Annotated in this window: 51 protein-coding genes, 4 tRNA genes and 1 rRNA gene (1 of these 56 running past the window's edge); 33 read left to right on the plus strand and 23 right to left on the minus strand. The window is 54.9% G+C overall.

Translation table 11 applies throughout. The features are described 5' to 3' along the window. Positions 1 to 9: 9 nt before the first annotated feature. Positions 10 to 85 (plus strand) — tRNA-Thr (locus FOV68_RS12645). 34 nt (positions 86 to 119) lie between these two features. Continuing rightward, a 5S ribosomal RNA gene (rrf, locus tag FOV68_RS12650) occupies positions 120 to 235 on the plus strand. A gap of 192 nt (positions 236 to 427) precedes the next feature. Here the strand turns inward: rrf and FOV68_RS12655 are convergent. From FOV68_RS12655 to msrP, 14 genes are all read right to left on the minus strand, one after another. Then, the gene (locus FOV68_RS12655) at positions 428 to 1,189 is read right to left on the minus strand and encodes an amino acid ABC transporter ATP-binding protein (protein ID WP_010699823.1); all 762 of its coding nucleotides are present in this window, start codon (positions 1,187 to 1,189) and stop codon (positions 428 to 430) included. An 8-nt stretch (positions 1,190 to 1,197) separates the two neighbouring features. Further along, positions 1,198 to 2,298: an amino acid ABC transporter permease gene (locus FOV68_RS12660; RefSeq protein ID WP_143991020.1), complete on the minus strand. Its 1,101-nt coding sequence runs from the start codon at positions 2,296 to 2,298 to the stop codon at positions 1,198 to 1,200. 15 nt (positions 2,299 to 2,313) lie between these two features. After that, entirely contained in the window at positions 2,314 to 3,492 is a 1,179-nt protein-coding gene (locus tag FOV68_RS12665) for an amino acid ABC transporter permease (RefSeq protein WP_143991021.1), read from the minus strand. 68 nt (positions 3,493 to 3,560) lie between these two features. Continuing rightward, complete coding sequence (locus tag FOV68_RS12670; protein WP_143991022.1) at positions 3,561 to 4,586, minus strand: amino acid ABC transporter substrate-binding protein; 1,026 nt, start codon at positions 4,584 to 4,586, stop codon at positions 3,561 to 3,563. Between the two features lie 543 nt (positions 4,587 to 5,129). Beyond that, positions 5,130 to 5,426: a DNA-binding transcriptional regulator Fis gene (gene fis / locus FOV68_RS12675; protein ID WP_003855228.1), complete on the minus strand. Its 297-nt coding sequence runs from the start codon at positions 5,424 to 5,426 to the stop codon at positions 5,130 to 5,132. 23 nt (positions 5,427 to 5,449) lie between these two features. Next, positions 5,450 to 6,415 (minus strand): tRNA dihydrouridine synthase DusB, encoded by a 966-nt coding sequence (dusB, locus tag FOV68_RS12680; RefSeq protein WP_031592707.1) that lies wholly within the window; start codon positions 6,413 to 6,415, stop codon positions 5,450 to 5,452. A 367-nt stretch (positions 6,416 to 6,782) separates the two neighbouring features. Beyond that, positions 6,783 to 7,664, minus strand: coding sequence for a 50S ribosomal protein L11 methyltransferase (gene prmA, locus FOV68_RS12685; protein ID WP_064704068.1), 882 nt, complete (start codon positions 7,662 to 7,664; stop codon positions 6,783 to 6,785). Between the two features lie 16 nt (positions 7,665 to 7,680). Next, positions 7,681 to 9,126, minus strand: a complete 1,446-nt coding sequence (gene panF / locus FOV68_RS12690; RefSeq protein ID WP_031592710.1) for a sodium/pantothenate symporter — start codon at positions 9,124 to 9,126, stop codon at positions 7,681 to 7,683. Then, entirely contained in the window at positions 9,116 to 9,358 is a 243-nt protein-coding gene (locus FOV68_RS12695) for a YhdT family protein (RefSeq protein ID WP_031592711.1), read from the minus strand. The genes panF and FOV68_RS12695 overlap by 11 nt, the downstream gene beginning before the upstream one ends. A 72-nt stretch (positions 9,359 to 9,430) precedes the next feature. Further along, complete coding sequence (gene accC, locus FOV68_RS12700; protein ID WP_031592712.1) at positions 9,431 to 10,780, minus strand: acetyl-CoA carboxylase biotin carboxylase subunit; 1,350 nt, start codon at positions 10,778 to 10,780, stop codon at positions 9,431 to 9,433. Between the two features lie 11 nt (positions 10,781 to 10,791). Then, entirely contained in the window at positions 10,792 to 11,253 is a 462-nt protein-coding gene (accB, locus tag FOV68_RS12705; RefSeq protein WP_031592713.1) for an acetyl-CoA carboxylase biotin carboxyl carrier protein, read from the minus strand. 25 nt (positions 11,254 to 11,278) lie between these two features. After that, positions 11,279 to 11,731, minus strand: a complete 453-nt coding sequence (aroQ, locus tag FOV68_RS12710; RefSeq protein WP_010256011.1) for a type II 3-dehydroquinate dehydratase — start codon at positions 11,729 to 11,731, stop codon at positions 11,279 to 11,281. A gap of 232 nt (positions 11,732 to 11,963) precedes the next feature. Beyond that, positions 11,964 to 12,569, minus strand: coding sequence for a protein-methionine-sulfoxide reductase heme-binding subunit MsrQ (gene msrQ, locus FOV68_RS12715; RefSeq protein WP_022623945.1), 606 nt, complete (start codon positions 12,567 to 12,569; stop codon positions 11,964 to 11,966). Then, positions 12,570 to 13,574: a protein-methionine-sulfoxide reductase catalytic subunit MsrP gene (gene msrP / locus FOV68_RS12720; RefSeq protein ID WP_031592715.1), complete on the minus strand. Its 1,005-nt coding sequence runs from the start codon at positions 13,572 to 13,574 to the stop codon at positions 12,570 to 12,572. A 285-nt stretch (positions 13,575 to 13,859) separates the two neighbouring features. Here msrP and csrD point away from each other — a divergent pair, with 285 nt between their 5' ends. The 8 genes from csrD to tldD all read left to right on the plus strand — a co-directional run bounded on the left by csrD (position 13,860) and on the right by tldD (position 26,370). Continuing rightward, positions 13,860 to 15,809, plus strand: a complete 1,950-nt coding sequence (gene csrD / locus FOV68_RS12725; protein WP_143991023.1) for an RNase E specificity factor CsrD — start codon at positions 13,860 to 13,862, stop codon at positions 15,807 to 15,809. A gap of 311 nt (positions 15,810 to 16,120) precedes the next feature. Then, positions 16,121 to 17,164: a rod shape-determining protein MreB gene (gene mreB / locus FOV68_RS12730; protein WP_004385136.1), complete on the plus strand. Its 1,044-nt coding sequence runs from the start codon at positions 16,121 to 16,123 to the stop codon at positions 17,162 to 17,164. A 148-nt stretch (positions 17,165 to 17,312) separates the two neighbouring features. Beyond that, positions 17,313 to 18,335, plus strand: coding sequence for a rod shape-determining protein MreC (mreC, locus tag FOV68_RS12735; RefSeq protein ID WP_143789709.1), 1,023 nt, complete (start codon positions 17,313 to 17,315; stop codon positions 18,333 to 18,335). After that, a complete protein-coding gene (mreD, locus tag FOV68_RS12740) occupies positions 18,332 to 18,820 on the plus strand; it encodes a rod shape-determining protein MreD (RefSeq protein ID WP_143991024.1) in 489 nt (162 codons plus the stop codon). The genes mreC and mreD overlap by 4 nt, the downstream gene beginning before the upstream one ends. 8 nt (positions 18,821 to 18,828) lie before the next feature. Then, positions 18,829 to 19,422 (plus strand): nucleoside triphosphate pyrophosphatase, encoded by a 594-nt coding sequence (locus FOV68_RS12745; protein ID WP_010256046.1) that lies wholly within the window; start codon positions 18,829 to 18,831, stop codon positions 19,420 to 19,422. Continuing rightward, a complete protein-coding gene (gene rng, locus FOV68_RS12750; protein ID WP_003855268.1) occupies positions 19,412 to 20,881 on the plus strand; it encodes a ribonuclease G in 1,470 nt (489 codons plus the stop codon). The genes FOV68_RS12745 and rng overlap by 11 nt, the downstream gene beginning before the upstream one ends. 148 nt (positions 20,882 to 21,029) lie before the next feature. Further along, positions 21,030 to 24,860: an AsmA2 domain-containing protein YhdP gene (yhdP, locus tag FOV68_RS12755; protein WP_143991025.1), complete on the plus strand. Its 3,831-nt coding sequence runs from the start codon at positions 21,030 to 21,032 to the stop codon at positions 24,858 to 24,860. A gap of 64 nt (positions 24,861 to 24,924) precedes the next feature. After that, positions 24,925 to 26,370 (plus strand): metalloprotease TldD, encoded by a 1,446-nt coding sequence (gene tldD / locus FOV68_RS12760; RefSeq protein WP_143991026.1) that lies wholly within the window; start codon positions 24,925 to 24,927, stop codon positions 26,368 to 26,370. 33 nt (positions 26,371 to 26,403) lie between these two features. Here tldD and aaeR read toward each other — a convergent pair whose 3' ends face one another. Next, positions 26,404 to 27,321 carry an HTH-type transcriptional activator AaeR gene (gene aaeR / locus FOV68_RS12765; protein ID WP_010256055.1) on the minus strand — a complete coding sequence of 306 codons (918 nt, stop codon included), beginning with the start codon at positions 27,319 to 27,321 and terminating at the stop codon, positions 26,404 to 26,406. A 230-nt stretch (positions 27,322 to 27,551) separates the two neighbouring features. Between aaeR and aaeX the strand changes: the two genes are divergently transcribed. The 5 genes from aaeX to FOV68_RS12790 all read left to right on the plus strand — a co-directional run bounded on the left by aaeX (position 27,552) and on the right by FOV68_RS12790 (position 32,547). After that, positions 27,552 to 27,755, plus strand: coding sequence for a p-hydroxybenzoic acid efflux pump operon protein AaeX (aaeX, locus tag FOV68_RS12770; protein WP_010256058.1), 204 nt, complete (start codon positions 27,552 to 27,554; stop codon positions 27,753 to 27,755). A gap of 7 nt (positions 27,756 to 27,762) precedes the next feature. After that, positions 27,763 to 28,695, plus strand: coding sequence for a p-hydroxybenzoic acid efflux pump subunit AaeA (aaeA, locus tag FOV68_RS12775; RefSeq protein ID WP_031592721.1), 933 nt, complete (start codon positions 27,763 to 27,765; stop codon positions 28,693 to 28,695). Between the two features lie 9 nt (positions 28,696 to 28,704). Beyond that, positions 28,705 to 30,657 carry a p-hydroxybenzoic acid efflux pump subunit AaeB gene (gene aaeB, locus FOV68_RS12780; RefSeq protein WP_010256064.1) on the plus strand — a complete coding sequence of 651 codons (1,953 nt, stop codon included), beginning with the start codon at positions 28,705 to 28,707 and terminating at the stop codon, positions 30,655 to 30,657. Positions 30,658 to 30,770: 113 nt separating this feature from the next. Then, on the plus strand, positions 30,771 to 32,222 hold the full coding sequence (locus FOV68_RS12785) for an NAD-dependent succinate-semialdehyde dehydrogenase (protein WP_033780631.1): 1,452 nt from the start codon (positions 30,771 to 30,773) through the stop codon (positions 32,220 to 32,222). Between the two features lie 55 nt (positions 32,223 to 32,277). Beyond that, positions 32,278 to 32,547, plus strand: coding sequence for a hypothetical protein (locus tag FOV68_RS12790; protein ID WP_010256069.1), 270 nt, complete (start codon positions 32,278 to 32,280; stop codon positions 32,545 to 32,547). A 65-nt stretch (positions 32,548 to 32,612) separates the two neighbouring features. Here the strand turns inward: FOV68_RS12790 and yhcN (FOV68_RS12795) are convergent, their stop codons facing one another. The 4 genes from yhcN (FOV68_RS12795) to argR form a co-directional block, all read right to left on the minus strand. Next, positions 32,613 to 32,876, minus strand: coding sequence for a peroxide/acid stress response protein YhcN (gene yhcN, locus FOV68_RS12795; protein ID WP_010256072.1), 264 nt, complete (start codon positions 32,874 to 32,876; stop codon positions 32,613 to 32,615). Positions 32,877 to 32,969: 93 nt separating this feature from the next. Then, the gene (locus FOV68_RS12800) at positions 32,970 to 33,236 is read right to left on the minus strand and encodes a YdgH/BhsA/McbA-like domain containing protein (protein ID WP_031592724.1); all 267 of its coding nucleotides are present in this window, start codon (positions 33,234 to 33,236) and stop codon (positions 32,970 to 32,972) included. An 88-nt stretch (positions 33,237 to 33,324) separates the two neighbouring features. Next, positions 33,325 to 33,588 (minus strand): peroxide/acid stress response protein YhcN, encoded by a 264-nt coding sequence (yhcN, locus tag FOV68_RS12805; RefSeq protein WP_022623941.1) that lies wholly within the window; start codon positions 33,586 to 33,588, stop codon positions 33,325 to 33,327. Positions 33,589 to 34,061: 473 nt separating this feature from the next. Continuing rightward, on the minus strand, positions 34,062 to 34,532 hold the full coding sequence (argR, locus tag FOV68_RS12810; protein ID WP_010256080.1) for a transcriptional regulator ArgR: 471 nt from the start codon (positions 34,530 to 34,532) through the stop codon (positions 34,062 to 34,064). Between the two features lie 428 nt (positions 34,533 to 34,960). Here argR and mdh point away from each other — a divergent pair, with 428 nt between their 5' ends. Next, positions 34,961 to 35,899, plus strand: a complete 939-nt coding sequence (mdh, locus tag FOV68_RS12815; RefSeq protein WP_010699812.1) for a malate dehydrogenase — start codon at positions 34,961 to 34,963, stop codon at positions 35,897 to 35,899. A 49-nt stretch (positions 35,900 to 35,948) separates the two neighbouring features. On the opposite strand, the gene mscM is transcribed toward mdh, so the two are convergent. The 3 genes from mscM to rsgA all read right to left on the minus strand — a co-directional run bounded on the left by mscM (position 35,949) and on the right by rsgA (position 41,413). Further along, positions 35,949 to 39,278 carry a miniconductance mechanosensitive channel MscM gene (gene mscM, locus FOV68_RS12820; RefSeq protein WP_031592725.1) on the minus strand — a complete coding sequence of 1,110 codons (3,330 nt, stop codon included), beginning with the start codon at positions 39,276 to 39,278 and terminating at the stop codon, positions 35,949 to 35,951. A 14-nt stretch (positions 39,279 to 39,292) separates the two neighbouring features. Then, on the minus strand, positions 39,293 to 40,192 hold the full coding sequence (gene asd, locus FOV68_RS12825; protein ID WP_031592726.1) for an archaetidylserine decarboxylase: 900 nt from the start codon (positions 40,190 to 40,192) through the stop codon (positions 39,293 to 39,295). A gap of 171 nt (positions 40,193 to 40,363) precedes the next feature. Further along, entirely contained in the window at positions 40,364 to 41,413 is a 1,050-nt protein-coding gene (gene rsgA, locus FOV68_RS12830; protein ID WP_031592727.1) for a small ribosomal subunit biogenesis GTPase RsgA, read from the minus strand. 101 nt (positions 41,414 to 41,514) lie between these two features. Between rsgA and orn the strand changes: the two genes are divergently transcribed. The 4 genes from orn to FOV68_RS12850 all read left to right on the plus strand — a co-directional run bounded on the left by orn (position 41,515) and on the right by FOV68_RS12850 (position 42,498). Next, positions 41,515 to 42,063 (plus strand): oligoribonuclease, encoded by a 549-nt coding sequence (gene orn / locus FOV68_RS12835; RefSeq protein ID WP_031592728.1) that lies wholly within the window; start codon positions 41,515 to 41,517, stop codon positions 42,061 to 42,063. A 154-nt stretch (positions 42,064 to 42,217) separates the two neighbouring features. Next, positions 42,218 to 42,293, plus strand: a tRNA-Gly gene (locus tag FOV68_RS12840). A 28-nt stretch (positions 42,294 to 42,321) separates the two neighbouring features. Beyond that, positions 42,322 to 42,397, plus strand: a tRNA-Gly gene (locus FOV68_RS12845). 25 nt (positions 42,398 to 42,422) lie between these two features. After that, positions 42,423 to 42,498: transfer RNA gene (locus tag FOV68_RS12850), tRNA-Gly, on the plus strand. Between the two features lie 350 nt (positions 42,499 to 42,848). On the opposite strand, the gene queG is transcribed toward FOV68_RS12850, so the two are convergent. Further along, positions 42,849 to 43,988 carry a tRNA epoxyqueuosine(34) reductase QueG gene (queG, locus tag FOV68_RS12855; RefSeq protein ID WP_143991027.1) on the minus strand — a complete coding sequence of 380 codons (1,140 nt, stop codon included), beginning with the start codon at positions 43,986 to 43,988 and terminating at the stop codon, positions 42,849 to 42,851. Here queG and nnr point away from each other — a divergent pair. The 13 genes from nnr to rnr all read left to right on the plus strand — a co-directional run. Next, on the plus strand, positions 43,987 to 45,507 hold the full coding sequence (gene nnr / locus FOV68_RS12860) for a bifunctional ADP-dependent NAD(P)H-hydrate dehydratase/NAD(P)H-hydrate epimerase (RefSeq protein WP_143991028.1): 1,521 nt from the start codon (positions 43,987 to 43,989) through the stop codon (positions 45,505 to 45,507). The genes queG and nnr overlap by 2 nt on opposite strands. Beyond that, a complete protein-coding gene (gene tsaE, locus FOV68_RS12865) occupies positions 45,504 to 45,980 on the plus strand; it encodes a tRNA (adenosine(37)-N6)-threonylcarbamoyltransferase complex ATPase subunit type 1 TsaE (RefSeq protein WP_143991029.1) in 477 nt (158 codons plus the stop codon). Before nnr ends, tsaE begins: the two co-directional genes overlap by 4 nt. Beyond that, a complete protein-coding gene (gene amiB, locus FOV68_RS12870; protein ID WP_143991030.1) occupies positions 45,977 to 47,647 on the plus strand; it encodes an N-acetylmuramoyl-L-alanine amidase AmiB in 1,671 nt (556 codons plus the stop codon). The genes tsaE and amiB overlap by 4 nt, the downstream gene beginning before the upstream one ends. Before the next feature lie 46 nt (positions 47,648 to 47,693). Then, positions 47,694 to 49,559, plus strand: coding sequence for a DNA mismatch repair endonuclease MutL (gene mutL, locus FOV68_RS12875; protein WP_039390552.1), 1,866 nt, complete (start codon positions 47,694 to 47,696; stop codon positions 49,557 to 49,559). Further along, positions 49,552 to 50,502, plus strand: coding sequence for a tRNA (adenosine(37)-N6)-dimethylallyltransferase MiaA (gene miaA / locus FOV68_RS12880; protein WP_031592737.1), 951 nt, complete (start codon positions 49,552 to 49,554; stop codon positions 50,500 to 50,502). Before mutL ends, miaA begins: the two co-directional genes overlap by 8 nt. Before the next feature lie 104 nt (positions 50,503 to 50,606). Continuing rightward, positions 50,607 to 50,918, plus strand: coding sequence for an RNA chaperone Hfq (gene hfq / locus FOV68_RS12885; RefSeq protein WP_010256116.1), 312 nt, complete (start codon positions 50,607 to 50,609; stop codon positions 50,916 to 50,918). Positions 50,919 to 50,990: 72 nt separating this feature from the next. Beyond that, positions 50,991 to 52,271: a ribosome rescue GTPase HflX gene (gene hflX / locus FOV68_RS12890; protein ID WP_010256119.1), complete on the plus strand. Its 1,281-nt coding sequence runs from the start codon at positions 50,991 to 50,993 to the stop codon at positions 52,269 to 52,271. 227 nt (positions 52,272 to 52,498) lie between these two features. Then, positions 52,499 to 53,737: an FtsH protease activity modulator HflK gene (gene hflK / locus FOV68_RS12895; protein ID WP_010699807.1), complete on the plus strand. Its 1,239-nt coding sequence runs from the start codon at positions 52,499 to 52,501 to the stop codon at positions 53,735 to 53,737. 3 nt (positions 53,738 to 53,740) lie between these two features. Continuing rightward, positions 53,741 to 54,745 carry a protease modulator HflC gene (gene hflC / locus FOV68_RS12900; protein WP_010256123.1) on the plus strand — a complete coding sequence of 335 codons (1,005 nt, stop codon included), beginning with the start codon at positions 53,741 to 53,743 and terminating at the stop codon, positions 54,743 to 54,745. 57 nt (positions 54,746 to 54,802) lie between these two features. Beyond that, positions 54,803 to 55,003: a DUF2065 domain-containing protein gene (locus tag FOV68_RS12905; RefSeq protein ID WP_010256126.1), complete on the plus strand. Its 201-nt coding sequence runs from the start codon at positions 54,803 to 54,805 to the stop codon at positions 55,001 to 55,003. 166 nt (positions 55,004 to 55,169) lie between these two features. Continuing rightward, complete coding sequence (locus tag FOV68_RS12910; protein WP_031592738.1) at positions 55,170 to 56,468, plus strand: adenylosuccinate synthase; 1,299 nt, start codon at positions 55,170 to 55,172, stop codon at positions 56,466 to 56,468. Positions 56,469 to 56,686: 218 nt separating this feature from the next. Continuing rightward, on the plus strand, positions 56,687 to 57,130 hold the full coding sequence (gene nsrR, locus FOV68_RS12915; RefSeq protein ID WP_031592739.1) for a nitric oxide-sensing transcriptional repressor NsrR: 444 nt from the start codon (positions 56,687 to 56,689) through the stop codon (positions 57,128 to 57,130). A 16-nt stretch (positions 57,131 to 57,146) separates the two neighbouring features. Then, positions 57,147 to 57,671, plus strand: the 5' end (the start) of a protein-coding gene (gene rnr / locus FOV68_RS12920) for a ribonuclease R (RefSeq protein WP_010256132.1). Its footprint extends 1,968 nt past the window's final position; the window shows 525 of its 2,493 coding nt (coding positions 1-525); its start codon is at positions 57,147 to 57,149; the stop codon falls past the right edge of the window.

Consider the following 57,671-nt stretch of genomic DNA (forward strand, 5'->3'; position numbering starts at 1 on the left):
ATTTAGTGTGCTGATATGGCTCAGTTGGTAGAGCGCACCCTTGGTAAGGGTGAGGTCCCCAGTTCGACTCTGGGTATCAGCACCAGTTAAGACACGAGTTCGGTAAATAAAAGAATTTGCCTGGCGGCTGTAGCGCGGTGGTCCCACCTGACCCCATGCCGAACTCAGAAGTGAAACGCCGTAGCGCCGATGGTAGTGTGGGGTCTCCCCATGCGAGAGTAGGGAACTGCCAGGCATCAAATAAGAGAGAGCCCTTTGCGTATGCGAAGGGCTTTTTTCGTTGTGGAAAACGGCGATAAAACTCCCTCTGCACGCGTATCCGTCTGTTTATTCATAACAGCAACAGGTCAGTAAGCGTATTAAAGCGGCTGTTCAGGCCATAAAAAACCCGGCACCAGGCCGGGTAGTAAGATAACTGAACGTCTGATCAGTGAATAACCTGCGATAAGAACGCCCGCGTACGCTCCGATTTTGGATTCGCAAAGAACTCCTGTGGTGGCGCGACTTCGACGATCTCTCCCCGATCCATAAAGATCACCCGGTCAGCCACCGTTCTGGCAAAGCCCATCTCATGGGTGACGCACAGCATGGTCATCCCATCCTCCGCCAGACCAATCATCGTATCCAGCACCTCTTTAACCATCTCAGGATCCAGCGCTGACGTGGGTTCATCAAACAGCATAATTTTTGGCTTCATACAGAGTGAGCGGGCGATGGCGACACGCTGCTGCTGTCCGCCAGAGAGCTGGCCCGGAAACTTATGTGCATGCTCGGCAATACGCACGCGTTGCAGATAGTGCATGGCCAGCTCATCAGCTTCCTTCTTTGGAATCTTTCTTACCCAGGAAGGTGCCAGCGTGCAGTTTTGCAGTACGGTCAGATGCGGAAAGAGATTGAAGTGCTGGAAGACCATACCGACTTCGGTGCGCACGCGCTCGATGTTACGAACGTCATCATTAAGATGGATACCGTCAACAACAATGCGGCCCTGCTGATGCTCTTCCAGATGGTTGATACAGCGGATCGTCGTCGATTTGCCGGAGCCGGAAGGTCCGCACAGTACGATGCGTTCACGGGGTTTAACCTGCAGGTTGATGTCTTTCAGTACATGGAATTGCCCGTACCATTTATTCACGTTCTCAAGCGAGATCATCAACGCGTCGGAAGAGTGTGTCATAGAGTCAGTCATGTAAAACCTCAGTGCGATGTACGCCCGGTGTGAAAGCGCTTTTCCAGATACTGGCTGTAGCGCGACATGCTAAAACAGAAGATCCAATAGACCAGTGCAGCAAAGACATAACCTTCGGTCGACATCCCCAGCCAGGTCGGATCGACCGTTGCCTGCTGGACGCTGCTGAACAGATCGAAAAGACCAATGATGATGACCAGGCTGGTATCTTTAAACAGTGCGATGATGGTATTGACCAGGCCGGGAATAGTGAGCTTCAGCGCCTGGGGCAGAATAACCAGCATCTGCGTCTTCCAGTAGCCCAGCGCCAGAGATTCGGCTGCTTCGTACTGACCTTTAGGCAGTGCCTGCAGTCCACCGCGAACCACCTCTGCCACATAGGCGGACTGGAACAGAATGACCCCGACCAGCGCGCGCACCAGCTTGTCGATGTTAGTGCCTTCAGACATAAACAGCGGCAGCATCACGGATGACATAAACAGCACGGTAATCAGCGGCACGCCGCGCCAGAACTCAATAAAGATAATCGACAGCGTGCGCACGACCGGCATGCGTGAGCGACGGCCCAGTGCCAGCAAAATGCCCAGCGGCAGCGCACCGGCAATACCCACCGAGGCGATAATCAGCGTCAGCGTTAATCCGCCCCACTGACGTGTTTCGACGCGTTCCAGCCCCAGATAGCCGCCATACAGCAGAAACCAGACAACCACCGGATAGATGACAGCCCAGGCAGCAATGTAGCGTCCACGATACGGCAGGCTCCTCAGGAACATCGGCACAATCGACAGCAGGCCGATCACCAGCGCCAGGTTAATACGCCAGCGCAACTCATGCGGGTAAAGCCCATACATGAACTGGCCGAAACGAGCATGGATAAAGACCCAACAGGCACCCTCTTTGGTGCAATCGGCGCGCGTGGTGCCGATCCAGTTTGCCTTAAAGACCAGCCAGTTCAGCGCGGGCGGAATGACGTGCCAGATGACCCAGATGCAAAACAGCGTCAGTAGCGTATTAAACCAGCTGGAAAACAGGTTTTTACGAGCCCAAAACCAGGCGCGACTGACCAGAGTCGTCGGGACGGGGGGCGTTTCATGCGTAGTCACAGACATAGTTATCCCGTTCTCTTAACGCTCAACCAGCGCAATTTTGCGGTTGTAGAAGTTCATAAGCATTGATATCAGCAGGCTGATAATCAGGTAAACGCCCATCGTGATAGCAATCGTCTCGATGGCCTGACCGGTCTGATTCAGTACCGATCCGGCGAACAGCGACACCATATCGGGATAACCGATAGCGGCGGCGAGTGAGGAGTTCTTCACGATGTTCAGATACTGGCTGGTCAGTGGCGGAATAATGACGCGCATGGCCTGAGGAATAATCACCTGGCGCAGCGTAACCGGATTAGGCAGCCCCAGCGACCGCGCCGCTTCATGCTGACCATAGGGGACCGACTGAATCCCGGAGCGGATCACTTCAGCGATAAACGACGACGTATAAATCGACAGTGCCAGCGTCAGGGCTGCCAGCTCCGGTATCATCACCGAGCCGCCACGGAAATTGAAACCGCGCAGTTGTGGCACATCCCAGTGCGTGGCTGGGCCAAACCCAAGGTGTGCAAGCAAAGGAAAGAGAATCAGCATCACAACGGCAGCGGGCCATGTGCGACGTAACTGACCGGTTTTCAACTGATGTTTACGGTTAAAGCGGTACAGGCCATAGCTCACAGCCGCGGCCAGAAACAGTGCAATAACAAACGGCCAGCTGCCTGCTGCATAGGTCGGCCATGGAACGTAGAGTCCGCGATTACTGACATATGCCAGGTCAAAAGCATTCAGCGCCTGACGTGGCCCCGGCAGATTGCGCAAGACTGCAAAGTACCAGAAGAAGATTTGCAGCAGGGGTGGGATATTACGGAAGGTTTCGATATAGATATTCGAGAGTTTCCGCAGCAGCCAGTTGTCAGAAAGGCGGGCAAGACCGACCGCGAATCCGAGAATCGAAGCGAAAACAATACAGAGTGCAGAAACCAGCAGCGTGTTGGTTAATCCGACCAGAAACACGCGCGCGTAGGTATCTCCCTCAGTGTACTCAATCAGATGCTGAACGATGCCGAAACCGGCAGTGCGCTCAAGAAATCCAAACCCCGATGTTATGCCGCGATTGGCAAGGTTAATAATGGTGTTATGCACCAGATAACCCACCACACCAAGCACCGCGACGACGGCGATGAGCTGATAAATCCAGGCGCGAACCGTGGGATTACCAAATGAAAAATCCCTTTTCACGGTTGGGCGTTGTGACATGTTGAAACCTCAGTAACGAAAGCTGGGGTAGGGCACCGCAGAATAGGGTGCCCGATTAGTGAGGTCTGTTAACGTACCGGTGGTGCGTACTGAATACCGCCCTGGTTCCACAACGCATTCTGACCACGTGCAATCTTCAGTGCGCTGTCTTTACCGACGTTACGGTCAAAGCTTTCCTGATAGTTACCCACCTGCTTAACGATATTGTAAGCCCACTTGTTATCCAGCTTCAGATCCTTACCAAAATCACCTTCTGCGCCCAGGAAGTGTGCCATGTCTGGTGTGGTTGGCTTGGCTGTCATCTGGTCAACGTTCTTCGAGGAGATGCCCATCTCCTCCGCATTCAGCATGGCGTAGAGCGACCACTTCACGATGGTGAACCAGTCATCATCACCACGACGCACCAACGGCCCCAGCGGCTCTTTGGAGATCACTTCGGGCAGAACAATAAATTCGTCCGGTTTGCCCAGCTTAATGCGTAATGCGTAAAGCTGAGACTGGTCAGACGCCAGCGTATCGCAACGTCCGCTATCCAGCGCTTTAGCCGATTCATCAGAGCGGTCAAAGGTCACAGGCGTATATTGCATTTTGTTGGCTTTAAAGAAGTCCGCTACGTTCAGCTCGGTGTCGGTTCCCGCCTGAATACAGACGGTGGCACCATCCAGCTCTTTCGCACTTTTCAGGCCGGCCTTCTGGTGAGTCAGGAAGCCGATACCGTCGTAATAGTTCACGCCCGCAAACAGGAAGCCCATGCCGCCATCGCGCGATGAGGTCCAGGTGGTATTACGTGAAAGCACATCCACCTCGCCGGACTGCAGGGCGGTAAAACGCTCTTTCGCGGTCAGCGGGGTATATTTCACTTTGGTCGCATCACCAAACACAGCGGCAGCCGTCGCACGACACACATCCACATCGATACCGGTAAACTTGCCGCCAGCATCTGCATAGGAGAAGCCCGGCAAGCCGTCACTGATACCACATTGAACAAACCCTTTTTTCTTTATCGCATCCAGTGTGGTGCCTGCGTGTGCTTGCTGAGCAATGGTAACCAGCGAGGCAGCCGCGATCAGCGTAGAGAGCATCATCTTTTTCATAAAGCATCCTGTGTGGCGGGATCATGTTGTTATGTTTGCGCACTTTAGTGTGCGTTTTTCCTGTCTGTGGCGGTCAGCCATCCACGACTCTGCAAAGCTGATGCCAGGTTTGCAGGTTCCTGAATTCGTATGAAAGAACGGTTAATAATCGGAAGCACTTAGAAAGTTTCGCTAATATGGCGCACCAAAAGGAAGCAATGCGAGTCGACCCGATCACATTTAGTGCAAATAGTTTCACTATGTGGGAGCAGTGTGAGCATTCACTCAGGCAAAAATGTATGAAGAGATTGCGTTGCTTTTTAATGCGCAGAAAGTCACATACCCAGCAGTGGCGGGGATGTGAAGCGAGGTGAGGGTCAGGCAGGCACTAAGTCAAATCACAGCGGGCAAAAGAGAGAGGGTGAAATATCACGCCAGCGATTGCAACTACAGTTACCATATTACCGGAAACTGTTTCACTATCATTACCGTGGCTTTGTGCGTCGACGCACAAATAAAAACGCCAGCCCGAAGGCTGGCGTGATTTACAGACAGAACTAAAAATCAGTTCATGCCGTATTTTTTCAATTTCTTACGCAGCGTACCGCGGTTGATACCCATCATCAGGGCAGCACGGGTCTGATTGCCACGGGTATACTGCATCACCATGTCCAACAGAGGCTGCTCGACTTCAGCCAAAACCAGCTCATACAGGTCGCTCACATCCTGACCATTCAGTTGAGCAAAATAGTTCTTCAGTGCCTGTTTAACCGAATCACGCAAAGGTTTTTGAGTTACCTGATCCTGTGAGTTAACGGTTGAAACGGTCAGTACGTCAGAATTTACGCGTTGTTCGAACATAGTTCTTTCAGCTCTTTATTTCGTTACGCAAGATTTTCGAAGTATGCCTCCAACGCCTCCAGCTGTTCGCTGGCATCCTCAATGGCGTTGAATGTGCGCCGAAACTGGTCATTCGGGGCGTGCTCCTGCAGGTACCAGGAGACGTGCTTTCGCGCTATACGGTATCCCTTGCCTGAACCGTAAAAGTCGTGCAGCTCACGTATATGCGAAACAAGCAAGCGCTTGACCTCTGCCATCGGCAGCGGGGCAAGCAACTCCCCAGTGTCCAGATAATGCTGGATTTCCCGGAAGATCCACGGTCTTCCCTGAGCAGCACGTCCTATCATCAGAGCATCGGCCCCTGTATAGTCGAGCACCGCTCTGGCTTTATGCGGGTCAGTTATGTCTCCATTCGCGATAATCGGAATGGAGACACTCTGCTTAACTGTCCGAATGCTGTCATATTCAGCTTCTCCGTTGAACAGGCAGGCACGAGTGCGACCATGTATCGTCAGAGCCTGTATACCGCAGCGTTCAGCCAATTGGGCAATCGCGACACAGTTCCTGTTTTCAGGATCCCAGCCGGTACGAATTTTCAGCGTAACCGGCACATTCACTGCATTAACCACTGCGGAGAGAATTGACTCCACCACGGTGGGATATTGCAGCAAGGCTGAACCCGCCATTTTGCGGTTAACCTTCTTGGCAGGGCATCCCATATTAATGTCGATAACCTGTGCACCAGCCTCAACATTAATGCGTGCAGCTTGCGCCATTTCACTGGGATCGCAACCGGCAATTTGCACGGCGCGAATGCCTGGCTCATCGCTGTGAACCATACGTAATCGAGATTTGTCGCTTGCCCAGACTTCCGGGTTTGAAGACAACATCTCAGAAACTGCCATGCCTGCACCCATTTCGTGACACAGCGTCCTGAACGGCCTGTCGGTAATACCGGCCATCGGTGCTGCAATCAGTCGATTTCTCAGCTGGAGGTTTCCAATACGCATGAAGTCAGAATGGCCATACTGTGTCTGCAAGGCGGCGTATATTACGCATTTTTGCAGGAAGATGAAAGGCCAAACTTTGAACAATCAGCAAGAAAGATCAATGAAATCCGGGTCATGATCGATGCTCTTATTTATTGCTATTAAATATCAATAACTTAACAATTTATGCTGAAATTGTGAGCAAAAGTTTTTCCAGAAAAGTACGTCAATTCGCCAGATAAAAAACGTCACATGACGTGATTAACGATACAAGCATCCATTTCAAATCGGGAAAGCCCGCAACTTACGCTACGGGCTGGCTGAATGTTCTGTTAAGGCACTTTGTTCCGGGCAGAGCGATGTCAGAAGGGGCAGACAGGCGCTATATTCAGGATTTAATCCCGGTAATCCGGCACCACTCCTCTTTAACCGCAACCGGGTCGAGCGTGAACTCGCTGACATACGCTTCGCAGACGCTCTCAGCCTGGCTCTCTAACACGCCCGAGAGGCCCAGATGACCGCCAGACTTCGGCAGTACGCTGATCAGCGGTGCCAGTTCACGTAGCGGGCCAGCCAGGATATTGGCCACCACCACATCAGCCTGCAGATTGTCCGGTTGCTGGTGGGGCAGGTAGAGCGACAGGCGATCAGAGACGCCGTTGCGCTCAGCATTATCCCGGCTGGCCTGAATAGCCTGCGGATCGATATCAATCCCGATCGCCTGAGCCGCGCCCAGCTTCAGTGCGGCGATCGCCAGGATCCCCGAACCACAGCCGAAATCGATCACCGTTTTGCCCACCAGATCCAGCCCATCAAGCCAGGTAAGGCAGAGTGAGGTGGTCGGATGGGTGCCGGTCCCAAACGCCAGGCCGGGATCGAGCATCACGTTGACGGCATCGGGATCCGGCACATCACGCCAGCTCGGACAGATCCAGAGCCGCTCACCGAAGCGCATCGGATGAAAGTTTTCCATCCATTCGCGCTCCCAGTCTTTATCTTCGATCTGCTCGATCCGGTGACGAAAACCGGCGCCCAGCAACGGATGCTGCGCCAGTTCGGCGGTAATCGCGGCCATATCAGTTTCTGCATCGAACAGGCCGATAACATCGGTATCGCCCCACAGGCGTGTTTCACCTGGCAGCGGCTCATATACCGGCGTGTCGTTGGTATCCTGAAAGGTCACTGAAACCGCACCGATGTCCATCAGCGCATCGCTCAGCGTTTCCGCGTGTTCACCTGAGCTGTTAATTTTGATTTGAATCCACGGCATAACGTCTCTCTTTCCGTCAATGTTGCGGCGCGTCGACCGTTTGCGGCGCGCGTCCAAACAGGTTGCCCACTAAAAATGCCAGCAGGCTCAAAAGCAGTGAGGGCACAATGGGATGAAAACCCAGAATCTGCAGGTTCAGGCTCGCCAGAAAAGCGTAGCAGCCTCCACCCACCACCATGCCGGTGATGGCTCCCGCGGCATTAGCGCGTTCCCAGTAGAGGCCCAGTACCAGCGGCCAGAGGAAAACCGCCTCAAGGCCGCCAAAGGCCAGCAGGTTGAGCCAGATAATCATATCCGGTGGATTCCAGGCTGCAATCAGCAGCAGCATACCCAGTGCGAACGTAATGGTGCCAGATAACAGCCTCAGCCGCGTCTCATTTTCCAGTTGCTGCGGGGCGACACGCAGATAGAGATCTTTGATCAGCGTGGCCGAAGCCTGTAACAGCTGGGCATTGATGGTCGACATAATGGCGGCCATAGGTGCTGCCAGAAACAGTCCGGCGGCTAACGGTGGCAGCACTGTGATCATCAGGGTGGGTATCACACTATCCGGCACGGTCAGATTCGGCAGTACTGCCCGGCCGAGCGCACCGGCCAGATGCATTCCCAGCATCAGGATCGCCACCACAATGGTGCCCAGAATAATGGCCCGATGGACTGCCTTGCTGTCTTTATAAGAGATGCAGCGCACGGCAGTATGCGGTAAGCCAATCACCCCAAAGCAGACCAGCACGACAAACGAGCTGAGGAAGGTCGGCGTTATAATCTCTCCCGGCCCCTGCGGCGACAGCAAAGCAGGATCGATGTCATGCAGTTTCTGGACGGCCGTGCTCAGGCCGCCAGCCTGATGAATCACCGCGAACAGCAGCAGAAATGTGCCAATCAGCATCACGACGCCCTGCATGGCGTCATTGAGCACGCTGGCACGGAATCCGCCAAAAGCGGTGTAGAGCGCAATAGTGCCGCCAAAAATCAGCAGACCGGTATCATACGGAATGCCTGCGGCGGTTTCGAGCAGCCGCGCACCGCCAATAAACTGCACCGTCATGGCACCGATAAAGGCAACCAGCAGACTCAGACTCGCCAGCCAGATCAGCAGCGGGCTCTGATAGCGGGCGTAGAGCATGTCATTCAGCGTCACCGCATTATACTTACGTGCCAGTATGGCGAACTTTTTCCCCAGCACACCCAGCGAGAGCCAGACGGCAGGCACCTGCACCATCGCCAGCAATACCCATCCCAGCCCATATTTGTAGGCGGCACCGGGACCACCAATAAACGAGCTGGCGCTGATATAGGTGGTGGTGAGCGTCATCGCCAGCACAAATCCGCCCATGGAGCGGCTGCCAAGGAAATATTCAGTGAGGAAGCTGCCTTCACGTCTTTTACGGACGGCAAAGACCGACAGCGCAGCAACCAGCACCAGATAAATCAGTAACGGCAGAATGATTTCACTGTTCACTTTTATCCTCCAGCGGCATGTCGCGGAAAATGACCCGCACCATCATCCAGCACAGGAATATGAACAACAGGGGAGCAAACAGGCAGGAGAGTTCGAACCAGCGCGGCAGGCCGGTGATACCGATTTCACGTCCGCCCAGCCAGGCTGAAAGCCCCCAGGCAGCGAGCCAGAGCAGGGTGAGATAGAGCGACCAGCGCGCCTCTTTATGTGCCTGTATAAAACGAGCATCCATGATTCAACCTTAACGCCAGCGGCAAAAGAAAAAGGCCGGATTAACCGGCCTCTGACTGACTCAGCGTTGCGATTACTTCTCGTGCAAGCCGAGTTTTTTCTCCAGATAGTGGATATTGGTTCCACCGTGCTGGAAGTTTTCGTCGGACATGATTTTCATCTGCAGTTCAACGTTGGTTTTGATACCGTCGATGATCAGTTCCGCCAGCGCATTCTTCATGCGGGCAATAGCCACTTCGCGCGTTTCGCCATAGGTGATCAGCTTACCGATCATGGAGTCGTAATACGGCGGTACGGTGTAGCCTGAGTAAATATGCGACTCCCAGCGCACGCCAAAACCGCCTGGCGCATGGAAGCGGGTGATTTTACCCGGGCTTGGCAGGAAGGTGACCGGATCTTCAGCGTTAATACGGCACTCGACCGCATGCCCGCGAATAACCACTTCGTCCTGTTTGATCGACAATGGCTGACCCGCAGCGATGCGCAGCTGCTCTTTGATCAGATCCACACCGGTGATCATCTCGGTCACCGGATGTTCCACCTGAATACGAGTGTTCATCTCAATGAAGTAGAACTCACCGTTTTCGTACAGGAACTCGAAGGTACCTGCGCCACGATAGCCAATCTCAATACAGGCTTTGGCACAACGATTACCGATAAAGCTGCGCTGTTCCGGCGTGATGCCTGGTCCTGGCGCTTCTTCAACCACTTTCTGGTGACGACGCTGCATGGAGCAGTCACGTTCGCCCAGATAGATCGCGTTGCCCTGGCCGTCAGCCAGAACCTGAATCTCGATGTGGCGCGGATTCTCCAGATACTTCTCCATGTAAACCATGTCGTTGCTGAAAGCCGCTTTGGCTTCCGCTTTCGTCATGTTGATGGATTGTTCCAGATCTTTATCGCTGCGCACAACGCGCATACCGCGACCGCCGCCGCCGCCAGAGGCTTTGATGATGACCGGATAACCGATGCGCTTCGCAAAGGCACGGTTTTTTTCCATATCATCGGTCAGCGAACCGTCAGAACCGGGTACGGTTGGGACGCCTGCTTTCTTCATCGCATTAATCGCAGAGACTTTGTCGCCCATCAGGCGAATGGTGTCTGCTTTCGGACCGATAAAGATAAAGCCGGAGCGCTCAACCTGCTCAGCAAAATCGGCATTCTCAGAGAGGAAGCCGTAGCCAGGGTGAATCGCCACCGCGCCGGTGATCTCTGCAGCAGAGATCAGCGCCGGGATGTTGAGGTAACTTTTAACTGACTGCGCCGGGCCGATGCAGACGGTTTCGTCTGCCAGCAGCACGTGCTTCAGGTCACGATCCGCGCTTGAGTGTACCGCAACAGTCTTGATGCCCAGTTCTTTACAGGCACGCAGAATGCGCAGCGCAATCTCACCACGGTTAGCAATAACAATTTTATCCAGCATGATCTGCCCCGTTACTCGATGATAACCAGTGGCTCGTCAAATTCGACCGGCTGACCGCTTTCAACCAGGATAGCTTTCACCACGCCTGATTTGTCAGCTTCGATCTGGTTCATCATTTTCATAGCTTCGACGATGCACAAGGTATCGCCGGCATTCACTTTCTGACCGACTTCCACAAAGGCTTTCGCATCCGGGCTCGGCGTGCGGTAGAAGGTCCCTACCATCGGTGAACGCACGATGTGACCGCTGATTTCAGCCGGTGCCGCTTCGGCAACCGCTGCAACAGGGGCAACAGCTGTTGCCAGAGCAGGCTGTTGAACCGGCGGAGCGTAAGCCTGCTGCATCATCGGGTAACCCACGTTTGCAGGTGCACGGCTGATGCGAACGGACTCTTCACCTTCAGAAATTTCCAGCTCTGAAATGCCAGACTCTTCAACCAGTTCGATCAGTTTTTTAATTTTACGAATATCCATGAGTGGGGTTCCGTACTCAGTTTGATTAATTAGTTTGAGACAGGCGTTTTACTGCCGTTTGTAAAGCCCATGTGTAGCCGTCAGCGCCAAGCCCACAGATCACGCCAGCAGAGACATCAGAAAGATAGGAGTGATGGCGGAAGGGCTCGCGGGCATGCACGTTGGAGAGATGAACCTCGATAAACGGTATTTCTACCGCCAGCAGGGCATCACGTAGTGCGACACTGGTATGGGTAAACGCGGCAGGATTAATAATGATGTAATCCACATTGCCTTTGGCCTCATGAATGCGATCAATCAGCTGAAATTCAGCATTGGTTTGCAGGTGGCTCAATTCAACATTCAACTGGTCTGCCTGACGTGTCAAATCGTCAACGATCTGACGCAGCGTGGTATGACCATACTTCTCAGGTTCCCGCGTTCCCAACAGGTTCAGGTTGGGTCCGTTTAAAAGCAGAATATGTAATTTATGCGCCATCGTGCTGCCATCTCCCGCAATCATTGAGGCATCGCGTAAAATACCTTGCGAATCTTCATTTGTCACCTTTGAGAATGAAAAAGAAGACCCGACGAGCAATAAAGCCGGGCATTATATCCGTTTCGTGTCATTTCGCAGCAAAATACTGGTCTTATCTGCGAAGATGATCGGATGTGGCCAGCGGGCCACATCTTTTATCAGAAAACGGCAGAGGAAAACAACGGGGGAAGCGCTAGCGAGGCCACCATTTGAGAAATTTTTTGTAACGCCAGGCTAACAGTATCGCAGCAAGTAGGGCGTAGATAAGTGGCTGGGGTGACAGGGTTTTCACTGACCAGATATAGTGAATCGGCACCAGAATCGCTACCAGGTAGACCGCGTTGTGCAGGGTTTGCCAGCGCTTACCGAGCTTGCGCTGAGCGCGCTGAAACGACGTCAGCGCCAGGGCCAGTAATATCAGCCAGCTGATAATACCCAGTGTCAGATAGGGACGGGAAATCAGCTCGCTGCCCAGCAGACGCAGATTGTCAGCGCCCAGCTCCAGCAGGTAATAGCTCAGCAGATGGAGAGAAGCCCAGACAAACGTCCAGACGCCAAGCAGACGTCGCGTGCGGATTAACAGCGGTTGCCTGCCATAACGTGCCAGCGGTGAGACCAGCAGCGTACCCAGCAGCAGTTTCAGCGCCATGCGGCCGGTAAAATGCTGAATATCTTTTGCTGGATCCGCACTCAGGCCGCCCTGCATTGCGGCAAGAACCAGATAAACCAGCGGCAACAGGGCCGCCAGATGCAGAATCACCTTAAGCCAGGTGATCTGTTTTATCGACAGGCGTACCACCTAGTAATTCTCCCGTAAATCCAGGCCACGATAGAGCGACGCAACCTGTTCGGCATAGCCGTTAAACAGCAGTGTTGGCTGACGTTCGACCTTCAGACTGCCGCCCGGCCCAATAAACCGCTCAGTGGCCTGCGACCAGCGTGGATGATTAACGTGCGGATTCACATTGGCATAAAAACCATATTCATCTGCGGCGATCTGGTTCCATGTCGTTGGCGGCTGTTTGTCGGTCAGGGTGATTTTGACGATCGACTTAATACCTTTAAAGCCATATTTCCACGGTACCGTCAGGCGAATCGGCGCGCCATTCTGCGGCGGCAGCGCTTTGCCATAGACGCCGGTAGTCAGTATCGTCAGCGGATGCATTGCTTCATCCAGACGTAAACCTTCGACATAGGGATAATTGAGTCCGCCGCCAATAAAGCGATCTTTCTGGCCTGGCATCTGCTCGGGATCGTAGAGCGTCTGGAAGGCGACAAAACGCGCTTTGCTGGTGGGTTCCGCCAGAGAGATGAGCTTATTCAGCTCAAAGCCTATCCAGGGCACCACCATCGACCAGGCTTCCACGCAGCGCATGCGATAGATTCGCTGCTCCATGGCAAACCGTTTAAAGATGTCATCCATATCCAGGGTTACAGGCTTAGCTACTTCGCCATCAATGGTCAGTTTCCAGGGTTCTGTTTTCAGCGTACCGGCATTGGCGGCCGGATCGGCCTTATCCAGCCCGAACTCATAGAAGTTGTTATAGCCGGAAACTTTATCCGCAGGCGTTAAGGTCAGATCGGCCTGATATTGCGCTGGTTTGGTAAAGTCCAGCGGCCGGCCTGCTGGCGCGGGTGGGCGGTCGTTGCCTTTGAACCAGCTGAGAATATCGGCTTGCGCCACGCCCGGCATACCCATTGCCGCGGCGCTCAGTCCCAGCGTTTTCAGCACCTGGCGGCGCTTCATGTTAAAAATGCTTTCCGGCGTTACGTCGGCTTCGGTCAGACAGGGTGTGCGTTTCATGGTGCCTTCTCCAGACAGGATGTCATTAACCAGCATGGTGACTATTACTGATATCAGCCAGTTTCGCCCTGAAAATGTGAAATTTCCTGGCTGGCCGGTACGATGAGAATGCACCGAAAAGTGTCAGGATCAACGTCAGCGATGATATCCCGACGATATACTTCGGCTTCATACGTCCCGGCGATGTCGGCAACGGCAAATTATGCTATTTTGCTCGCGTTTTCGTCAGGCTGACGGTACAAGGTTGGGTGATCCGGTTATCACCGCAGTAATACAGGCACAGGGATGCGATTAACCACAAAATTATCTGCGTTTATTACCTTTTTAAGCCTGCTGGCAATGTCGTTGATGCTGGCAGGCTGTGCATTCAGTGTTTTCTGGTTCAGTCATCAGCGGGTTGAACATCGGGCGCAGATACTGGCGACCGAAGTGGATCAGGCGATGTTCACCCAGACGCCGGCAGAGCTGCATGTCTGGCTCACGCGTATGATGCCGATAATGAATGCCGAGCAGATTTCACTTCACAACGGCAGGCAGACTTTCCTTACCCTCTCCCGACACGAAAACCAGATGCTGGAAGACGAGCCTAATCGTTTTATTCAGGTCGATGTGCCTTTGATGCACCAGACAGGTTTAGAGCTGCGGGTTGTCACCCTTGATCCTGCCAAAACCTGGCTGCGCTCCATTACCGGCACCTCTACGCTGGGCATCCTGTTTACCGTCATGCTGGTGATGAGTCTGGTGCTGCTGCTGATGCATCGCTGGCTCAGTCGTCAGTGGCGCGGTATGGAGCATCTTGAAGTGCGGGCAGAGGCGATTATCAGCGGTGAGCGCGGCGTAATGCCGAAACGCGGTGCGGATGAGTGGCCACCGAGAGCGAGCCGCGCACTGGATGTGTTGCTGGCGGATCTGCAGGAAGCGGGCGAGCAGCGTCTGCGTATCGACACGCTGATCCGCACCTTTGCTGCGCAGGATGGACGCACCGGTCTCAACAACCGGCTGTTTTTTGATAACCAGCTCGCCACCCTGCTGGAAGATCAGGAAGCTGTCGGCACCCATGGTGTGGTGATGATGGTGCGCCTGCCCGATCTGGACACGCTGAAGGATTCGCTTGAGCCGGGGCTGGTTGAGGAGTACCTCTTCAATTTCGTCAATATGCTTTCCACCTTTGTGCTGCGCTATCCTGGTGCCCTGCTGGCACGCTATTTCCGCAGTGATTTTGCCGTGCTACTGCCGCATCGGAGTCTCAAAGAGGCAAACAGTATTGCGGATCAGCTGATCAATGCCGTTGATTCACTGCCGCCGATGCGGCTGGTCAATCGTGATGATCTCATCCATATCGGTATCAGCGCCTGGCACAGCGGGCAGACAGTACCGCAGGTGATGGAAAATGCCGAAATGGCCACCCGACGTGCGGCACTGCTGGGCGGCAACAACTGGACCAATGGGGCCGGAAATCCGCAGGACGCCGGGCGGGGGAGTGTGCGCTGGCGAACCCTGCTGGAGAACACACTTAGCCGTGGCGGCCCGCGGCTCTACCATAAACCCACCGTCAATATTGAGGGCAAGGTACAGCACCGGGTGATGCTGACCCGCATCTTCGACGGCGATAAAGAAGTGCTGGCCGCAGAATATATGCCCCTGGTGCAGCAGCTCGGCATGGCTGATGGCTGGGATCGCCAGCTGATGACCCGCATTGCGGCACTCTCTGAACTCTGGCCAGAAGAGACGCTGGTGATCCCGGTGACGATTAACTCGCTTCTGCAACGCTCTTTTGTCCTCTGGCTGCAGAACATGCTGCTGCAGTGCCCGAAAGCGCAAAGAAAACGATTTTTATTTGAACTTGCCGAGGCAGATGTTTGTCAACACATCAACCGTTTAACGCCAGTTTTCCGCGCACTTAAGGCTTTTGGCTGTCGGGTTGCGGTAAATCAGGCGGGTTTAACCGTGGTAAGCAGCGCCTACATACGACAGCTGCCGCTGGAACTGATCAAGCTTGATGCCGGTCTGGTGCGCAATATTGAGCGGCGGACTGAAAATCAGTTGTTTGTGCAGAGTCTGCTGGAAGTCTGTAAATGTACGGGCATTCAGGTGTTTGCTACCGGTGTTCGCACTAAAGCGGAGTGGCAAACATTAGTCGCGTTGGGCGTAGCAGGTGGGCAGGGCGACTTTTTTGCCCCCTCGCTTCCGGTTAACAGTAACGTGAAGAAGTATTCACAACGTTACCGTATTTAATGAATTGCGGTCGTACTGACGGAAATTTACGGTTTTTTTTAATGTTTATCCGCGTCTGAACCTCTGAACTTACTGCCGGAAATGTTAGATTTTATGTCGGACAGGGCGAGGGGAAATAGCGTGAAATGCAGTGCTGATGGCGTCTGGTCGCCATTCTGCCGTTGTGGATCGCCAGTTCAGATGACTTAAACGCAATCAGGCGTCTTTTTTCACCGAAGCAGAACGTTTTTGCGCCTTGTGGCAGCTTCGTGTGGTTGGTAAAGTAAGCGGATTTTATTTTCCGCCCCCAGCTTGCAGGATTACCCCTTAGTATGTTTAAAAAATTTCGTGGCATGTTTTCCAACGACTTGTCCATTGACCTGGGTACCGCGAATACCCTGATTTACGTGAAAGGACAGGGCATCGTGCTGAACGAGCCCTCCGTCGTCGCTATTCGACAGGATCGTGCCGGTTCACCGAAAAGTGTTGCGGCCGTGGGTCATGAGGCCAAACAGATGCTTGGCCGTACGCCAGGCAATATCGCAGCGATTCGTCCGATGAAAGATGGCGTTATTGCTGACTTCTTCGTGACTGAAAAGATGCTGCAACACTTCATCAAGCAGGTTCACAGCAACAGTTTTATGCGTCCCAGCCCGCGTGTGCTGGTCTGCGTACCCGTCGGGGCAACACAGGTTGAACGCCGCGCGATTCGTGAATCCGCTCAGGGCGCAGGCGCGCGTGAAGTGTTTCTGATTGAAGAGCCGATGGCTGCAGCAATTGGTGCGGGTCTGCCCGTTTCAGAAGCGACCGGCTCAATGGTGGTGGATATTGGTGGCGGTACCACAGAAGTGGCGGTGATCTCCCTGAACGGTGTGGTCTACTCCTCGTCAGTGCGTATTGGTGGCGATCGTTTCGATGAAGCTATTATTAATTATGTGCGTCGTAACTACGGTTCACTGATCGGCGAAGCGACCGCAGAACGTATTAAGCATGAGATCGGTTCAGCCTATCCGGGTGATGAAGTCCGTGAGATCGAAGTGCGTGGCCGTAACCTGGCAGAAGGTGTGCCGCGCGGCTTTACACTGAACTCTAATGAAATTCTGGAAGCGCTGCAGGAGCCATTAACCGGCATCGTTAGCGCGGTGATGGTTGCCCTTGAGCAGTGTCCGCCTGAGCTGGCTTCAGATATTTCGGAGCGCGGCATGGTGCTGACCGGCGGTGGTGCGTTACTGCGCAACCTGGATCGTCTGCTAATGGAAGAGACGGGCATTCCGGTTGTGGTTGCTGAGGATCCACTGACCTGTGTGGCTCGCGGTGGCGGCAAAGCGCTGGAAATGATCGACATGCATGGCGGCGATTTGTTCAGCGAAGAATAATTGCCTCAACCGGCTGAGAACGCAATGATCATGCGAGGGAGTGGCATGTGAACCGGCGCAATCTGTGCCGGTGCAGTGCGTTCAGCCCAGGGAAGCACGGTGTTATGCCGTTGCTTCCTCTCCTGTTGTCGAGGATCACGCAGATTATATGAAGCCGATTTTTAGCAGGGGACCTTCCCTGCAGTTGCGTCTATTCCTGGCGGTTATCGTGGCGATTGCCATTATCATTGCCGACAGCCGTGTGGGTTCTTTCACCCAAATACGCAACTATCTGGATACGTCGGTCAGTCCGTTTTACTTCCTGGCCAATGGGCCACGTCAGCTGCTGGATGGCGTGTCAGAGTCGCTGGCGTCGCGTCAGCTGCTGGAGCAGGAAAACAAAGCGTTACGTCGTGAGCTCTTCCTGAAAAACAGTAACCTGCTAATGCTGGGGCAATATAAGCAGGAAAACGCACGCCTGCGTGAACTGCTGGGTTCACCGCTGCGTCAGGATGAGCAAAAGATGGTGACACAGGTCATCTCCACCGGCACCGATCCTTACACCGACCAGGTGGTAATCGACAAAGGCAGCGTTAACGGCGTCTATGAAGGCCAGCCGGTCATCAGTGATAAAGGGGTGGTCGGTCAGGTCATCGCTGTCGGACAACTCACCAGCCGTGTTCTGCTGATCTGTGATGCGTCACATGCCCTGCCGATTCAGGTGCTGCGTAATGACATCCGTGTCATTGCCGCAGGTAACGGTTGTACTGAAGATCTCCAGCTTGAACATCTGCCGGGTAATACGGATATTCGGGTCGGCGATGTACTGGTGACTTCAGGTATCGGTGGCCGATTCCCTGAAGGCTATCCGGTAGGTGTGGTTTCCTCGGTAAAAGTGGATACCCAACGCGCCTATACGGTGATTCAGGCGCATCCGACCGCGGGTCTGCAGCGTCTGCGTTACCTGCTGCTGCTGTGGGGTGCCGATCGCAATGGTGATATGCCGTTGCCGCAGGATGAAGTTCATCGCGTTGCGAACGAGCGTCTGATGCAGATGATGCCGCAGGTCTTACCGCCTGCGGGAGAAATGGGCCCGCCTGCGCCTGCCGTACAGATGGGACCGCCTGCACCGTCAGCCGCCAGCAGCAGTGGACAAAGCAACTCCTCGCGTTCACGCGGGGGGCAGCCTTGAGTCGATATCGCAGCCAGGGACGTTGGGTCATCTGGCTCTCCTTCCTGGTTGCGCTTGTCCTGCAGATCATGCCCTGGCCGGATGAAATTTATATGTTCCGGCCCTCATGGCTGCTGTTGATCCTAATCTATTGGGTGCTCGCACTGCCGCATCGGGTCAATGTCGGCAGCGGATTTGTGCTGGGTGCCATCATGGATCTGATTGCGGGTTCGACACTCGGCGTGCGTGCGCTGGCGCTCAGTATCATCGCCTACCTGATTGCCTTTAAGTTCCAGTTATTCCGCAACTTAGCGTTGTGGCAGCAAGCGTTAATGGTTATGGTGCTGTCGCTGGCGGTGGATGTGATTGTCTTCTGGGCTGAATTCCTGGTAATCAACGTTTCATTCCGACCTGAAATTTTCTGGAGCAGTGTCGTCGACGGTATTCTCTGGCCCTGGCTATTCTTATTAATGAGAAAAATTCGTCGTCAGTTCGCTGTTCAATAAGGAAATTTATGGTAACCCTCTATCTTGCTTCCGGTTCACCGCGTCGTCGTGAGCTGTTAACTCAACTTGGTCTGACATTCGAGCGCATCGTGACTGACGTTGAAGAGCAGCGTCAGCCGAACGAAGCGGCGGAGATCTATGTCCGCCGTCTGGCCAATGATAAAGCGCAGGCGGGTGTCAAACTGGCCGCGCAGGATCTGCCGGTGCTGGGCGCGGATACGATTGTGGTGCTGAATGGCGAAGTGCTGGAAAAGCCGCGTGATGCCGCCGATGCCCGCGCGATGCTGTGCAAACTCTCTGGTCATACGCATCAGGTGATGACGGCGGTAGCACTGGCCGACAGCCAGCAGGCGCTGGATTGCGTCGTAACCACTGATGTGACATTCCGCACCTTAACCGCAACCGACATCGACGACTATATCGCGACCGGCGAGCCAATGGATAAAGCGGGTGCATACGGTATCCAGGGCAGGGGAGGAAACTTTGTCCGCAAAATTAATGGAAGCTACCATGCAGTGGTCGGATTACCCTTGGTTGAGACAGGGGAGTTGATCAGCCATTTCGAGTCACTGCGTGCCGTAAGGGGTCAACATGACGGCTGAATTACTGGTAAACGTCACGCCTTCTGAAACACGTGTTGCCTATATCGACGGCGGCATACTGCAGGAAATTCACATTGAGCGTGAGGCGCGGCGCGGCATCGTTGGCAATATTTATAAAGGCCGTGTAAGCCGTGTTCTGCCCGGCATGCAGGCCGCCTTTGTTGATATCGGTCTGGAGAAAGCGGCCTTTCTGCACGCCTCAGATATCATGCCGCATACTGAATGTGTGGCGGGCGACGAAAAGAAAAACTTTATCGTGCGGGATATCGCCGAGCTGGTACGGCAGGGGCAGGATCTGGTGGTTCAGGTCGTCAAAGACCCGCTTGGCACCAAAGGTGCCCGGCTGACCACTGACATCACTCTGCCTTCGCGTTACCTGGTCTTTATGCCAGGCGCATCGCATGTGGGTGTCTCTCAGCGTATTGAGAGCGAGAAAGAGCGCGATCGGCTTAAAGCGGTCGTGGCTGACTACTGCGACGATCTGGGCGGCTTTATTATCCGTACCGCCGCAGAAGGCATCGGGGAAGAGGAGCTGGCGCAGGACGCGGCTTTTCTCAAACGACTCTGGACCAAAGTCAGCGAGCGTAAAAAGCGCAATCAGACCCGCTGCCTGCTCTACGGTGAGCTGGCTCTGGCCCAGCGTATTCTGCGTGATTTTGCGGGCGCAGCGCTGGATCGCATCCGGGTCGACTCCCGCCTCACGTGCGATATGCTGGTGGAATTTACCGGTGAATATATCCCGGAAATGGCCGGTAAGCTGGAGCTCTACAACGGTAAACAGCCTATTTTCGATCTGTTTGACGTCGAAAATGAGATTCAGCGCTCGCTGGATCGCAAAGTTGAACTAAAGTCAGGCGGATATCTGATCATCGATCAGACCGAAGCGATGACCACCATCGATATCAACACCGGTGCGTTTGTTGGCCATCGTAACCTTGATGAGACGATCTTTAATACCAATGTTGAAGCCACTCAGGCGATCGCGCGCCAGCTGCGACTGCGTAATCTTGGTGGCATCATCATTATCGACTTCATCGATATGAGCAACGAAGACCATCGCCGCCGGGTACTGCATTCGCTGGAAAGCGCGCTCAGCAAAGATCGGGTTAAAACCGGTATTAATGGTTTCTCGGCGCTGGGTCTGGTGGAGATGACGCGTAAACGTACCCGCGAAAGCATTGAGCACGTTTTGTGCCAGGACTGCCCGGTCTGCAAAGGGCGTGGCACGCTGAAAACCGTTGAGACGGTCTGCTATGAAATCATGCGTGAGATTGTCCGGGTTCATCACGCTTATGATTCTGACCGCTTTCTGGTCTATGTTTCACCGACGGTGGGTGAGGCGTTAAAAACTGACGAGTCTCATGCACTGGCTGAAGTCGAAATCTTTGTCGGCAAGCAGGTTAAAGTTCATGTCGAAGCGCTCTACACTCAGGAGCAGTTCGACGTGGTGATGATGTAACGCCAGCCCGCTCACCGGTTTCTTCGGATATCGGGCTGAAAAATCGCCCTTGTTTGAGATAAAATGCGCGTTTTAACGCTTTTATCGGGAGACGGTCGGGTATGAGAACCAACTATCCGTCGTTTACGGAATACAAGGAGAGGCGTGAGTGAGGCAGTTGCCGAGGATTTTGTTACTGCTGGTCGCGGCAATCATCGTGATTGTCGCGCTGCTGGTCAGCGGATTGCGTCTGGTGATGCCGCATCTCGACAGCTATCGCAGCAACCTTCTGCAATACATCTCCGACAGCAGCGGCGTGCCGGTCAACGCCAGCCAGTTACAGGGTAAATGGGAGAATTTTGGCCCAACCCTGCAGATTCGCGATCTTAGCGTCGATCTGCATGAGAACGGCAAACTCACTATCAAACGTATCAATCTGGCTCTCGACGTCTGGCAGTCCCTGCTGCACTGGCGGTGGCAGTTTCGCGATCTGACCTTCTGGCAGTTGCACCTCGATACTAATCGTCCTTTACTCGACAACGACAAAGAGAAAAACAGCTTCCGTCCGGCGCAGATTAACGAACTCTTCCTGCGTCAGTTTGACCACTTTGATCTGCGTGACAGCACCATCCGTTTCCGCACCCCTTCCGGTCAGCATGCTGAGCTGGCGATCCCGCGCCTCACCTGGGTCAATGAAGATAACCGCCACCGGGCCGAAGGCGAAGTCAGTCTGTCGAGCTTCACCGGCCAGCACGGCGTGGTCCAGGTGCGGCTTGATCTTAACGACAGCAACGGTTTACTCAATGATGGCCGTATCTGGATGCAGGCCGACGACGTCGATATGCGCCCGTGGCTGGGCCGCTGGGTGCGCGACAATACCCGGCTGGATAGCGCCCGATTTAGCCTGGCGGCCTGGGTTAACCTGCGCGATGGCGACATCTATGCCGGCGATCTGCTGCTGCGCAAGGGCGGAGCCAGCTGGCAGGGCGAGACCGGACGACACCGCATTGAAGTCGATGGGCTGACCGCGCATCTGTCACGTTTCCAGAATGGCTGGGTGGTCAATGTGCCACAAACCCGGCTCAGCACCGACGGCCACGCCTGGCCCGCTGGCCACTTCTCTCTGTTATGGCGCCCTGAAGATAAGCAGATGCTGGGACCGGATGGTCAGCCGGAAGTGCGCGTTCGTGCCACACAGCTGGTGCTGAGTCATATTGCGCCGATCGTTCCGCTGTTTGCGCCGCTCTCTCCGGCGCTGTTTGAAAACTGGCAGACGCTGCAGCCACAGGGCACCATCGATGGCCTGGCGCTGGATATTCCGTTACAGCAGCCTGAAAAAACCCGCGTACAGGTGAAGTGGCGTGATTTCAGCTGGCAGCACTGGAAACTGTTGCCGGGCATCAGCCATTTAAGCGGGGAAGCGCGCGGCAGCCTGAGCAATGGTCAGGTCAGTGTTGATATGGGGGCGGCGACCGTTCCCTACGGCGACATGTTCCAGGCTCCGTTAGAGATTAAGCGGGTGACCGGTGCACTGCGCTGGCTGAATGATGATCATGGCCTCACGCTGGCGGGCGAAAATCTTGACCTGGAGGCTCGCTCGCTCTGGGCGCGCGGCGACTTCAGCTACCAGCAGAATAGCGGCGGTGAGCCTCGTCTGGATATTCTGGCCGGTATCCGGCTTACCGATGCGGGCGATGCCTGGCGCTATTTCCCGGTGCCGCTGATGGGGAACAGCCTGACGCACTATCTGAGTGGGGCAGTGAAGGGGGGCAAGGTGGACAACGCCACACTGCTGTTTGCCGGTAATCCGGCGCTGTTCCCGTTCAAGCATAATGATGGCATGTTCCAGGTCTGGGTGCCGCTTCGCCAGGCAACCTATGCGTTTCAGCCCAAATGGCCAGCGTTGAGCAATCTCGATATCGACCTTAACTTCCTGAATGACGGTCTCTGGATGAAAGCGCCAGTGGCGAAACTGGGCGAGGTGGACGCGCACAACGTCACTGCGGTGATCCCCGACTACCTGAAAGAAAAACTGATCATTGAGGGTGATATCAGTGGTGAAGGCCAGCAGATCGCGGACTATTTCGGGCAGACTCCGCTGAAACCTTCACTGGGTGCCGCGCTGGAGCAGCTGGAAATCAAAGGCCGCGTCGGCGGCCACCTGAATCTGGATATCCCGCTGGATGGTGAGCAGGTTCACGCCCGTGGCAATGTGGACCTGAACAATAATTCGCTGTTTATCAAACCATTAAAAACCACCATTAACAATCTCTCAGGGCGCTTCCGTTACGACAACGGAAATCTGGCCAGTGAGGATCTGCGCGCGAACTGGTTTGGTCAGCCAATGGGCGTGCGTTTCAGCACCAAAGAGAATCCGGACGATTTTGGCGTGAACGTCAAACTTCAGGGCGACTGGCAACCCGCTAAAATCAGCCAGCTTCCTGCAGCCGTCAGCAAGCAGCTGGGCGGAAATCTGCCGTGGCAGGGCGACGTCAATATTACGCTGCCCCATCATGGCGGCGCGCGTTATGACGTGACGCTGAACGGTAATGCAAAAGAAGTAAGTAGTCACTTACCTGCGCCGCTGGATAAGAAGGCCGGTGAGGCGATGCTTGTTGCAATCAAGGCCAGTGGCGACCTGCACCATTTCGATCTCAGTGGCAGCGTTGATGCAAACCATCGCTTTAACAGCCGCTGGTTGCTGGAGCCGACGCTGCGCGTCGATCGTGGCATCTGGCTGAATGATGCGCAGAAAACACCTGCTCTGCCCGATCATCCCGGCATGGTGCTGAACCTGCCTGCGCTGGATGGCGAGGCCTGGGTGGCGATGATGGCCGCAGGGGGAGCATCCGCGGGCAGCGAGTCAGGCGGCGGCAGCGGCCTCAAAACCGGTGGCGTCACGCTGCCCGGCAATATCACGCTTCGCAGCCCGGCGGTCACCCTGGCCGGGCAGCAATGGCATGAGGTTGAAGCGACACTGGCTCAGAGTGCAGGCGGCAAGGGCCAGGTCGGCGTCAGGGCTAAAGAGCTGCGTGGTGCGCTGGCAATGGCACCGAAAGCACCGTGGCAGGTGAACCTGGATTACCTTTACTACAACCCGCAGTGGGATAACGGTGAAGGCAAAGGCGGCAAAGCGCCACCTCAAAAAGCCACGACCATTAATTTCAGCCAGTGGCCCGCTTTACAGTTGCGCTGTAAAGAGTGCTGGGTACTGGGTCAGAAATATGGTCAGGTCTCCGCGATGCTGCAACCCCGCGGAGATACGTTAGCGCTTACTAACGGAAAAGTGGATACTGGCAGTTCACAGCTGAAAATCAACGGGGAATGGGTTAACCGCCAGGACGACCAGCGCACTTCGCTGAAGGGCTCGCTGAAAGGCCCGAATATTAATAACGCGACCAACTGGTTTGGCGTCAACACGCCGCTGCGCGATGCGCCATTTGATATTGCCTATGACCTGCACTGGCGCTCTGCTCCCTGGCAGCCCTCGGCAGAGACGCTGAGCGGTACCCTGAAGACCCACTTTGGCAAAGGCCAGATCGCCGATGTGAATACCGGTGCAGCCGGAAAAATCCTGCGGCTGGTGAGCTTTGATGCGCTACTGCGCAAACTGCGCTTCGACTTTAGCGACACCTTCACCAATTCTTTCTACTTCGACTCGATTAACGGCACGGCCTGGATCGAAAACGGCATGATGCGCACCGATAATTTGCTGGTGGATGGCCTGGAAGCGGACATCGCGATGCAGGGTAATCTCGACCTGGTGAAGCGTCAGATCGATATGGAAGCGGTGGTTGCGCCGGAAATATCCGCCTCGGTTGGTGTGGCGACAGCGTTTGCCATCAATCCGGTAATTGGCGCGGCGGTGTTTGCCGCCAGTAAAGTTCTGGCGCCGTTGTGGAACAGGATATCGCTGCTGCGTTATCACATCAGTGGCCCGCTGGATAAACCGGAAATCAATGAAGTGCTGCGTAAACCGCGTGAAACTGACAACAAGTGAATTTGACGCCGTACCGGAATTACCGCAGGCTATGATTATCTGAGCACATAATGAGTGAGAAACGATGACTCTGAACCTGGTAAGTGAGCAGTTACTGACTGCTAACGGCATTAATCAGCAGGACCTATTTTCCCTGTTAGGGCAGCTTTCAGAACGTCGTCTGGATTATGCCGATCTCTATTTTCAGTCCAGTTTTCACGAATCCTGGGTGCTGGAAGACAAAATCATTAAAGATGGCTCCTACCATATCGATCAGGGTGTGGGCGTGCGTGCGGTCAGCGGGGAGAAAACCGGCTTCGCCTATGCCGACCAGATCACGCTGAATGCACTGCGTCTCTCCTCTGAAGCCGCACGCAGCATCGTACGCGAACAGGGAAATGGCAAGGCGCACACGCTTTCTGCCGTGATGAACCGTTCGCTCTATCAGGCGGTCGACCCGCTGAGCAGCCTGACACGTGAAGATAAAATTGCCCTGCTGCATCGCGTTGATAAAGTGGCTCGTGCTGCTGATCCGCGCGTGCAGGAAGTCAATGCCAGCCTGACCGGCGTTTACGAGCAGGTATTGGTAGCCGCGACTGACGGCACGCTGGCGGCAGATGTCCGTCCGCTGGTTCGCCTCTCTATCAGCGTACAGGTGGAAGATCAGGGCAAACGTGAACGCGGCGCAAGCGGCGGCGGTGCGCGCACCGGTTATGCGTTTTTCCTGGCAGATGAAGATGGCGAAGTCCGCGCTGACGCCTGGGCGCGTGAAGCGGTGCGTATGGCGCTGGTGAACCTCTCCGCCGTGGCCGCACCTGCTGGTGCGTTGCCGGTGGTGCTGGGTGCGGGCTGGCCGGGCGTGCTGCTGCATGAAGCGGTCGGTCACGGTCTGGAAGGCGACTTCAATCGCCGTGGCACCTCGGTGTTCAGCGGTAAAATTGGTCAGCAGGTTGCGTCTGACCTCTGTACCGTGGTAGATGACGGCACCCTTGAAGGGCTGCGCGGTTCACTGGCGGTAGATGATGAGGGTGTGCCCGGTCAGTACAACATGCTGATTGAGAATGGTGTGCTTAAAGGCTACATGCAGGACAAGCTGAATGCGCGACTGATGGGGGTTAGCCCTACCGGTAACGGACGTCGTGAATCCTACGCGCATCTGCCGATGCCGCGCATGACCAACACCTATATGCTGGCTGGCAAGTCATCGCCGCAGGATATTATTGAAAGCGTTGAGTATGGCATCTATGCGCCGAACTTTGGTGGCGGTCAGGTGGATATCACCTCCGGCAAATTTGTCTTCTCAACCTCAGAGGCTTATCTGATTGAGAACGGCAAAATCACCAAACCGGTTAAAGGCGCAACGCTGATTGGTTCCGGCATCGAAGCGATGCAGCAGATCTCGATGGTGGGTAATGACCTGGCGCTGGATAAAGGCGTCGGCGTTTGTGGTAAAGAGGGGCAGAGCCTGCCGGTCGGTGTCGGTCAGCCGACCCTGAAGCTGGATAAACTGACCATCGGCGGCACCGCCTGATGTGACCCCAACAACCCGCCGCCTGGCGGGTTGTTAACTTTTACGGTGCTGCTGATACTGTTCAGCCACCTGTTCAAAATAGCCGGTCAGATAATCGATACAGACCTGCACCTTAAGCGGTAACTTATCCTTCTCGGTATAGAGCGCGTAGACCGGGCGCGGATCGGACTGATACTGCGGAAACAGAATATCGATCTCGCCTGCGGTGATCTCATCAATCACCCACATCATCGGCACATAGGCGATGCCATTGCCCGACTTCAGCCAGCGAATCAGCGTCAGGGAATCATTGGTCACAAAACGTCCCTGCGGAGCCAGGCGTGTCACTAATCCTTCCGGCGCAATCAGTTCGAAATTGTTGTCGGGCCGTACGCTATATTCCAGCCAGGAAAAATTATCGATATCACCCGGCTTCTCCGGCGTACCATGCTGCGCCAGATAGCTTTTTGCGGCGCACACCACCATCGGCATCGCACCCAGGCGACGCGAAAACAAGCTGGAATCTTTTAACGCTCCCACCCGAATCACCAGATCCAGGCCATCCGCGATCAGGTCCGGGGCCGGAACGCCGGTGACCAGATTCACACTCAGCCCCGGATATTCCCGCAGCATATCGCTGGTCATGCCGGCTAACACGTTCTGCGCCATGGTAGAGGAGCTGCCAATTCGCAGTACGCCAATGGGCGTATTGTTAAAAGCGTAAAGCTGCTCATGCACCTGCGTCGCTTCGGCCAGCATACGGCGACAGCCCTGATAATAGATTTTGCCCGCTTCGGTCAGGCCGATACTGCGGGTACTGCGATTCAGCAGTTTAACCTGCAATGCATCTTCCAGTTTCGCGACGATCTGGCTGATTGATGAGACGCTCAGATGAAGCTGACGCGCCGCAGCGGTAAACGAACCCAGTTCAACCACTTTAGCGAAGACAGACATGCCTTTCAGTCGTTCCATTATTTACTCTGGCTTAAAAGTGATTTAGATCACATTCTGTAGAAAACTTATAGTCAGGCGCGTTATTATAAGCGCGCCGGGGTATTTCCCGGTGATTCTTCATTGCCTGATACCCTTCGATGATACGCTATTATTAAGCCAGCTGCGGTTCGGATAACGCTTGCAGAGGGTTTTCCCGCGACATCGGAAGAGGCATGAGTATCCCGGCAAGGTCGAACTAAGGATTTGTGATGAGTGTGCTTCCGGTATTTGTCATGTTTGGGCTCTCTTTTCCGCCCATTTTCATCGAACTTATTATTTCACTGATGCTGTTCTGGTTAGTGAAACGCGTGCTTACGCCGAGCGGTATCTACGATCTTGTCTGGCATCCGGCACTTTTTAATACAGCGCTTTACTGCTGTGTGTTTTACCTTGTCTCCCGTTTATTAGTCTGAGGTTTAAGTGAAAGCACTCATAAGAAAAATCGCGCGCTACGCGATTACTATCCTGCTGGTCATTATCGCAGTGGTCATTATTTTCCGTGCCTGGGTCTTCTATACCGAATCGCCCTGGACCCGTGATGCGCGTTTCGCCGCTGACGTGGTGGCGATCTCCCCTGACGTCACTGGCCTGATTACCGAGGTTCCGGTACACGACAACCAGCTGGTGAAGAAGGGCGATACGCTGTTTGTGGTTGACCGGCCGCGCTATCAAAAAGCGCTCGATCAGGCGCAGGCGGATGTTGAATATTACCAGGCGCTGGTCAGTGAGAAACGTCGCGAAGCCGGGCGCCGTAACCAGCTGGGTACCTCCGCAATGTCACGCGAGGCTATCGAGCAATCCAATAACGATTTGCAAACCAGCGAACATCAGCTGGCGAAATCGGTGGCGACACGCGATCTGGCGAAGATCGACCTTGAGCGCACCACTGTGAAAGCGCCATCCGATGGCTGGGTCACCAACCTGAATGTCTACCAGGGTGAGTTTATTACCCGTGGTTCGGTTGCAGTAGCGCTGGTTCAGGAGCACTCCTTCTATGTGCTGGCTTACCTGGAAGAGACCAAACTGCACGGCGTGGAGAAGGGCTTCCGCGCGGAAGTGACCCCACTTGGCAGCAACATCGTGTTGCGCGGCACCGTGGACAGTGTGGCGGCTGGCGTTACCAACAGCAGCAGCTCGGTCGACAGCAAAGGCATGGCCACGGTAGATTCCAATCTGGAGTGGGTCCGTCTGGCGCAGCGTGTGCCGGTGCGCATCCGGCTTGATCAGCAGCCCGGCAATCGCTTCCCGGCGGGCACGACAGCGACAGTGGTGATCACCGGCCAGGCCGATCGTCAGCCTGAACAGGTTTCACCGATGGTCCGACTGTTTAATCGCCTGCGTGAGTTTGGTTAAGAGGGCGATATGATCGAGTTCCTTCGGTTCCCGGTAAAGCTCACCTTTGCGCTGGTATTAGCGCTGATGGTGGGTTTTCACTTTAACCTTGAAACGCCGCGCTGGGCGGTGATGACCGCCGGTATCGTGGCTGGCGGTACCGCGTTTGCTGCCGGGGGTGATCCCTATTCAGGGGCGCTACGCTATCGCGGCGTTTTGCGTATTATCGGGACATTTATTGGCTGTATCGCCGCGCTGACCATCATGATCGCCACTGTGCGTGCGCCGGTCGTGATGCTGCTGCTGTGCTGCATCTGGGCGGGACTCTGCGTCTGGCTCTCTTCGCTGATCAAGGTAGAAAACTCTTACGCGCTCGGACTGGCGGGCTACACCGCGCTGATTATTGTGGTGACGGCTAACGCCAGCGGCGGTCTGACGCTGGTGCCACAATATGCGGTAGAGCGCTGCAGTGAAATCGTACTCGGCATTCTGTGTGCCATTCTGGCCGACATGATTTTCTCACCCCGTTCGATTAAAAAAGTGATCGACGCTGAGGTCGATTCGCTGCTGGTGGCACACTATAACCTGCTGCAACTCTGCGTCGCACACGGTGATAAAGAAGAGGTCGATAAAGCCTGGAGCGCGCTGGTAAGGCGCACCACGGCGCTGAACAGCATGCGCAGCCAGCTGATGATGGAGTCCTCACGCTGGAAGAACAGCAATCGCCGTTTGCAGATGCTCAATACGCTGTCACTGACGCTGATTACACAGGCAGCCGAAACCTTTCTGATCCAGAATTCCCGTCCTGATTACATCCCGCCCCAGTATCGCCTGATGGTCGAAAAACCAGCCTCGACCGTTGAAGAGGTGCATAAGCGGATGAAAGTAATGCGGCGGGTGATTGGTGCCAGCGGCAAATCAACGCCGGTCACGCTGGCCAGTTGGGTAGGCACTGCTACCGAATATCTGCTGCTGCTGAAAGGGATCAAAAGTAATAGCCGGATCACCTCGCTGGAAGAGGAGATTCTGCAGCGCGAGGTGGTGATCCAGGCGCGTTCCGCTGAAACGCATCATGCGATGATCAACGGTATCCGTACCTTTGTGGCGACCGCACTGGGTTCGCTGTTCTGGCTCTATACCGGCTGGACCTCTGGCAGTGGCTGCATGGTCATGCTGGCTGTCATCACCGCACTGGCGATGCGTATGCCCAACCCGCTGATGATGGCAAAGGACTTTCTCTACGGCATGACAGTTGCGGTTCCGCTGGGCGCGCTCTACTTTATGTATGTTCTTCCGGCGACGCAGCAGAGTGCGCTGCTGCTCTGCATCGCCATCGGCCTGCTAGGGTTTATCGGTGGTATCTTCATTCAGCGACGTCAGCTCGGCACGCTGGGGGCATTGATTGGCACCCTTAACGTTCTGGTGCTGGATAATCCGATGGAATTCCACATTAACGTCTTTCTCGATAACGTTCTGGGCCAGGTCATCGGCTGCTTCGTGGCGATGATGGTGATCCTGCTGATTCGTGATAAATCAAAAGCGCGCACCGGCCGCAAACTACTGAACCGCTTTATGTATGCGGCTGTCTCTGCCATGACGACCAATCAGGCGCGCCGGCGTGAAAACCATCTGCCAGCGCTCTATCAGCAACTGTTTCTGCTGCTCAACCTGTTTCCGGGCGATATCAACAAATATCGCATCGCCCTGACGCTGATCATCGGTCATCAGCGGTTACGCGACGCAGAAGTGCCGGTGAATGCCGATCTCTCTGCTTATCACCGGCAGTTGCGTTACACCGCTGATCGGGTGATCTCCGCCAGCAGCGATGACAAGCGGCGTTACTATTTTGAACGTCTGCTGAAAGAGCTGGATGTCTATCAGGAAAAACTGGCCCACTACGAGGCACCCGCCAGCGTAACGGAACCGGTAAAACGACTGGCTATGATGCTGGATAAGTACCAGAACACGCTCATCCAAATCTGAATCTGGCCGCTGTGACCTGCAGCGGCCTGCGCAATCCCCACCCATCACAAAATCTGTCGCTTTTGCCAACTATACTCTCCAGACGGAAGAGCAAAACTGACAGGAGCGAATCAATGAAATCACTGCAAGAGAGCGAACTGTTCCGGACCGGCTATTTAGCGGACGGCCAGTGGCATCAGGCGGCCTCTACCTTTGACGTGACCAATCCGGCGACCGGTGAGGTGATTGCACAGGTGGCAAAAGCAGGTAAAGCTGAAACGGAACAGGCTATCGCCGCAGCGGAGCGCGCATTTCCCGCCTGGCGGGCGCAGACTGCAAAAGCGCGCGCTGAAATTCTCACTCGCTGGTACCAGCTTATCATTGAGAACAAACGCTGGCTGGGACAGCTGATGACGACCGAACAGGGCAAGCCCCTGAAAGAGGCGGAAGGGGAAGTTGAATACGCCGCCAGTTTTATTCAGTGGTTCGCAGAGCAGGCGAAGCGGACCAATGGTGAGATCATCCCGCCAGCTAAACCCGGCTCCCGTATTCTGGCAACCCGCGAACCGATTGGCGTTGTGGCTGCCATTACGCCGTGGAATTTCCCGATGGCGATGCTGACCCGCAAACTGGGGCCAGCTCTGGCTGCCGGCTGCACCGGCATTATCAAACCCGCCAATAACACCCCACTCTCCGCCTTTGCCCTGCTGGCGCTGGCGAAGGAGGCAGGCGTGCCTGATGGTGTACTGAATGCGGTAGCCGGTGATACCCATGCCATCAGCGATGCCATCATGGCCAGCAAAGCGGTGCGTAAAATCTCGTTCACCGGCTCCACCCAGGTGGGCAAGCTGCTAATGCGCAATGCTGCCGAAACCATGAAAAAAGTATCGATGGAGCTGGGGGGGAATGCCCCTTATATCGTGTTTGACGATGCCGACATTGATGCCGCCGTGCAGGGCGCTATTGCCAACAAATTCCGTAATGCGGGTCAGGTGTGCGTCAGCGTAAACCGCTTCTACATTCACAATGCTATCTATGATCGTTTTACTCAGCAGCTGGCTGCCGAAGTGAACAAGCTGAAGGTGGGCAATGGCATGGAAGAGGGCGTGATTGTCGGGCCATTGATTGAGGCATCGGCGGTGGAAAAGGTTGAGCAGCACGTCAATGATGCGGTAGCAAAAGGCGGTAAATTACTGGCGGGTGGCGAGCGACATGCGCTGGGTGGCAACTTCTGGCAGCCCACTGTGATTACTGAGGCGCACGAAGGGATGCAGCTCGCGCAGGAGGAGACCTTTGGTCCGGTGGCTGCCTGCTTCCGCTTTGATGATGAAGATGACGTCATCCGCCGCGCTAACGATACGCCGTTCGGCCTTGCCGCATACTTTTACACCCAGAATCTGCAGCGGGTGTTCCGTGTTTCAGCCGCGCTGGAAAGCGGCATGATCGGCATTAATGAATGTGCCGTATCAACCGAGCTGGCGCCGTTTGGTGGTGTAAAAGAGTCGGGGCTGGGCCGCGAAGGTTCGGTTCTTGGCATGGAAGAGTATCTGGAGGTCAAAGCGCTGCACCTGGGCGGTTTGAGCTAGCGGACAGTAACGGGCGGCGAAGGTCGCCCGCAGACGGAGCATGGGAGCCGTCAGCATGAAAATCGAGCGTTTTGATTTTAATGAAATTGTCGATCAGGCCCATTTCTTCCGCCAGTTCAGCGAGCGATTTGCGCTGGAGGAGCGCCGCATCTGCGATCTGGATGGATTATGGGATGTGGTGACGGGCGATCTGTTACCGCTGCCGCTGGAGATTGAGTTTGTTAATCTGGGCAGGGGACAGCGACGGCGTTATGGCGCGCTGATTCTGTTATTTGATGAAGCGGAAGAGGAGCTGGAAGGTCAGCTTCATTTTAACGTCAGATAAAACGTCAGATGAAAAAAGGCCCCGGCGAGCGGGGCCAAAGGGTTCGTCATACATCTGACGAGGAATTACTTATAAAGCTGTGCGGTGATGTGATAGTTATCGCCGGTGCGCGCCTCAATAACTTTATAGGCACTGGCACCCTGTTCATCCGCTTTCTGAGAAAGCTCAGCGCGGTAATCCATTGGCGATCCCGCGGTTCCACTGATGGTTACGGTGCCCGCAGGCTGCAGGTTCTGCGTCTGATCGCCGGTGACCAGCTGTGCGGCTGATGCACCGAACGCCATGACGGAAAGCAGACTGACTGTAGCGATGGTTGTTTTGATATTCATGATTATCTCCTCAATACATTCAACAACCTGCGGTTACTCGTAAAGGCGGGTCGTCGATATCTTCTGACGCCCTTCAGGCGTCATCACGGTTAATTATTTATAAAGCTCAGCGGTAACGTGCCAGGTGTTATCCTGGTTGTTTTCGATGATGCGATAGTGGCTCGCGCCCTGGGCATCCGCTTTCTCTGACAGCACCTGACGGATATGCGTCTGGTCGCCATTTCGTCCACCAATGCTGATGGTCTGATTCATTGGCTGCAGACCCTGTGCCTGTTCGCTGGACACCAGGCTGGCGGCGTTAGCACCCACTGAGAACAGGGATGCCAGACTCAGTGCAGCGATAGCTAATTTCATTTTCATGGTCAACTCTCCTGAAATTTCTGCTTCAGCTCTCCGGAGCGCAAAAGGGCGCGTCAGACAGAGAGCAGATGGCATTATCGGTTAGGCCTTAGTTATACAGTGCGGCGGTAGCGTGATAGTTGCCGTTGTTGTATGCCTCAATCACGCGATAGGCTTTTGCGCCCTGCTGATCGGCTTTGTCGCTGAGTTTCTGTTTGATATCCATCGGTGAACCCGCCACGCCGCTGACACTGATGGTGCCGACAGCCTGCAGATTCTGTGCCTGTGACGCATCAATAGATTCTGCTGCCACAGCACCAAATGATAGGGCTGAGAGAATACTCAGGGTAGCAATAGTAGTTTTTACGTTCATAGATTTTTCCTCGTCGTCTATTTTTATCTTTTTATTTAGTGTGATTTGCATCACGAAAAGAAGTATAGAACTAATAACGGAAGAAATTAATACCCCGCTAATAATGTTTTTTTGTGATTCTTTATCCTTATGGCTACTTTTAATAACTTAACGTTATAAAAAAAGGATAAAAAGTAACCTTTAAGCCACTTTTAATTGCAAAAACAGTGAGATAGATCACTTTAACTTTTAGTGCGAAAGTGGAGGTGTATCGGGCTGGAGTTTGATCTGGATCCGGGCAATGGTGCCGGTTCAGTGATGTAAAGCAGTGTAAAATAGCGCAGAAAGTGAAGCAGAGTTATCGATCTGACCAACAGCCGGGCGTGTAAAAGCAGGCTTATTACTTACCCAGAGCGGGTAACTGTTGTGGAAAGGGGTGAGCAGAGAGAACGAACTGACGATCTGGCGCATGATGGCCGGTCGTCAGTCCGCGATCAGAGTTCCTGTTCAAACAGGGTGAGGATGGCACCGTGCAGCTGCTTAACGGTGAAGTCGCGCGCGCGGGTGATAAAGATTGTGTCATCACCCGCGATGGTACCCAGAATCCCGTGCGACTTACCCAGTGAATCCAGCATACGTGCAATCAGCTGTGCTGCGCCGGGACTGGTATGAATCACCACCAGGGCATCGTTGTAGTCGATATCCAGTACCAGGTTTTTTAACGGGCTGGTGGTGGTCGGCACACCCAACTCAGCGGGCAGGCAATAAACCATCTCCATCCTGGCATTCCGGGTGCGCACTGCGCCAAACTTGGTCAGCATCCGCGAGACTTTGGACTGATTGATATTTTCAAAGCCCTCATCCTGAAGCGCCTGAACAATTTCGCCCTGGGAACTGAATTTTTCTTCTTTTAATAAGGCTTTGAAAGCCTTAACCAGATCGTCTTGTTTCGATGGGTTTCGCATAGGTTACCAATAAATAGAGAGAATAACCGCGCATCCGCCCGCGGCAGAGTGGTGATTATGCATTTATATGCATTTTTATGCAATCGTTCGATTGATGAGCAGCGTCCGGGCGGCTAGCGGGCGGCGATAATAGCAAATAAATCCGCTCAGACCAAAACACGCGTCACAGCCCCGGAAGGCGAAGGTTGCAAAGTTGTTATATTATTGGTGGTGTAGTAACAGAAAACGCACGTAGCCGTTCTCTGTCTGACGACGGCAAAGTTGTCGGTCATTCAGGTGCAATGATAAGTAACTTTTGAATCCGGAGATTAAGTGTGAAAACACGTAGAATTAACAACGGATATTTATCATCGCCTGAGCAGTTGATTAAGGTCTGACACAGATAGAATTTCGGCCCATCTCTGCCCCACCTTAATAAGGAGTTAAGAATGAAAGTTGCCGTTCTCGGTGCCGCTGGCGGCATAGGCCAGGCGCTCGCACTTCTGCTCAAAACCCAGCTTCCCGCAGGTTCAGAACTCTCACTGTATGACATCGCGCCGGTTACGCCGGGTGTTGCCGTTGATCTTAGCCATATTCCTACCGCAGTGGCTATTCAGGGATTCAGTGGAGAAGACGCCACGCCTGCCTTACAGGGTGCCGATGTGGTACTGATTTCCGCTGGTGTCGCACGCAAGCCCGGTATGGATCGCGCCGACCTGTTTAACGTTAACGCAGGTATCGTCCGTAACCTGATCGAACAGGTTGCCACAACGGCACCTAAAGCGTTGATTGGTGTCATCACCAATCCGGTCAATACCACCGTGGCCATTGCGGCAGAAGTGCTGAAAAAGCACGGTGTTTACGACAAAAATCGGCTGTTCGGCGTGACCACGCTGGATATCATTCGCGCCAATACTTTTGTGGCTGCATTGAAAGGCAAGCAGCCTGACCAGGTGGAAGTCCCGGTCATTGGTGGCCACTCCGGCGTAACCATTCTGCCGCTGCTGTCGCAGGTTAAAGGCGTCAGCTTCAGCGATCAGGAAGTGGCCGATCTGACCAAACGCATCCAGAACGCCGGCACCGAAGTGGTGGAAGCCAAAGCGGGTGGCGGCTCGGCCACGCTGTCGATGGGCCAGGCAGCCGCACGTTTCGGTTTGTCACTGGTACGCGCGCTGAAGGGTGAAGCTAATGTGGTGGAGTGTGCTTACGTAGAAGGCGAGGGTGAACATGCGCGCTTCTTCTCGCAGCCGCTGCTGCTGGGTAAAAACGGTGTGGCTGAACGCAGGCCGATTGGTACCCTCAGCGCTTACGAACAACAGGCGCTGTCAGGCATGCTTGATACGCTGAAGAAAGATATCGCCCAGGGCGAAGAGTTCGTTAAGCAGTAACTGACGGCTCAGACTTGCAATAACGCCCGGCTTTGCCGGGCGTTTTGCATTACAGTCCGCCAGACTTATAGGCGCGGGCAGCGGGTGTGCCGTTGCTGGCAGGCAGCTTCTTACCCAGGGTTTCCATACGCATCTGGAACGGCGGGAACGGCATCTCAATACCGTGCTGATCAAATCCGCTCAGAATCAACTGATGCAGTTCGTGACGCAGCGGCATACGGTGTCCCATCTCAGCGGCATGCACACGAAGTTCAAATAACTGAATTCCCTGCTGCAGATCGACCAGGAAGGCTTCCGGTTGCGGCGTGTCCAGGACATAGCTGCAGCGTTCAGCCGCCTGGATCAGAATGGTGGTCACCTGTTCACTGCTGACTTTTGCCGGAGCCGGAATGGTGAGCACCACACGCGTCACGGAATCGGACAGCGACCAGTTAATAAACTGCTCGGTGATAAAGGCCTTGTTCGGCACGATGATCTCTTTGCGGTCCCAGTCGGTAATGGTGGTCGCGCGGGTATTAATCCGCGTGATACTGCCGGTCAGGTCGCGGATCGTCACGGTATCGCCAATACGAATCGGCTTTTCGAACAGGATTATCAGACCTGAGATAAAGTTGGCAAAAATCTCCTGCAAACCAAACCCCAGTCCCACACCCAGCGCGGCAACCAGCCACTGCAGCTTAGACCACTCAATACCAATCATTGAGAAACCAATCAGCCCGCCAATCAACAGCAGCAGATATTTGGTCAGTGTGGTGATGGCGTAACCCGTACCTGGCGTCAGATTAAGATGCTGCAACAGCGCCAGCTCAAGCAGCGCGGGCATATTGCGCACCAGCTGAGTGGTGATAATAAACACCAGAATGGCAATCAGCACCGACCCCAGACTGATGGGCTGAATCGACTCTACGCCCTGTACTGAGGTACTGACGTCCCACAGCGGAATATTCTCCAGGAAACTAAAGGCCGAATGGATTTCTGACCACAGCACAATCACGGAGACCAGTGCGATAAGCATCAGGATAGAGCGTACCAGCCGCAGCGACTGCGCACTGATCGCATCCAGATCAATTACCGGCTCTTCAATTTCAATCGCATCAGTGTTCAGAGAGCCTTGCTCCTTCTCTTCTTCACTGCGCGCACGGTTAGCCAGCATATCGGCACGGCGCTGACGGGCGCGATCAAAGCCAAGACGGCGACGCTGAATCAGCATCCAGCGCCGGATAATGTGATAGATAACCAGCAGCAGGAACCAGATGGCGACAGAGGTCTCCAGTCGCGCCAGCAGCGCCTGCGCGGTAGCCAGATAACCCACAGCGGAGGCGAGAGCCGCCATCAGCGGCATAGCGATCATCAGGTTCCACAGCATCCGGTTCACCATGTTCTCGCCATTTCCCTCTTTATCGAGATAGAGCGGAATCCCGGAACGCTTCAGGCTCACGGTGACAATGCTGATTGCCCCGCAGATCAGGATGAAACAGAGACGGCCCAGCGAGGAGGAGAACTGCCGATCTTCCAGATTACCAAAGGCGATCAGCAACATAATCAGCGGCACAATCAATCCGATGCTCAGCGAGTAGTAGCGCATGGCGCGCGCCACCCGGTTTTGCGGCCAGCGGAAATGCACAATGAACAGGCCGTTAGGACGGGCAAAGGCAGCGCTGATCATAAACGCCCACAGCAGTGGCAGCGTGGCGGTAATGCCATCACCAATCGCTACGGCGATAGGGTAGGGCCAGGCGTTCTGCAGGCCATAACCCAGCGCACCCCATAACACCGGTAGCGGCAACGCCACCAGGATCGACCAGAACAGGGTACGGATAGTCAGGCGGAAACGATCCTGAGTGACCTTGCCGACTTTGCTGGCGGAACGGTCAAGGAAAGCATTGAAGTGGCGGCGCGAACTGATGCTGAAGCCGACCAGCAGCAATGCCCCAATAATCGGCAGCACCGAGTTACGGCTGGTAAACATCATCGCCATCGCTTTGCCGAGCTGACCCAGCGTATCCAGCGACAGCAGACGGGAAAGATCTTTGGCCAGATCCAGCGGATAACTCAAACCAATCGGGTTAACGTCGGCGGTCCAGAACAGATAGCGGTGCGTCGCCTCTTTGACTTCCGTCAGCGCATCCTGCAACTGCGTGTTGCCAACCTTGAGCTTGGTAATCTCCAGAATCAGCGTGTCACAGCCGGAGATCAGCGAATTGAGCAGTTCTCTCTGAGTGCGTAGCTGCGCATCAAGAATACGCTTCTGATCTGCGGTGAAGGGCTGACCATCGGCCTGCCGTCCCTTGCGCAGCGCCTCCTGGCGCTCCAGCAGATCTTCATAATTGAGACGCTGCACGCGAAGCTGTGCCATCTCATTATCAATCTGCTGCGACTTGGGCATCTCCGGCAGACGCGCGACCTGCGCCCGTAGCGCTTCGCCCAGCAGATTAGAGGCACCCAGCCACTGCGACTGTTCACGCAGGGTAGAGAGCGCCTGGCGGACCTGAATAATCTGGTTGGTGGCCAGTCGCTGCTGCGACGCCACCAGATCCATGCGCTGCGCCTGCTGATTCAGGGCAACCGAGAGTTCACGGTTAACCCGAAACTGATCGCTGATCTCTGGCGGAAGATCGCCACTGTTTTCCGCCAGTTGCTCGGTGCGGGCCAGCGCGACTTCGGCTTCACGTTGCCGCTGATCGTTGAGCTGGTTGCGCAGCGCCTGAAGATAGTTATCGAGCTGAGTCGCTTTACGCTGGTGGGCTTCAGCCCGCATCCGCGCCAGCTCCTGACGGTTGTTGGCAGAAAGCTGTGCCAGCTCAAGTTCATCGACCAGCGCTTTATTCGCGGCGCTTTCCGCCTGGCGAGCCGCCAGTTGCAGTTGCCCCTGTGGCGAACTGCTGCTGACGCTCTGCAAACGGCGTTCACTCTCCGTCATCGCCCGGCGTGCTTCAGTCTGCTGCTGCGGCAGTTGCGACAGCGAATCACTGATTTCCCGCGCCCGATCCTGCTCCTGCCGTGCCTGACGCCCCTCTTCCAGCAGCTGGCTGCTGACCTGCAGGATCTCCTGATCCAGCTCGGCGCTGCTCATGTTATTGCGCACGGTTTTCCCGCTGTCACTCAGCGCGGCGATCTGCTGACGCAGTTCGCGCGCCAGACGCGGAAAATCATCAATAACCTGCTGATATTGCGCCGCGCGCTCCAGCGATTCATCACGTTCAGAGAGAAAGTTTAAGGCAGCTTCAATCGTCTGGATCTGTTCAGCCTGCGAGGGGGAACTTTTGGCCGATTTTATCTCTTCCAGCTGCTGTTTGAGCTGGCTGGCGTCAGGAAGGCTGGCCGCGAAGGCCGGGCTGCTGAGCCACAGGCTCAGCAGCAGGAGGAGAATCGAACGCACAGAGGACACTCAATTTAATCGACGATGACGTCGGACATGTCTGTCGCGACCGGCAGCGCAATCGCCAGCGGTTGACCCAGACGGGTTTTGCTTTCTGCTTCCAGGCTTTCAGCCAGTTTGACGCGGCCAGGTGCGAACAGGTTGATGACGGTAGAGCCAAGCTTAAAGCGGCCCATTTCCTGGCCTTTCAACAGCACCACGGCGCCTTCATCATCCGCTGCCGGATAGTGCCAGCGCTTGATCACGCCTTCACGCGGTGGCGTGATGGTGCCAGCCCAGACGGTTTCGATGCTGCCGACAATGGTGGCACCCACCAGGATTTGCACCATCGGCCCGATATCGGTTTCGAAGTAGCAGATGACGCGCTCGTTACGGGCGAACAGGTTGGGAATATTACGCGCGGTCAGCGGGTTAACGGAGTAGAGGTCGCCAGGCACATAAATCATCTCACGCAGGATGCCGTTGCACGGCATATGGACGCGGTGATAATCACGAGGTGCCAGATAGGTGGTGACGAACTCGCCATCAACAAATTGGGCTGCCATGCGCTCATCACCCGCCAGCAGGGCGTCAATGGTGTAGTGATGACCTTTAGCCTGGAAAATCTGATCGCCTTCAATGTGGCCGAGCTGGCTGATAGCGCCATCCGCGGGCAGGGCGATGAGATTGGCATCGGCATCCACCGGACGCGCATCGTCTTTCAGCGGACGAACGAAAAAGTCATTAAAGGTACGATAGCTGGCGGTATCGGGCTTGCGCGCTTCCGCCATGTCGACTTTGTAAAACCAGACAAAGATGTCAATGACCAGTTTGGTCAACCAACCACCGCGGCGACTGGCGCCCCAACCGGCAAGTTCAGTCAGCCATTTCTTCGGGAGAATATGATTCAAGCCGAGTTTTAAACGATCAAACACCTTAGCCTCCTGGCTATTTTATGACGTTGTAAAAAAGGGGGCGGATTGTAGCAGCGCCCCGTTCAGATGGCGACTATACCCGATTTCCGGCACGCTGCACGGTCTGGACGCGCGACTGGAATGCACCTCGCAAAATGCCCCGGCTTATCCGTTCAGACGCGGTTATACCGATTAACTTTCACCATCAGGGAAATTTTTACGCGTTTTTACCTGCGCCATGCTCTCCAGGATACGGTGGTAGTTATCAAAACGGGACCTGTTGATTTTGCCCTGTTCGACCGCTTCGCGGATGGCACAGCCGGGATCGCTGCCGTGTTTACAATCGCGGAATTTGCAATCGCCAAGGAATGCGCGGAATTCGACAAATCCGCGGGTAATTTGTTCCGGCTCAAGATGCCATAAACCGAACTCACGCACGCCGGGTGAATCGATCACATCGCCGCCGTCCGGGAAGTGATAAAGGCGTGATGCGGTTGTGGTGTGCTGGCCTAAGCCTGAGCCATCCGAAACCTCGTTAGTCAGAATAGCGACCTGCTCTTCTTTGTCGAAGCCGAGCAGGGCATTCAGCAGACTCGATTTGCCGACGCCAGACTGACCGGCAAAGATACTGATGCGGTCGGTCAGCGCCGCTTTCAGGTCGTCCAGGCCGTTTTTCGCCCGGCTGGAGACCATCACCACGCGATAGCCAATATTGCGATAGATATCCATCTGCTTATCGACAGACGCGCGCGCCTTGTCATCCAGCAGATCGGTTTTGTTCAGTACCAGCAACGGTTCAATGTCCAGCGTTTCGCTGGCAACCAGATAGCGGTCGATGATGTTTAACGACAGTTCAGGCAGGATCGCGGAGACGACGATGATCTGGTCGATATTCGCCGCCATCGGCTTCACGCCGTCGTAAAAATCGGGGCGGGTTAATACGCTGGTGCGCTCATGCACCGCTTCAACGATACCTTTGTTGCCGCTGGTTGCCGGACGCCACAGCACCCGGTCGCCGGTGACCAGCGAACGAATGGTTCGGCGGATATTGCAGCGGTGGGCGACGCCTGCGCTATCCTCAACATCAGCGTGCATGCCAAAACGGCTGACAACGACCCCATCTGCAGCTTCACCAAACAGGTTGTCATCCGCTTCCGGACGCTCTTTGCGCTGGTTGAGACGGCGATCGTGGTTAGCGCTTACGCGGCGTTGTTGGCCCTTCGACAGTTTATTTTTACTCACTCACCCTCACAGCGTTAGCCAGATTTCGCCCGGCTGGGCAAAACGTCTATGATACACCTTATTCATCGTAAATGACGACTACAGCAACCGCAGGAAACAGCATGCCTACTGGAAATGAACAGAATCTGATCTGGATTGATCTTGAGATGACCGGACTTGATCCGACGCACGATCGTATTATTGAAATTGCGACCCTGGTGACTGACGCCAACCTGAACATTCTGGCGGAAGGGCCGGTCATGGCCGTTCATCAGTCAGATGCGCAGCTGGCGCTGATGGATGAGTGGAATGTCCGCACCCACACCAACAGCGGTCTGGTTGCGCGGGTGAAGGAGAGTCAGATTGACGATCGCGCAGCAGAGCTGGCGACCATTGAGTTCCTGAAGCAGTGGGTTCCGGCGAACACCTCGCCTATCTGCGGCAACAGCATCGGGCAGGATCGTCGTTTCCTGTTTAAGTACATGCCTGAGCTGGAAGCGTACTTCCACTATCGTTATCTGGATGTCAGTACCCTGAAAGAGCTGGCTCGTCGCTGGAAACCCGATATCCTTCCTGGCTTCAAAAAAGGGGGGACGCACCAGGCTCTGGATGATATCCGCGAGTCCGTGGCGGAGCTGGCGTACTACCGCGAACACTTTTTGCAGCTTTAATCGGCGACGGGTGCGCATGAAATCACCAGGTTGCTGATTTAATCAGCAAACGCGCGGAAAGCGAAAATTTTTGCTTTCAGACGCTTGCAGCAGCAACGATTTCTCGTATAATGCGCACCCCGTACCGGTGAAGAATTTATTAACGGTACAAGGCGCGGGAATAGCTCAGTTGGTAGAGCACGACCTTGCCAAGGTCGGGGTCGCGAGTTCGAGTCTCGTTTCCCGCTCCAGTTTTAAAATGTAAGCAGTACCCTCTATGCGGGAATAGCTCAGTTGGTAGAGCACGACCTTGCCAAGGTCGGGGTCGCGAGTTCGAGTCTCGTTTCCCGCTCCAGTTTTATTTAGCAGTGCCCTTCTATGCGGGAATAGCTCAGTTGGTAGAGCACGACCTTGCCAAGGTCGGGGTCGCGAGTTCGAGTCTCGTTTCCCGCTCCAGATTTAACATCACCCTCATTTCAGTCCGTTATGCGGCTGTTTTACGTCGCGTGATTATGATTTTTTCATGAAGGTTATCCACAGCACTGCACCCCATCGTCTGCGCCTGTTACGGCGATCTGTAAATGGCTTTTGAACAGAGTTATCCACAGTCTCACAGGTTAACCGAAGCGATAGCCTCATTATTAAATAAACACAACTTTTATGTAAGTTGTTGATATTTATCATTATGAAAATATTTCAATTTGTTATTTAACAGCAAAATCAGCGTTGTTGCAGTTGAATGACAACAGCTTTTTATTTTTATTCACAGCATGTGGAAAACGATAATTCGCGATCAGGCTGTTCAATCACGCATCACGCGGTAAACCCTTCTCTACTGCACGGACCAGGCGCTTCTGCTGGGCAGGTTGCACTTCAACCACGAGTTGCTCTCGTTTCTGCTGCTGCTGCGTGATTGCCCACAGAATATGTTCATCCAGCAGGTCACTTTCACCGAGTCGTTGTTCCAGTACCTGAACGATTTCGGGCGACCAGGGCGCGTTACCCAACGCCACTGCAATATTACACAGCCAGCGTAAATGACCAATGCGGCGAATCGCTGAGCCTTCAGTGATGCGTAAAAACTTCGCTTCATTCCATTGAAACAGATCGATCAGCTCAGGGGCATGTAGCGCCGCTCGCGGTGAAAAGTCGCTTTCGTCACTGAGTTGTCCATAGCGATTCCACGGACAGATCAGCTGGCAGTCATCACAGCCATATATCCGGTTGCCCATCAGCGGGCGAAACTCTTCCGGGATCGCGCCTTCCAGCTCAATGGTGAGATAGGAAATACAGCGCCTGGCATCCACGACGTAGGGCTCAACGATCGCGCTGGTGGGGCAGATAGTCATGCAGGCGACACAGCGGCCACACTGCTCCTGCTGCGGTGTGTCTACCGGCAGCGGAATATCGATCAGCAGTTCGCCGAGGAAAAACCACGAGCCAGCTTCCCGATTCAGTATCAGCGAATGTTTGCCGGTCCAGCCGAGTCCCGCTTTGGCCGCCAGCGGCCGCTCAAGCAGCGGGGCCGAATCCACAAACGGGCGAAAATTAAGCTCGCCACACTGCTGCTGGATCATTTCTCCGAGCTTTTTCAGTCGATTGCGCAATACTTTGTGGTAATCACGACCTAATGCATAACGGCTGACATAGCCCAGCTGGGGATTTTTCAACGTGCTGGCAAAGGCGGCTTTGGCCGGAAGGTAGTTCATGCGAACGCTGATAACGCGCAGTGTGCCGGGCAGCAGTTCATGAGGACGCGCCCGCATCATGCCGTGTCGCGCCATCCACTCCATCTCGCCATGATACTGCTTATCCAGCCACGCCTGCAGGCGCGGCTCTTCCGCACTGAGATCGGTATCGGTGATGCCGACCTGCTGAAAGCCGAGATCCAATCCCCACTGTTTAATCTGTTGTGCGAATTGATGAAGATCGAGAGGGTATGACATGAGTAACCAGGATTCGAAGAAAAACAGCCGCAGTTTACCATATTCTGTCTGGCCTGCGCAGGCTGTGGCCCAGCTTGAGCAACAAGGGGCCGATGCGCTCGGCATTACGCTTTATGAGCTGATGCTGCGTGCCGGACAGGCCGCTTACGAGCATCTGACGGCGCACTGGCCAGAGGCCAGCCACTGGCTGATTCTGTGTGGTCACGGCAACAACGGTGGCGATGGTTATGTGCTGGCGCGACTAGGACAGGCGGCGGGCAAAACCGTTACGCTGCTGGCGTGCGAAAGTGAAAAAGCGTTGCCGGAAGAGGCGCAGCGTGCACGTGGCGCGTGGCTGGATGCGGGCGGTGAAATTCATGCGGCCGATGCGGCCTGGCCAGAGCAGATCGATGTGATTGTGGATGCGCTGCTGGGAACCGGCAGTAATCGTGCGCCCGAAGAACCCTATGCCACGCTGATCCAGCGGGCGAACGCCCATGCGGCGCCGAAACTTGCCATTGATATGCCTTCCGGCTTATCAGCCGGCAATGGCTCCGCGCCCGGCGAAGTAATTAATGCCAGCCATACGCTGAGTGTGGTCGCTCTTAAACCGGGCCAGATCACTGGCAAAGCGCGAGATTACATTGGAGAGCTTTACTATGCCGATCTCGGCCTGGCCGCTTTTCTGGCGGGCGAAGGGGCTCCCATCGCGCGTTATGATGCCAGCGCATTAACCCGCTGGCTCAAGCCGCGCAAACCAACCTCGCACAAGGGCAGTCACGGCCGGCTGTTGGTAGTGGGGGGCGATGCCGGTACTGCTGGCGCGGTGCGGATGACGGCAGAAGCGGCGTTGCGCAGCGGTAGTGGGTTAGTGCGAGTACTTACTCACAAAGATAATATTATTCCAATCCTGACCGCCCGGCCCGAAATTATGGTCGATGAACTGACCGATGAGCGCCTGACGGAGGCGCTGGAGTGGGCCGATGTCATTGCGATAGGACCCGGTCTGGGTCAGCGCGAATGGGGAAAGCGGGCGCTGAAGCAGGTCGCGGGCAGTGAAAAGCCGATGCTTTGGGACGCGGATGCGCTTAACCTGCTGGCAATCAGTGCGGAGAAACGTCAGAATCGCATTATTACGCCGCATCCTGGTGAAGCGGCGCGTTTGCTGAATACCGAGACCAGTGAAATTGAGAGTGACCGCTTACATGCAGCGCAGACATTGGCGCAGCGTTATGGCGGCGTAGTGGTACTGAAAGGTGCCGGTACGCTGATTGCCAGCGAGCAGGGTGAAATGGCCTTTGCTGACGTGGGCAATGCCGGAATGGCCTCCGGCGGTATGGGCGATCTCCTGAGTGGAATCATCGCCTCGCTGGTGGGCCAGAAACTGACGCTGTTTGATGCGGCCTGCGCCGGTTGCGTTGCACATGGTGCCGCGGCCGATGCGGTCGCTGCGCAACGTGGTACGCGCGGTATGCTGGCAACTGATTTACTGGATCTGCTGTGGCAGTTTGTTAATCCTGAGATGAATAAAGAAGCATGAAGACCTGTGTTATCTCTTTGCCCGATGAGGCGGCTACGCTCAGTTTGGGCGCTCAGCTGGCGCGCGCCTGTGGCAGCGCGGCAGTGATTTATCTCTATGGCGATCTGGGGGCGGGTAAAACCACCTTCAGCCGCGGCTTTCTGCAGGCGCTGGGCCATCAGGGCAACGTCAAAAGCCCCACTTACACGCTGGTTGAGCCTTACACGCTGGACGACCGCACACTTTATCACTTCGACCTCTATCGTCTTGCCGATCCCGAAGAGCTTGAATTCATGGGCATCCGCGACTATTTCAGCGGCGATGCTATCTGTCTGGTCGAATGGCCGCAGCAGGGCGCCGGTTTTCTGCCGCCGCCCGATCTCACACTAACGCTGCGTTACGTGGGTGACGCGCGTGAAGCGGAACTGACCGCACAATCCTCGTCGGGCCAGCAATTGCTTGAACAATTTGGTCAGGGCAGGGATCAGGCATGATGTCACGGATGAAAATAGCGCTGGTGACACTGTTGCTGCTGGTATCTACACCCCTGTTTGCCGCCACCCTGTCAGACATCAAAGTCGCCAATGGCGACAGCCAGGCAACCATCACCCTGAATTTTGCCGGACAGCCTGTCTATGGCTTCTTCCCGCTGCGCAATCCTGACCGTGTGGTGCTTGATGTGCGCCAGAGCGGCGTGGTTCAGGGCCTGCCGTTAAATTTCAGCGGCGAAAACATCATAAAGCGAATTCGCACCAGCACCCCTAAAGATAAACAGAGCGTGCGACTGGTGTTTGAGCTGACGCAGGCGGGTAAAACCCGGGCGGTCACCCAGCGCAATGGCAACAGCTACAGCGTGGTCTTCACCATTACCGGTAAGCCGCCTGCTGTTAAGCGCAGTGTGCCTGCGCCGGTGACGGCCCCGACGCGCGTGCCCACCCAGAGTGCCGCAGCGGCTAACCCCTTTAATTCGAATCCGGTGACGTCCGTGACCAGCACAGCCAGCACCGTGAGTCCTGGCCGGGTCGTCAGCCAGAATGATACCGTGATTGTGGCGATTGATGCCGGACATGGCGGTCAGGATCCCGGCGCTATCGGGCAGCGCGGGCTGAAAGAGAAGAACGTCACGATCGCGATTGCACGTAAACTGCGGGTGTTGCTGAATAACGATCCGATGTTCAAAGGCGTCCTGACGCGTGATGGCGACTATTTTATCTCGGTTATGGGCCGCTCCGACGTGGCGCGTAAAGCCAACGCCAATGTGCTGGTATCAATTCATGCTGACGCCGCGCCGAGCCATGCGGCGACCGGTGCATCGGTCTGGGTATTATCAAACCGCCGGGCCAATAACGAGATGGCTAACTGGCTGGAGCAGAAAGAGAAACAGTCTGAGCTGCTGGGCGGCGCAGGTGACCTGCTGGCTAACAGTCAGGCCGACCCCTACCTCAGCCAGGCGGTACTTGACCTGCAATTCGGTCACTCGCAGCGGGTCGGTTATGACATCGCCCAGAAAGTGTTGCAGCAGATGCGCAGCGTGACGTCGCTGCATAAACGTCTGCCTGAGCATGCCAGTCTTGGCGTGCTGCGTTCACCCGATATTCCTTCTTTGCTGGTGGAAACCGGCTTTATCAGTAATTCCTCGGAGGAGCGACTGCTTGGCAGTAGCGCACACCAGGATAAGATAGCGCATTCGATCTATAAAGGTCTGCGCACTTATTTCCTGGCGCACCCGCTGCAATCCATCCCAAAGGAGGAAAACCGGCCGCTGGGCTCGTCGCCAGCGGTTAACGTCGCCAGCAACCCGGCGACCGGGGTGACGCAATATACTGGCGTAACTCAGCGCCATACGGTAACGCGCGGTGAGACACTTTCCGGGATTGCCGCGAAGTATGGCGTCAGCATGTCGACCCTGCGTGAAATGAACACCCTGAAGCGGGATGTGGTATGGGTTGGACAGCGATTGAAAGTGCCGGCCAGTGCGGCCGCCAGCCGCACCACGCGCGCCACGCCACGCGGCGTTGTACGTCATAAAGTGGTCGTGGGCGATTCACTGACCGGCATTGCCGCACATTATGGCGTCAGCCCGAAAGCGATAATGCAGACCAATAATCTGAAATCGACCAACGTCATGTTGGGGCAGAACCTGAAAATCCCTGCATCCTGATTGTTTGCCCGGCCGCTGCGCCGGGCGGCCAGCTAAAAGGAAAACCATGCCGATACAAATTTTACCGCCCCAACTGGCAAACCAGATTGCGGCGGGTGAAGTGGTTGAACGTCCTGCATCGGTTGTAAAAGAGCTGGTGGAGAACAGCCTGGATGCTGGTGCAACGCGCATTGACGTTGATATTGAAAAGGGTGGCGCAAAGCTTATCCGCATTCGTGACAACGGCTGCGGCATCGTGAAAAGCGAGCTGTCGATGGCGCTGGCCCGACACGCCACCAGTAAAATCGCCTCACTGGATGACCTGGAAGCGATCATGAGCCTGGGTTTTCGCGGTGAAGCGCTCGCCAGTATCAGTTCTGTCTCCCGCCTGACCTTAACCTCACGTACCGCCGATCAAACCGAAGCCTGGCAGGCCTATGCGGAAGGGCGTGATATGACGGTAACGGTTAAACCGGCTGCGCATCCCTGTGGGACCACGCTCGAAGTGCTGGATCTGTTTTATAACACCCCGGCGCGCCGCAAATTTATGCGCACAGAGAAAACCGAGTTCGGTCATATCGACGAAGTGATCCGTCGTATTGCACTGGCGCGTTTTGATGTCGCGCTTTCACTGAGCCACAACGGCAAAATGATGCGTCAGTATCGGGCCGTCAGCGAGGAGAGCCAGCGCGAACGGCGGCTGGCGGCTATCTGCGGCACTACGTTTATTCAGCATGCGCTGCGAATTGACTGGCAGCATGATGATCTCTCGCTGCGCGGCTGGGTCGCCGATCCTGCCGGTTCGCGCCAGGTCACCGAGTTACAATATTGCTACGTCAATGGCCGGATGATGCGCGACAAGCTGATTAATCACGCTATCCGCCAGGCGTTCCAGACCCAGCTTCAGGATGACCAGCAGCCCGCTTACGTGCTCTATCTGGAGATCGATCCGCATCAGGTGGATGTCAACGTTCACCCGGCCAAGCATGAAGTACGTTTTCATCAGTCACGCCTGGTGCATGATTTTATTTATCAGGGCGTGGTCAGCGCGTTACAGGCGATAGCGTCACCCGTTTTGCCTGCGCTGCAGGCAGAAGAAGCCGCACCGCGCTGGCAGCCTGAAAACCGTCAGGCGGCGGGGGGTAATCATTTTGCGCAGCCTTCAACGCCCGCCAGCGAGAATCAATCTTCAGCCTCCACGCGGCAAACACCGCCCGCAGCGGCGCCGGCCTGGCAAAACAAAGAGAACGCGTATCGTCAGCGTGAAGGCGCGGTTTATCAGCAGTTGCTGAAAACGCCTGTCAGCGCCACGCCGCCGCCAAAAACCCGTGAACCGGCACCGCGTGCGGCCGAAAAACCCTCGCCGCTGGCCGCGCATGCCCAGAGTTTTGGCCGGGTACTGACCGTGTTGCAAAACCACTATGCGCTGCTGGAGCAGGATCAGAAGTTAATGCTGATGGCGCTGCCGGTCGCGGCGCGCTGGCTGAAACAGGCGCAGCTTGAACCGGGTGAAGAGGGGCTTAAACCGCAACCCCTGCTGATTCCGGTGCGGCTCAAAATCGCCCTGGATGAACGGCAGGCCGCAAAAGAAAAGAGCAGCCTGCTCAATCAGATGGGTATTGATCTTCAGCCCGAAGGTGACCACGTGACCTTACGCGCGGTGCCTTTACCGTTACGAACACAAAATTTACAAATCTTGATTCCTGAGCTGTTAGGCTATCTCGCCCGGCAGCAGGAGATCTCTGCGACGCAACTGGCCCAGTGGCTGGCACGGCGTCAGGATACAGAGTCCTCCGACTGGAATCACTCACAGGCGATCAACCTGCTGGCAGAGCTTGAACGGCTTTGCCCACAGCTCCTGAAATCGCCGCCTTCAGGCTTATTACAGCCCATAGAGATTGAGAGCGCGATCAACGCGTTGAAGCATGAGTGAATTAAACCAGGCTGGCCGGCCAAAGGCTATTTTTTTGATGGGACCCACGGCTTCTGGCAAGACCGCTTTAGCAATTGAATTGCGTAAGCGGTTACCAGTGGAACTAATCAGCGTAGACTCTGCCTTAATCTATCGTCAGATGGATATTGGTACGGCGAAACCGTCGGCTGAGGAGTTAGCAGTGGCACCCCATCGTCTGCTCGACATTCGCGATCCCGCTGAAGCCTATTCGGCAGCGGAGTTCCGGCGGGATGCTTTAGCAGAAATGGCGGAGATCGTTGAAGCCGGACGAATACCGTTGCTTGTTGGTGGAACCATGCTCTACTTCAAGGCGTTACTTGAAGGATTGTCGCCGTTGCCCTCGGCCGATCCCGACGTTCGTCAGCGGATAGAGCAAACGGCGCGTGAAAAAGGCTGGGAAGCTTTACACCGCCAGCTGTGTGAAATCGACCCGGTTGCCGGCAGTCGTATTCATCCGAATGATCCGCAGAGACTTTCGCGAGCACTGGAAGTTTTTTTTATTTCGGGTAAAACTTTAACGGAACTGACAAAAACATCCGGTGAAGCGTTACCCTACGACGTGCAACAGTTTGCCATCGCCCCCGCGAGCCGTGAATTGCTGCACCAGCGCATCGCGTTGCGTTTTGAGCAGATGTTGGCGTCAGGATTTGAAGCGGAGTCTCGGGCCCTTTTTGCACGAGGTGATTTGCATACGGACATGCCTTCCATTCGTTGTGTTGGCTATCGTCAGATGTGGTCTTATTTATCGGGCGAAATCGATTACAGCGAGATGGTTTATCGGGGAATTTGCGCAACCCGGCAGCTTGCTAAGCGACAGATGACCTGGTTACGCGGTTGGGAAAATGTTCACTGGCTTGACAGTGACGAGCCCCGGCTGGCGCGTGATACAGTGTTACAGGTTCTTAGTGCGAAGCATGGGTGATTGTGTACAATTGATGGGTTATCGTGCGCAAATTTTTACGCAGTTTTTTTCAGAACCATAGGTTCTACTTGCAACAAACAACAAGCATATAAGGAAAAGATAGAATGGCTAAGGGGCAATCATTACAAGACCCGTTTTTGAACGCACTGCGTCGTGAACGTGTTCCGGTTTCGATTTATCTGGTTAACGGTATTAAGTTGCAGGGTCAGATTGAGTCATTTGATCAGTTCGTCATTTTGTTGAAAAACACGGTGAGTCAGATGGTGTATAAGCACGCCATTTCTACCGTTGTTCCTTCACGCCCGGTTTCTCACCATAGCAATAATACCGGTGGCGGCAGCAACAATTACCATCATGGCGGCAGCAACACAACTGCGCAGCCACAGCCACAACAAGACGGTGATAACGCAGAATAACGCGTCACCGTACAGCCAGGAACGGAGAACAAAAGTTTTCCGTCCTGGTCTTTTATTTAGCGAGGTTATAGCTTGTTTGACCGTTATGAAGCCGGTGAGCAGGCCGTACTGGTACACATCTGGTTCTCCCAAGACAAAGAAGTAGAAGATTTGCAGGAGTTTGAAACCCTGGTCTCTTCTGCTGGCGTTGAGGCGCTGCAAGTGGTTACTGGCAGCCGCAAAGCGCCACATCCCAAGTATTTTGTCGGTGAAGGAAAGGCCGTTGAAATTGCCGATGCGGTAAAAACAACAGGAGCATCGGTCGTATTATTCGATCATGCCCTTACGCCCGCTCAGGAAAGAAACCTCGAGCGCCTGTGCGAATGCCGGGTCATTGATCGCACCGGTTTAATTCTGGATATCTTTGCCCAACGCGCACGTACCCACGAAGGTAAATTGCAGGTTGAGCTGGCACAGCTGCGCCATCTTGCGACACGTCTGGTGCGCGGCTGGACCCACCTTGAACGCCAGAAAGGCGGGATTGGTTTACGTGGCCCGGGTGAAACGCAGTTAGAAACGGACCGCCGACTGCTGCGCGGCCGTATCAGTCAGATTTTGTCTCGTCTTGAGCGAGTTGAAAAACAGCGTGAGCAGGGACGTCAGTCACGAGCCAAAGCGGATGTGCCAACTGTTTCGCTGGTGGGTTACACCAACGCCGGCAAGTCGACCCTCTTTAACGCCATGACCTCCGCCAACGTCTTTGCCGCAGACCAGCTGTTTGCGACGCTCGACCCCACACTGCGCCGTCTGAATGTTGCTGATGTCGGGGACGTGGTACTGGCGGACACGGTAGGCTTTATTCGCCATCTTCCTCACGATCTGGTTGCCGCTTTTAAAGCCACGCTGCAGGAGACACGTCAGGCGACGCTGTTAATGCACGTGATTGATGGGGCTGACCTTCGCGTCACGGAAAATATCGCCGCCGTCGATGCCGTACTGGAAGAAATTGAAGCGGACGAAATCCCGACGTTACTGGTGATGAATAAAATCGATATGCTCGACGGATTTGAACCGCGTATCGATCGTAACGAAGAGAACCTGCCAATCCGCGTCTGGCTTTCCGCCCAGACAGGCGCAGGCATTCCGTTGCTATGGCAGGCGCTGTCTGAGCGTCTGGCGGGTGAAATAGCCCAGCACGCATTACGTCTGCCACCGGAAGCGGGGCGACTTCGCAGCCGTTTCTATCAGCTGCAGGCGATTGAGAAAGAGTGGAATGAAGAAGACGGCAGTGTAGGATTGCAGATACGTATGCCCATTATTGAGTGGATGCGTTTATGTAAGCAGGAACCGTCGCTGACCAGTTACATTGTTTGATATTGCCCAAACGCATTTACCTTAAAAATTGAAGATTGTCGCACTTTCTTTGCAGACCCGAATACGCTGGAGTTACCCGAGTATTTCGGATTTCAGCAAGGCGGCAACTGAGTGAATCCCCGGGAGCTTACGCAGGTAAGTGACCAGGGTGAGCGAAGGCAGCCAACACCGCTGCAATCCGAAAGCTGAAGGGTAAAAATCGTAATTACAATAAATGGAGTAGAAACATGGCGTGGAATCAGCCCGGAAATAACGGACAGGACCGCGACCCGTGGGGAAGCAGCAATAATCAAGGCGGCAACTCTGGGGGGAATAAGGGAGGACGGGAATCCGGGCCTCCTGATCTGGATGATATCTTCCGTAAGCTGAGCAAGAAGCTTGGTGGACTGGGCGGTGGCAAACAGAACGACAACGGTCAGCGCGGCTCCGGCAGCGGTGGCAAAATTGTTGGTATCGTGGCTGTTGCTGCTGTAGTCATCTGGGCTGCAAGCGGTTTCTACACCATCAAAGAAGCGGAACGTGGCGTGGTGACGCGCTTCGGTAAATTCAGTCACCTGGTCGAACCTGGTCTGAACTGGAAGCCGACATTCGTTGATCAGGTGCGTGCGGTTAACGTTGAATCGGTGCGTGAACTGGCTGCTTCTGGCGTCATGCTGACTTCGGATGAGAACGTGGTGCGCGTGGAGATGAACGTGCAGTACCGCGTGACCGATCCGGAACGTTATCTTTATGCTGTGACCAGCGCGGACGACAGCCTGCGTCAGGCTACCGACAGCGCGCTGCGCGGCGTGATTGGTCGCTCTACCATGGACCGCATCCTGACCGAAGGTCGTACCGTGGTTCGTAGCGATACCCAGCGTGAAATCGACGAGACGATTCGCCCTTATAACATGGGGATCGCGGTGCTGGACGTCAACTTCCAGGCTGCACGTCCGCCGGAAGAGGTGAAGTCTGCATTTGATGACGCGATTGCCGCACGCGAAAACCGCGAGCAGTACGTTCGTGAAGCCGAAGCTTACGCCAACGAAGTTCAGCCTCGTGCTAACGGCCAGGCGCAACGTATTCTGGAAGAGGCACGCGCTTACAAAGAGCGTACCGTGCTGGAAGCGCAGGGTGAGGTGGCGCGTTTCGCCAAGATCCTGCCTGAGTATAAAGCTGCGCCCGAAATCACCAAAGAGCGTCTCTATATCGAGACCATGGAACGTGTGCTGAGCCATACCCGCAAAGTACTGGTTAACGATCGGGGTAATAACCTGATGGTGCTGCCGCTGGATCAACTGATGCGTGGCGGTCAGACTTCATCGGGCCAGAATGGTCAGAAAGGCGCGAATGGTTCTTCGCTGCCTGCGCGCTCCGATAGCAGTGCCAGCCGCAATGAAACGTCGTCATACAGTCCGGACAATATCATGGATCAGCGTCGGGCGAATGCTCAGCGCAGCGACAGCCAGCGCGAAGGGAGAGAGTAATCGATGCGTAAGCCAATAGTATTTTTAATCATTGTCGTGCTGGTGGCGCTCTATGCGTCCCTGTTTGTGGTGCAGGAAGGGCAGCGAGGCATTGTCCTGCGCTTCGGTAAAGTCCTGCGCGACGGCGAAAACAAACCGCAGGTGTTTGAGCCGGGTCTGCATTTCAAGATTCCATTCCTGGAAACGGTTAAAACGCTGGATGCGCGTATCCAGACCATGGATAACCAGGCCGATCGCTTCGTCACCAAAGAGAAGAAAGATCTGATCGTGGACTCCTACATCAAGTGGCGTATCAGCGACTTCAGTCGCTACTACCTGGCCACCGGTGGCGGTGATGTTTCTCAGGCGGAAGTGCTGCTGAAACGTAAGTTCAGTGACCGCTTGCGTTCTGAAATGGGCCGTCTGGATGTGAAAGATATCGTAACGGACTCCCGTGGTCGTCTGACCACCGATGTGCGTGATGCGCTGAATACCGGTTCTGCAGGCAATGATGATGAAATCGCAACCCCTGCGGCTGATGACGCGATTGCCAGTGCAGCGGCCCGTGTAGAGCGTGAAACCAACAGCAGCGAGCCAGCACCGAACCCGAACAGTATGGCGGCGTTAGGTATTCAGGTGGTGGATGTGCGCATCAAGCAGATCAACCTGCCGACTGAAGTGTCTGATGCGATCTTCAACCGTATGCGTGCTGAGCGTGAAGCGGTAGCGCGTAGCCAGCGTTCACAGGGTCAGGAAGAGGCGGAAAAACTGCGCGCCCAGGCCGATTACCAGGTCACCCGTACTCTGGCTGAAGCCCAGCGTGAAGCGCTGATTACACGCGGTGACGGTGATGCGGAAACGGCGCGGTTGTTTGCCGATTCGTTCAGCAAAGATCCTGACTTCTATGCCTTTATTCGTAGCCTGCGTGCCTATGAAAACAGCTTCAATAGCGATCAGGATGTGATGGTGTTAAGCCCGGATAGCGACTTCTTCCGATATATGAAGGCGCCCTCTAACGCGACACGCTAAGAACTGATATAACCTGTGGGCCGACAATGTTGTCGGCCCTTTTTTTTGGGTATCAGAATGAAAACAAGCATCTGGATGGCGCTGGCGCTGGTGTTAGTGCTGGAAGGGTTGGGACCGATGTTTATGCCGCGCGCCTGGCGACGCATGATCCTGACGATGACGCGATTGCCCGATCGTCTGCTGCACCGCTTTGGTGGCGGGCTGGTCGTTGCTGGTATGGTGATTTACTGCATGCTCAGCCTGCACGGCAACCTCTGAGGCTCACGTTCAGACCGGCTAAATTGTGCCTTTCAACGCTATTATCCCCAACATGTTGTAGTGATCAAAACTCAGGCAAAAAAGCGCGCAATCGTATGCTAAAAGTGCTGAAAACCACGGGATCAGATGGTAGAATCCTTTTTTAAGCAATCGGTGATTTTGAGAAATGGGTAAGAACGTCGTCGTACTGGGCACCCAATGGGGTGACGAAGGTAAAGGTAAGATTGTAGACCTTCTGACTGAGCGCGCGAATTACGTTGTGCGTTATCAAGGCGGCCACAATGCGGGCCACACGCTTGTCATCAACGGTGAAAAAACCGTCCTCCACCTGATCCCTTCTGGCATTCTGCGCGATAACGTCACCAGCATCATTGGTAACGGCGTAGTGCTCTCTCCTGAAGCCTTAATGAAAGAGATGAAAGGCCTGGAAGCGCGCGGGATTCCGGTACGTGAACGTCTGCTGATTTCTGAAGCCTGTCCGCTGATCCTGCAATATCATGTTGCGATGGATATGGCGCGTGAACGTGCTCGTGGCGCCAAAGCGATTGGTACTACTGGTCGTGGCATCGGACCGGCTTATGAAGATAAAGTCGCTCGCCGTGCACTGCGCGTCAGCGACCTGTTCAACAAAGAAACCTTTGCTGCCAAGCTGAAAGAAGTGGTCGATTTCTACAACTTCCAGCTGGTGGAGTACTACAAAGAGCCGGCAGTCGACTTCGATAAAGTCCTGAGTGATGTGATGGAAGTCGCTGACATCCTGACTGGCATGGTCGTTGACGTCTCTGAACTGCTGGACGTCGCGCGTAAGCGTGGCGATCTGATTATGTTTGAAGGCGCGCAGGGTACGCTGCTGGATATCGATCACGGTACCTATCCGTACGTGACCTCATCCAACACCACCGCAGGTGGCGTAGCGACCGGTTCAGGCATTGGCCCGCGTTATGTCGACTACGTGCTGGGTATTGTGAAAGCTTACTCAACCCGCGTTGGCGCAGGCCCGTTCCCGACCGAGCTGTTCGATGAAACCGGCGAATTCCTCTGTGCGCAGGGTAATGAGTTTGGTGCGACCACCGGTCGTCGTCGTCGTACCGGCTGGCTGGATGCGGTAGCGGTTCGCCGCGCGGTCCAGATTAACTCCCTGTCAGGTTTCTGCATGACCAAGCTGGACGTGCTGGATGGCCTGAAAGAGGTGAAGATCTGTGTGGCTTACCGTATGCCTGATGGCCGCGAAGTGACCACCACGCCACTGGCGGCAGAGAACTGGGAAGGCATTGAGCCGATCTACGAAACCCTGCCAGGCTGGAGCGAGACAACGTTTGGCGTCAAGACGCTGGAAGGTTTGCCTCAGGCCGCGCGTGACTACATCAAGCGTGTGGAAGAGGTAACAGGTGTGCCGATTGATATCATCTCTACCGGCCCTGACCGCAGTGAAACAATGATTCTGCGCGACCCGTTCGACGCGTAATCATTCAGGCCGGACGTTGTCCGGCCCTTGTTTTTCCATTCTTTGATGCCACTTAACCTCCCTTCGCTTGTCAAACCTTCTGCTGGCTTAAAAAAGCGCACGGCCAGACAGACTCTGGTTTATCATCGTAGCTAATCGAATGGCGATCCGATTTAATCCTGGCATCAATCACAGGGCGGATAAGGTCACGCCGCGTCTGAAGGTTCACTGAGGTTACTGTGCAGCTCACGAGTTTTACTGATTATGGCTTACGGGCACTGATTTATCTGGCATCGTTGCCGGAAGGTCAGCAGACCAATATTACGGAAGTGACAAACACTTATGGTTTGTCCCGTAATCATATGGTCAAAATCATCAATCAGCTGAGCCGGGCGGGCTATGTCGCCGCAACGCGTGGTAAAAACGGGGGCATTCGTCTGGGTATGCCAGCTCGTCAGATTGTCATTGGCGACGTGGTACGTAAGATGGAACCACTACAATTAGTGGATTGCGCGTCCTGTTCCATCTCGCCAGCCTGTCGTCTGAAGCAGGCGTTACATGATGCGGTGCAGCGATTTTTGCAGGAACTGGATAGCTATACGTTGGCAGATCTGGTCGAAGGAAATACACCACTTTATGAGATCATCTTGTCCAGATCGCCGGTGGAAATAAATATTAAATGACATCGGAGGAACCGCTATGTCAAAAGATCCTTTTCAGGATAGAGAAGCTGAAAAATACGAAAATCCTATTCCGAGCCGTGAATTTATTCTGGCTCTGTTAGAAAAACGTGAAAAACCGGCCAGCCGTGAAGAGCTGGCTGAAGAGATGAATCTGCAGGAAGAAGAACACCTTGAGGCGCTGCGTCGCCGCCTTCGCGCCATGGAGCGTGATGGTCAGCTGGTGTTCACCCGCCGTCAGTGTTATGCCCTGCCTGAACGTCTTGATCTCCTGCGCGGTAAAGTCATTGGCCACCGCGACGGCTACGGCTTCCTGCGGGCAGAAGGTCAGAAAGATGACCTCTACCTTTCCGCAGAACAGATGAAATTCTGTATGCATGGTGACGTGATCCTGGCGCAGCCGCTGGGTGCCGATCGCAAAGGCCGCCGCGAAGCGCGCGTGGTCCGGGTGCAGGAACCCCGCAACAATCAGATCGTTGGCCGTTACTTTACCGATGCCGGTGCCGGCTTCGTGGTGCCGGACGATAGTCGCCTGAGTTTTGAC

It is taken from the genome of Pantoea sp. paga, from assembly GCF_007558755.1.
In the GTDB taxonomy this organism is placed as follows: Bacteria; Pseudomonadota; Gammaproteobacteria; order Enterobacterales; family Enterobacteriaceae; genus Pantoea; species Pantoea agglomerans.

Coding starts and splice junctions, on each gene's coding strand:
- aaeR (WP_010256055.1), bottom strand. CDS start 27,321: ATGGAACGACTGAAAGGCATGTCTGTCTTCGCTAAAGTGGTTGAACTG.
- csrD (WP_143991023.1), top strand. CDS start 13,860: ATGCGATTAACCACAAAATTATCTGCGTTTATTACCTTTTTAAGCCTG.
- FOV68_RS12695 (WP_031592711.1), bottom strand. CDS start 9,358: ATGGATGCTCGTTTTATACAGGCACATAAAGAGGCGCGCTGGTCGCTC.
- yhcN (WP_022623941.1), bottom strand. CDS start 33,588: ATGAACGTAAAAACTACTATTGCTACCCTGAGTATTCTCTCAGCCCTA.
- hflK (WP_010699807.1), top strand. CDS start 52,499: ATGGCGTGGAATCAGCCCGGAAATAACGGACAGGACCGCGACCCGTGG.
- amiB (WP_143991030.1), top strand. CDS start 45,977: ATGATGTCACGGATGAAAATAGCGCTGGTGACACTGTTGCTGCTGGTA.
- FOV68_RS12785 (WP_033780631.1), top strand. CDS start 30,771: ATGAAATCACTGCAAGAGAGCGAACTGTTCCGGACCGGCTATTTAGCG.
- yhcN (WP_010256072.1), bottom strand. CDS start 32,876: ATGAATATCAAAACAACCATCGCTACAGTCAGTCTGCTTTCCGTCATG.
- FOV68_RS12800 (WP_031592724.1), bottom strand. CDS start 33,236: ATGAAAATGAAATTAGCTATCGCTGCACTGAGTCTGGCATCCCTGTTC.
- miaA (WP_031592737.1), top strand. CDS start 49,552: ATGAGTGAATTAAACCAGGCTGGCCGGCCAAAGGCTATTTTTTTGATG.
- nnr (WP_143991028.1), top strand. CDS start 43,987: ATGAGTAACCAGGATTCGAAGAAAAACAGCCGCAGTTTACCATATTCT.
- hflC (WP_010256123.1), top strand. CDS start 53,741: ATGCGTAAGCCAATAGTATTTTTAATCATTGTCGTGCTGGTGGCGCTC.
- accB (WP_031592713.1), bottom strand. CDS start 11,253: ATGGATATTCGTAAAATTAAAAAACTGATCGAACTGGTTGAAGAGTCT.
- orn (WP_031592728.1), top strand. CDS start 41,515: ATGCCTACTGGAAATGAACAGAATCTGATCTGGATTGATCTTGAGATG.
- tsaE (WP_143991029.1), top strand. CDS start 45,504: ATGAAGACCTGTGTTATCTCTTTGCCCGATGAGGCGGCTACGCTCAGT.
- fis (WP_003855228.1), bottom strand. CDS start 5,426: ATGTTCGAACAACGCGTAAATTCTGACGTACTGACCGTTTCAACCGTT.
- queG (WP_143991027.1), bottom strand. CDS start 43,988: ATGTCATACCCTCTCGATCTTCATCAATTCGCACAACAGATTAAACAG.
- aaeX (WP_010256058.1), top strand. CDS start 27,552: ATGAGTGTGCTTCCGGTATTTGTCATGTTTGGGCTCTCTTTTCCGCCC.
- mreC (WP_143789709.1), top strand. CDS start 17,313: ATGAAGCCGATTTTTAGCAGGGGACCTTCCCTGCAGTTGCGTCTATTC.
- aroQ (WP_010256011.1), bottom strand. CDS start 11,731: ATGGCGCATAAATTACATATTCTGCTTTTAAACGGACCCAACCTGAAC.
- FOV68_RS12910 (WP_031592738.1), top strand. CDS start 55,170: ATGGGTAAGAACGTCGTCGTACTGGGCACCCAATGGGGTGACGAAGGT.
- FOV68_RS12655 (WP_010699823.1), bottom strand. CDS start 1,189: ATGACTGACTCTATGACACACTCTTCCGACGCGTTGATGATCTCGCTT.
- mdh (WP_010699812.1), top strand. CDS start 34,961: ATGAAAGTTGCCGTTCTCGGTGCCGCTGGCGGCATAGGCCAGGCGCTC.
- argR (WP_010256080.1), bottom strand. CDS start 34,532: ATGCGAAACCCATCGAAACAAGACGATCTGGTTAAGGCTTTCAAAGCC.
- msrP (WP_031592715.1), bottom strand. CDS start 13,574: ATGAAACGCACACCCTGTCTGACCGAAGCCGACGTAACGCCGGAAAGC.
- FOV68_RS12660 (WP_143991020.1), bottom strand. CDS start 2,298: ATGTCTGTGACTACGCATGAAACGCCCCCCGTCCCGACGACTCTGGTC.
- aaeB (WP_010256064.1), top strand. CDS start 28,705: ATGATCGAGTTCCTTCGGTTCCCGGTAAAGCTCACCTTTGCGCTGGTA.
- prmA (WP_064704068.1), bottom strand. CDS start 7,664: ATGCCGTGGATTCAAATCAAAATTAACAGCTCAGGTGAACACGCGGAA.
- FOV68_RS12745 (WP_010256046.1), top strand. CDS start 18,829: ATGGTAACCCTCTATCTTGCTTCCGGTTCACCGCGTCGTCGTGAGCTG.
- accC (WP_031592712.1), bottom strand. CDS start 10,780: ATGCTGGATAAAATTGTTATTGCTAACCGTGGTGAGATTGCGCTGCGC.
- mutL (WP_039390552.1), top strand. CDS start 47,694: ATGCCGATACAAATTTTACCGCCCCAACTGGCAAACCAGATTGCGGCG.
- FOV68_RS12790 (WP_010256069.1), top strand. CDS start 32,278: ATGAAAATCGAGCGTTTTGATTTTAATGAAATTGTCGATCAGGCCCAT.
- dusB (WP_031592707.1), bottom strand. CDS start 6,415: ATGCGTATTGGAAACCTCCAGCTGAGAAATCGACTGATTGCAGCACCG.
- rng (WP_003855268.1), top strand. CDS start 19,412: ATGACGGCTGAATTACTGGTAAACGTCACGCCTTCTGAAACACGTGTT.
- FOV68_RS12905 (WP_010256126.1), top strand. CDS start 54,803: ATGAAAACAAGCATCTGGATGGCGCTGGCGCTGGTGTTAGTGCTGGAA.
- FOV68_RS12665 (WP_143991021.1), bottom strand. CDS start 3,492: ATGTCACAACGCCCAACCGTGAAAAGGGATTTTTCATTTGGTAATCCC.
- FOV68_RS12670 (WP_143991022.1), bottom strand. CDS start 4,586: ATGAAAAAGATGATGCTCTCTACGCTGATCGCGGCTGCCTCGCTGGTT.
- tldD (WP_143991026.1), top strand. CDS start 24,925: ATGACTCTGAACCTGGTAAGTGAGCAGTTACTGACTGCTAACGGCATT.
- mreB (WP_004385136.1), top strand. CDS start 16,121: ATGTTTAAAAAATTTCGTGGCATGTTTTCCAACGACTTGTCCATTGAC.
- hfq (WP_010256116.1), top strand. CDS start 50,607: ATGGCTAAGGGGCAATCATTACAAGACCCGTTTTTGAACGCACTGCGT.